The organism is Nitratireductor sp. GCM10026969 (genome assembly GCF_042660605.1).
Taxonomy (GTDB): domain Bacteria; phylum Pseudomonadota; class Alphaproteobacteria; order Rhizobiales; family Rhizobiaceae; genus Chelativorans.
This window is the reverse complement of sequence record NZ_JBHSUM010000010.1, coordinates 1-57,318: the sequence shown is the minus strand read 5'-3', so window position 1 is coordinate 57,318 and position 57,318 is coordinate 1. Positions and strand designations below refer to the sequence as shown.

Below are 57,318 nucleotides of genomic sequence, written 5' to 3'. Positions count from 1 at the left end.
GCTCACGGCGGGCGAAATCCGCATGAACGGCGAGCCGGTCACCTTCGCCGACACGCGCGCGGCGGCCCGCCACGGCATCGGCATCGTCTTCCAGGAACTCAATCTGTTCCCGAACATGACCGTCGCCGAGAACATCTTCATCGCGCGGGAGAAGACCCGCGGCCTGGTAGATATCCGGGCCGAGGATCAGCGCCGGGCCGCGGCCGCGCTGATGAAACGGCTCGAGCACGATATTCCGCCCGACGCGCTGGTCGGCGAATTGCGCATCGGCGAGCAGCAGATCGTGGAGATCGCCAAGGCGCTCGCCCAGGACGCGCGCATCCTGATCATGGACGAGCCGACCTCGGCTCTGAGTGCCTCGGAGGTCGAGATCCTGTTCCGCGTGATCACTGACCTCAAGAAGCGCGGCGTCGGCATCGTCTACATCTCGCACCGGCTGGAAGAGCTGATCCGCATCGGCGACTACATCACGGTGCTGCGCGACGGCCGGATTACCGGTGCGCGCAGCATGAACGGGGTCGACGTCGACTGGATCGTGCGCAGCATGATCGGCGCTTCCTCGAAGGACTACGCACGGGTGGAGGACCATGCGTTCGGCCCCGAGCTTTTCCGGGCGGAAGATATCTGCCTGCCGCGCAAGAGCGGCGGCTACGCCGTCGATCACGTTTCGCTGTCCTTGAGGGGCGGGGAGATCGTCGGCATCTACGGTCTGATGGGGGCAGGGCGCTCGGAACTCTTCGAGTGCATCATGGCGCAGCATCGGCATGCGACCGGCAGGTTCTACGTCGAAGGAAAGCTCCTTGACGAACCGGACGTCGCCGGGCGCATCGCGCGCGGGCTCGCCTTGATCCCCGAGGACCGCAAGGCCGAGGGGCTGGTACAGATCCTGTCCATCCGCGAAAACATGTCGCTGTCCAGCCTGGGTGCCTTTGCGCGCGGCTTCCATCTCAGCCTCAAGCGCGAGCGTGAGGGAGTTCTGTCGTTCGTGCGCGATCTGGCCATCAAGATCGCCAGTCCGGAAAACCCGGTCAGTTCCCTTTCGGGCGGCAATCAGCAGAAGGTGGTGATCGGCAAGGCGCTGATGACGCGGCCGAAGATCCTGCTTATGGACGAGCCGAGCCGCGGCATCGACGTCGGTGCAAAGGCCGAGGTCTTTCGCATGATGCGGCGGCTGGCGGCGGAAGGGCTCGGCATTCTTTTCGTCACATCGGACCTGGAAGAAGTGATGGCTCTGTCCGACCGCATCATCGTGATGTCGAACGGCCGCATCACTGGAGAATTCGATCCCGCGCAGGCGGACGAAGCGCAGATCGTCGCCGCGTCCGCCGTCGGCCACGCGCCCGCGGGCCATGAGGAGGAAAGCCGAACATGACGACCAATGCCGCAGCGCTGAGCGCTCCGGGCCAGTCCCAGCCGTTGATCCTGCTGCTGTTGAAGCTCAGAACCTTCATCGCGCTGATCGCCGTCTTCACCTTCTTCGCCTTTGCCGCGCCGAACTTCCTCAGCACGGCGAACATGGTCATCATGTCCAAGCATGTGGCGTTGAACGCCTTTCTGGCGATCGGAATGACCTTTGTCATCATCACCGGCGGCATCGATCTGTCGGTGGGCTCGATTGTCGGGCTTTGCGGCATGGTGGCCGGCTGGCTGATCCTCAACGGCATCGACCTCGGCATCGGCTATACGCTCTATTTCAACCTCTTCGAGATCATCCTCATCACGCTGCTCGTCGGCACCCTGTTCGGGGCGATCAACGGACTGCTGGTGACGAAGCTCAACGTCGCCCCGTTCATCGCCACGCTTGGAACGCTCTATGTCGCGCGCGGTCTGGCACTCCTGTCCTCGGACGGCGAAACCTTCCCCAATCTGACCGGCAATCCGGAATACGGCTCGACGGGCTTTTATCTCATAGGCTCGGGCTCGTTTCTGGGCGTGCCGGTCTCCATCTGGATTCTTATCGCAGTGGGATGCGGCGCCGCCTATCTCGCCGGCCGCACGCCGCTCGGCCGGTACATCTATGCCGTCGGCGGCAATGAACGGGCGGCGGCATTGTCGGGCGTGAAGGTGAACCGGGTCAAGCTGTTCGTCTACATGTTTTCGGGGTTCTGCGCCGCGATTGTGGGTCTTATCATTTCCTCGCAGCTCGTCGCGGCGCACCCGGCCACCGGCGAGACCTTCGAGCTGAACGCCATCGCGGCGGCCGTTCTGGGCGGCACGTCCATGTCCGGCGGGCGCGGGCGCATCGGCGGCACCATCATCGGGGCGTTCGTCATCGGGATCCTGTCGGACGGGCTGGTCATGATGGGCGTGAGCTCGTTCTGGCAGACGGTCATCAAGGGCCTGGTGATCATCGCCGCGGTCGTGGTTGACCAGGCACAGCAGCGGCTGCAGGCCCGCGTCGCTCTGCAGCAGCAGGCGGCGCTAGGGCGATAAGGGAGGTTACATGAGAAAAGGTGCATTGATCGGTTGCGGGTTCTTTGCACAGAACCATCTGCACGCCTGGCGTGACGTCGATGGTGCTGAAATCGTCGCCCTTTGCGATCGTGACCGGACGCGGCTTGAGGAGACGGCGCGCCGTTTCGGGATCGAGCGGGTCTATACCGACGCAGACGCCATGCTCGCGGCCGAGGATCTGGATTTCGTCGACATCGCCACCACGGTGGAGACGCACCGGCCCCTGGTCGAACTGTCGGCTTCCAGGGGCCGCCACATCGTCTGCCAGAAACCGTTCGCCGCCAACCTCGACGATGCGCGCAGCATGGTGAGCGCCGCCGAAAGGGCCGGCGTCATGCTCATGGTGCACGAGAATTTTCGCTGGCAATCGGCCCTCCGCGCGGCAAGGACGGAGATCGACAAGGGCGCCATCGGCACCCCCTTCTGGGGGCGCGTCAGCTTCCGTTCCGCCTACGACGTCTACAAGGCGCAGCCCTATCTGGCGACGGACGAACGCTTCATCATCCAGGACCTCGGCATCCATATCCTTGATGTTGCACGCTTCCTCTTCGGCGATGTGGCCACGATCTGCGCCAGTACGCGGCGGGTGAACCCGAGGATCCGCGCCGAGGACGTGGCGACGATGATGCTGGTGCACCGGGGCGGCGTCACCAGCGTTGTCGACTGCAGCTATGCGAGCGAACTGCCGCGGGAGAACTTTCCCGAAACGCTTCTCGAGATCGACGGAAGCGAGGGCACGCTGCGCCTGTCTGCCGGCTACCGCATGGTCGTGCACAACGGCGGAGGAACAGTGGACAAGGACGTGTCGCCCCCCGTCCTGGCCTGGGCGGAGCGTCCCTGGCACGGCATCCAGGAAAGCGTCTTCAACATAGAGCGCCACTTCATCGAATGCCTCGAATCCGGCCGGGCGCCGGAAACCTCCGGCCGCGATAATCTCGAAACACTGGCCCTCGTCGAAGCGGCCTACCGCTCCGCCGCGGAAGGCAGCCGGTCGATCGCGATGGCGGAGTTTGCGTGATGGCTCCGGAAGCGGAAGAAGCGCTCAGGCTGTATGGCACGGCAGTACCGCCGACACCCTGCAGGATATTGCGCGCCGGGCCGCTCGAAGCGCGCCTCGAGGGCGGCAATTTGCGCTATCTCCGCTATGACGGCCACGAGGTGCTGCGCGCCGCCTCCTATGTCGTGCGGGACCGGGACTGGGGCACGCTCCAGCCCGAAATCGACATCACCACGGTCGAGGAGAACGAGGACGGTTTCCGCGCCACCTATCGCGGCATCTGCGTGAATGGCGGTGCACGGCTCGCCTACAGTGCAGAGATCCGCGGCACGGCCGACGGCCGGCTGCGTTTTTCCGTCGATGCGGTGCCGGAGGGCGACTTCGAGACCAACCGGTGCGGCTTCAACGTGCTGCACCCGATTACGGGTCTTGCCGGCGCTCCCATCACGGTGGAGCATTGCGACGGGTCGGTGGAAAACACCGTCTTTCCAGAGCTGATCGATCCGTGGCAGCTCTTCAAGTCGATCCGCGCCATCACCCACGAGCCAGCGCCCCATCTTAAGGCGACGTGCCGCATGGAGGGGGACGTGTTCGAGATGGAGGACCAGCGCAACTGGTCCGACGCCTCCTACAAGACCTATGTGCGGCCGCTGGAGCTGCCTTGGCCATATACGCTGCACTCGGGCGTGAAGAACAGCCAGAGCGTCGAGGTCGTCGTCGCGGCCAAGCGGGACACGCCGGCGCCCGTCCACCGTTCGCCGCGCGACGCGCCCGTGCGCATAGACCTCGGCGGCACGTCGCACCGGCGCTTCCCCGACGTCGGACTCGTGATCGCGCCGGAGGAGGTGAGGGACGCGCTCTCCCGTCTCGAGCAGCTCCGTGCGGTCGGACCGCAGGCGATCCTCTGCCATTTCGATCCGACCGCAAGCCACGGACCCGAGGCGCTGGCGGACTTCGCCGCTTTGCAACAGGCTTATCCGGCGCGCTACGAGCTGGAATACGTGGCGGTCTGCGCGGGCGATCTGGACGCTGAGATGCAGACGCTGGCGCGGCAGGTGCGCGAGGTGCGGCTGGCATTCTCATCCATTGCCGTGTGCCCGGCAGTCGATCGCCAGTCGACGCCGCCGGGCAGCGCCTGGCCGGACTGTCCGCCCCTGGAGGCGGTCTACGCGGCGGCGCGGAAGGCCTTTCCAGGCCTCCCGCTCGGCGGCGGGATGTTCAGCTATTTCACGGAGCTGAACCGCAAGCGGCCACCCGTAGACATGCTCGATTTCGTCACCCACGCCACCAACCCGATCGTCCATGCCGCCGACGACGAAAGCGTGATGGAGACACTTGAGACGCTGCCGCACATCACGCGCTCGGTCCGAGCGATCATCGGCGCCGGCAAGCGCTATCGCCTCGGTCCTTCCACCATTGCCATGCGGCAGAACCCTTACGGCAGCCGCACCTTTGCGAACCCGAACGCCGAGAGACTCTGTATGGCCGACGACGACCCGCGCCAGCGCGGCCTGTTCGCCGCCGCCTGGACGGTCGGCTATGCGGCAGCCATCGCACCGGCGGGGATCGAGCGCTGGGTGCCGGCCGGTTTTACCGGACCCCGAGGGCTGATCGACCGGCGGTCGGGCGCACTTCTTCCGGTTGGGCAGGCGGTTGCCGATCTTGCCCGTTGCGCCGGGGCGCCGCTGATCGATTGTCGCACCGCGAGTGGGCGGGTCGCGGCCATCGCCGCCAAGGCGGAGACGGGTCCGGCCGTTGTCGTGGCCAATCTGACGCCGCAACCGACCACAGTGGACTTTGGCCCCACGCACGAACTTGCGGCCTTTGAAACGCGTGTTTTCCGTTAGCGAGGGTGTCGGAGTCCGCGTAAATTCGATAGGTGGAGGTTCGAAGCGCTTTGTTTGAATGAAACCGACAGGCTGACGAAACAGGATGCCGGGTGAATCGACGCGAAGCATGAGCTCGATGGATAGATGGAACGGCTTGAACGCCGAAGATAGCAAGATCGTACGGCGCAAGCTGTCGGACCAGGTTCTGGAGCGGCTGCGCGAGATGATCGTGCGCGGCGAGCTGGGGCCCGGTGATCTCATGCCGTCGGAGCGTGAGCTCATGGAGCGTTTCGGCGTTGGCCGTCCCGCCGTCCGGGAGGCCATGCAGTCCATGCATACGCTGGGGCTGATCACGATTTCGCATGGCGAGCGGGCGCGCGTCAGCGAGCTTTCGGCCGACATGATGTTCCGGCAGATGGATATGGTGGCACGCATGCTCCTGTCGGCATCGCCCGACAATCTGGAACATCTGAAGGAGGCGCGCCGCCTGTTCGAGCTCGGCATGATCCGCATCGCCACGGAACGGGCGCAACCGGCCGACATCGAAGACCTGAAGCGGCTGGTTAAGGAGCAGAGGTCCAGGCTCGGCGACGCGGCGGCCTTCATAAAGGCCGACATGGCCTTCCATCGCAGGATCGCCAGCCTGTCCGACAACCCCATCTTCGCGGCGATCAGCGACGCCATGTTGAACTGGCTTTTCAACTATCACACGGACCTTCTCTTCTGGTCCGGTCAGGAGAACGTGACGCTGAGCGAGCACGAGGAGATCGTCGCCTGCATTGAAGAGGGGGACCCCGAGCAGGCGGCCGCGGCGATGCGCTCGCATCTCGACCGCTCCGCCGACCTCTACAGATATCACGACTGACACGATTCAAGTGGCGCGTCGCGGCGACCGAGCCTCGTCCTGGCAGAAGACCGTGGGCTTGCGCCGTCAGTCAAGCATATTCATCAGGATATGGAAGGCGGCGTCGATGTCGGCGCGGATGGCGGCCTGTACGGCCTCGGCGTCGCGATTGGCGAGCGCGGCAAACATCGCCTGGTGGTGCTCGTTGGCCGTCGAATAGTTTCCCGAATCGTCGAGCATGTTGAAATAGGGGCTGATCTGCAGCCACAGATTCTCGATGATCTTCAGGATGTTTTCCGAGCCGGCCGCGCGGTAGATGGCGAAATGGAAGGTGTAGTTGGCGCGCAGATAGGCCTTCACGTCGCCTGCCGCGTTGGCGCTTTCGAGGGCGTCCAGATGCTGGCGCAAGACGGCAAGGCCATCAGCGTCGATACGTTCGGCCGCCCAGCCTGCGGCGATGGGTTCGATGGCGCTGCGCACGTTCCTGAGATCGGTCAGGCGGGCGCGGCTGAGCGCCGGGATGCCGATGGAGCGGCCTGAAACGACCGTCAGCGCATTGGCGGCGGTGAGCCGTCTCAGCGCCTCGCGCACCGGCATCGGGCTTACGCCGAAGGCATCGGCCAGGCTCTGAATGGTGACGGTCTCGCCCGGAACGATGCTGCCGTCGAGAATCAGTTCCGTGATGTAGCGGTGGACCCGGTCCTGCAGGGTCTCCCGGGACAGGGGCGTGATCTCCACGCCCGCCTTCTTGAACACCACTCCAGCCCCTCTTCGTGTCTGCCTTCCGGCCGGTCGCCGCCTTTCCGATGCAGGCTTTCGCCGTGCGCAGTCAAGGTTTTCCCACTTCCTCTGATCAAGTTTTCCATCATTGATCTTTGATCAAAAGATGCTACGGTCAGAAACCGCGAATGGCAAGGCCCGTTCAAAGGCCGAAGGGAGGCCGTTCGCAGGATCAAATCAGGGAGGACACGACATGGATTTCGCATCGATCGCCAGACGACTCGCTCTGCTGGCGGGGACGGCGGCTGCGGCCCTCGGCGTCGCCGGAGCCCAGGCCCAGGAGGAAAAGCACAAGATTTTCCTCAGCATGAGCTACATCGGCAATGATTGGCAGGCTGAAGCCGCCAACATGATCAAGGCCATGGCCGCGCATCCGGATTATGCCGACAGGGTGGACCTCCAGGTGCAGGTGGCCGGCCCCAACGCGCAGCGTCAGATCCAGCAGATCAATGCCATGGTGCAGGCCGGCGCCGACGCCATCCTCGTCTTTCCCATTTCCCCAACGGCCCTCAACCAGGTGGTCAAGAACGCCTGCGACAAGGGCGTGAAGGTCTTCGCCTATGACGGCGAGATCACCGAGCCTTGCGCCTACAACATCACGATCGACCAGGAGGAAGCCGGCCGCGTGACCGCAAACTGGCTGGTGGACGAGCTCGGCGGCGAGGGCAATATCATTGCCGTGACCGGGGTGCCCGGCACCTCCGTCGACGAGCAGCGTACCAGGGCGGCAAAGGAGGTGTTCGCCGAGCATCCCAATATCAACATCGTCGGCGAGGCCGTCGGTATGTGGAGCCAGGCCGTCGCCCGCACGGAACTGTCAAAGATCCTTTCCACCCGCAACTGGGACGAAATCGACGGATTGTGGATGCAGGTCGGCTGCTTCACCGCCAACGCCATGCAGCTCGAGGCGGGCAGGGCGCCCGAGGACCTGCTGCCGTGCGCCGGCGAAGGCTCCAATGGCGGTCGCATCCAGATGCTGCCGCCCGACACCGAGGTGGAAGGTGCCTCGATGCCCTATGCGCCGCTGGGCGCGCCGCGCATCTCCTATGCCTCTCCGCCTTATTCCGGTGCGCTCGCCCTGAAGCTCGCGGTCGCCGCCCTCGAGGGAGAGGACGTGCCGAAGCGCACGACGCTGCCGCTGCCCGTCGTCACCAACGAGACCATTGAGCTCTGTGAGGAAGGAAGCTGGAAGGAGATGAAGGAGGGCTGCAACGCCTTCAAGCCGGCGCTCGTCTCGAACCCGGGCTGGTTCGCCTCGATCTTCTCGGAAAAAACACCGGAGATCGGCCTCAACGCCGCTCTGGTCGGCCAGCCCGAGGAATAATCGCCGCAGGGATGGACGACCATCCCGTGCCTGGGATGGGACGGGTGCGCATGCGCCCGTCCCGGAAAAGCGGACAGGACGAATGAGCGAGGCGAAACGGGTGGCGGTCGACGTCGCCGATATCCACAAGGCCTTCGGCGCCACGAAAGCCGTCGACGGTGTCTCCTTCGAGATCGCCGAAGGCAGTGTTCATGCGCTGCTCGGGGAAAACGGAGCCGGCAAATCGACAGTCGTCAAGCTGCTCTCCGGGCTTCTGCGGCCTGACCGGGGGCGCATCGAGATCTGCGGCAAGAAGGTGGCGTTGAACAGCCCGCGGGTGGCCCATCGCCACGGCGTCCAGACCGCGTTCCAGGAAATGACCCTGGTGCCGGATCTCAGCGTGCTGGACAACATGCTGATGCCCTATGCGCCGATGGGCGCGACCGGCCTGATCCGCCGCGCGGCGGCACGGCGGGACGTTCGCCGCCATTTCGAGGAGCTGGGCCTTGCGGTCGATCTCGACACGCGCGCCGATACGCTGGATCTCGCGGTCCAGCAGAAGATCGAGATCGCGCGGGCGATTTACCGCAAGCCGCGCATCCTGCTCCTGGACGAGCCGACCTCCACGCTCGCCGGCAGCGACGTGGACTGGTTGGCTGATATCATTGCACGGTTGAAGGCGGACGGTACGACGATCGTCTTCATCACTCATCGCATGCGCGAGGTCCGCGCCTTCTGCGATACGCTGACCATCCTGCGCAACGGCCGGCACATTGTCACGAGCCCGGTCGATGCGATCACAGACGCGCAGGTGATCGAGAATATCATCGGCCGCAGCATGGCGCAGACCTTTCCCGCCCGACCCGACACGCAAAAGACGGGCGAGGCCGTGCTCGGCGTGCGGCAGCTCAAGGCCGGCGCCAAGCTCCGCGACGTCAGCTTCGACCTTCACCGCGGCGAAATCCTCGGCGTCGCCGGCCTGCAGGGGATGGGACAGCTCGACCTCTTCCTGGCCTGCTACGGTATGGAGCGGGTGGACGGCGGCGAGATCCTGGTGGACGGGCGAAAGGTCTCCTTCGCCTCGCCGGCCGATGCCATCCGGCCCAACATCGCCATCGGCCTGGTGCCGGAGGACCGCAAGACCGAGGGCCTGTTTCTCAAATTGAATGGCAGGACCAACGCGTCCCTTCCGGTGATCGACCGCTTCACCAGCCGCGGCTTCATCCGCAAGGATGCGGAAACCCAGGCCGTCCGGTCCGCCTTTTCGACCGTCGAGGTGGACGAGCGGGCGCTGTGGACACCGGCCGGGGCGTTTTCCGGCGGCAACCAGCAGAAGATCGCAATTGCCAAATGGCTGGTGGCCGAGAGCCGCATCCTGCTCCTCTTCGATCCCACCCGCGGTATCGACGTCGGCACCAAACACGAGCTTTACCAGATGATGCGCAACTATGTGGAGGCGGGTGGCTCGATCCTCCTGCACTCGACCGAGATCCCGGAACTTGTCCACCTTAGTGACCGGGTGCTGGTGCTTTACGACGGGCGTGTGGCCGCCGAGCTCTCCGCAGGGGATTTGTCGGAAGGCGCGATCATGCGCCCCGCCCTGGGTCATGACGCCGTGGCCAGGGAGGCGGCCGAATGAGCAGCGCCACAATTCCTTCGCCCGGCGGAAGGGCGACCATTGCCCGGTTGGGCGCGGACAATAGGGGGGTGCTGATTGCATTCTTCGTCTTCCTGGCGCTTTTGGGCCTCGTCAATTTCGTCAGCAGCGGACCGCTCACCTATTTCGACATTTCCTTCCTGTCGAGCGGCGGCGCCACGCTGGCGCTGGCCTCGGTCGGCCAGACCCTCGTGATCCTGTCCGGCGGCTTCGATCTGTCGGCAGGCGCGGTGATCTCGCTGGTCAATGTCGTGCTCGCCCAGAGCATGGACCCGATGACGACCGGCCCGAGCGTCGTTCTGTGGACGCTTGCAGGCATCGGAATCGGCATGCTGACCGGCGCCTTCAACGGCTTCTTCGTCGCCGTTCTGCGGCTCCAGCCCATCGTCGTCACGCTGTCGACCATGTTCATCCTCCAGGGTATCACGCTGCTCGTCATGGACAAGCCCGGCGGCTTCGTCTCGCCCGACCTCGGCGCCTTCTATCTGGGCGATGCGATCCCCGGTTTTCTGCCCATGCCGGTGGCGCTGATCCTGGCCGTCATCGTCGCCTGGCTGTGGCTGAAGAACACGCGTTTCGGCCCCGCGCTCTATGCGGTCGGCAGCGATCCTGACGCAGCCGCGGCGGCCGGCGTGCGCGTCGTCTTCGTGCGCTTCATGGTCTATGTGATCGCCGGTGGCTGCTACGGCCTGGCCGGTGTCTTCATCAGCGCCCAGACGGGCAGCGGCGATCCCCTGGTAGGCAATTCGCTGCTCCTGTCGATGTTCGCGGCGGTGGTCGTCGGCGGCACACGGCTCGGCGGCGGCAAGGGCGGGCCGGTGGGTACCGTGTTCGGCGCCTACATCCTAATGATGGTCGTCAACATCCTGCTCGTCCTCAACGTGTCGGCCTACTATTCGACCATCGCCGAGGGAACGATCCTCATTCTCGCCGTGCTCGCCGGCTCCGTCTCGCGCAGTTCCGAGCTGGCCAATCACCTGCGCACGTTTGGCGATTATGTCTCCGCACGCCGCCGGGGCACATTGCCCCGGCAACTCGACCGGACAGACCGGCGCCTGAAAACGTTTCTGGGTTCGCCGAAGACCGATCCCGCCGTGGGGCACGGCTTCTTCGAGCGCCACCGCGAGACGCTCCGTTTCGCATTGCCCGCCTATGTCTGCCTGGTGCTCGTCATCCTCGTCACGCAACTGTGGCTGGGCCGCACCGTCTTCAGCCCGACCTACTGGAACTCGCTCGCCGTCCTGTCGAGCTTCCTGGCGTTGCTGGCGCTCGGCCAGGGCACGGTGATCCTGACCGGCGGTCTCGACCTTTCCGTGCCCTGGGTCGTCGGCATCAGCGGCATCGTTCTGGCCGGCATGGTGAACGGCTCGGATGCCGCGCTCGTCTACGCCCTGCCGCTCGTATTGGCGATGGCGGCGCTGATCGGTTTCGCCAACGGTGTCGGTGTCGTCTTTCTGGGCATTTCGCCGATCGTGATGACGCTCGCCATGAACGGCATCCTGCAGGGTTTTGCGCTGCTTTACTCGCAAGGCACGCCTGCCGGTTTCGCCGCGCCCATGCTGCGCTGGTTCATGACCGGCAGGATCGGCCCGGTGACCCCGGTCGTCCCGTTCCTGTTTCTCTTCGTGGTCGGGGCCGTGCTGCTTCTCGGCAAGACAGCCTTCGGACGCCGTGTCTACGCCATCGGCAACGGGCTGCGGGCGGCAAGGCTGTCGGGCATCTCGGTCGATCGGACCCTGCTCCTGGTCTACACGCTTTCCGGCTTCTGCGCCGGGCTCGTGGGCGTGCTTCTGACGGGTTTTTCCGGCCAGGCGAGCCTCGGCATGGGCGACGACTACCTGCTGCCTTCGATCGCCGTCGTCGTGGTCGGCGGCGCGCTGATCACCGGCGGGCGCGGGCACTACCTCGGCATGCTCGGCGGCGTCCTTCTTCTGACGGCCCTGCAGATGCTGCTTGCCGGCACCAACCTGCCTTACGCGACGCGGGCGATCCTCTACGGTCTCGTGGTGTTGCTTGCCGTGGTGGCGCTGCGCGAGAAGCGGACATGAAAGTGAGGGATGAGGAATGACCAACAAGGCGCCGGTATCGGTTGAGGAATTTCTGCGTGGCCTTGCCGGCCAGCGTATTGTGATCACCGCCGGCGGAGCCGGCATCGGCTTCGCGATCGGCGAGACGCTCGCAAGGCTCGGCGCGCGGATCGCCATCTGTGACGTTTCCGAGACCGCGCTTGACGATGCCCGGAAGGCCTATGCGCCGGAAGTCGCTCTGCACGCCGACGTCACCGACGAATCGGGTGTCGACCGCCTGTTCGAGGCGGCTGCGTCCACCTTGGGCGGCCTGGATGCCCTGATCAACAATGCGGGCATCGCCGGTCCGACGGGCGGCGTGGACGAGATCGACCCTATGGAGTGGCGACGCTGCATCGACGTCTGCCTCACCGGCCAGTTCCTGTGCGCCCGCCGTGCGGTGCCCCTGCTGAAGGCGGCCGGTGGCGGGTCCATCATCAACATGTCGTCGGCGGCCGGCCGGCATGGATATGCCTACCGCACGCCCTATTCCTCGGCAAAGTTCGGCGTCGTCGGGTTCACCCAGAGCCTCGCCAAGGAACTCGGCCCGCTCGGCATCCGGGTCAACGCCATCCTGCCGGGCATCATCGAGGGGCCGCGCATCGAAAGCGTCATTTCCGCCCGCGCCGGCCAGCTCGGCATTTCGCAGGAGGAGATGACCCAGCGCTACCTCCAGAACATCTCGCTGCGCCGCATGACGAGCCCCTATGACGTGGCGACGATGGTCGCCTTCCTGCTGTCGGAGGCCGGCATCAATGTCTCCGGCCAGTCGCTCGCCGTCGACGGCAACGTGGAAACGCTTTGAGGAGGCGAGGGTAATGAAGACCGCCATCATCGGCAGCGGCTTTATCGGCAGGGCGTGGGCCATCAGCTTTGCCCGCGCCGGCCACGCGGTGCATCTGTGGGACCGGGATTCGGAAGCAGGGCGGCGGGCGTGCGGCTATATCGCCGGCGTGCTTTTCGACCTGCAGCACAACGACCTTTTGAACGGGCAGACGCCGGACATCGTCCTCGGGCGCATCGCCGTTGCCGACAACCTCGAGGATGCCGTGGCCGAGGCCGACCACGTGCAGGAGAACACGCCGGAGGTGCTCGACACCAAGATCGAGATCTTCAAGCGCCTAGACGCGGTCGTGGCGCCCTCGGCCGTCGTGGCCAGCTCCACCTCGGCACTGCTGCCTTCCGCCTTTACCGAGAGCCTGAAGCACCGCGCGCGCTGCCTCGTCGTCCACCCGATCAACCCTCCTTATCTCGTGCCCGCCGCGGAGGTCGTGCCGGCGCCGTGGACATCCGCCGAAACGGTCGAGCGCACCCGCGCATTCCTGGTTTCGGCCGGTCACGCCCCGCTGGTCATGAAGCGCGAGCTCGACGGCTTCATCATGAACCGTATGCAGGGTGCGCTTTTGGAAGAGGCCTTCCGGCTGGTGGCCGAAGGCTATGCGAGCGTGGAGGACGTGGACACCGGCATTCGCGAGGGGTTGGCGCTGCGCTGGTCCTTTATGGGACCCTTCGAGACCATAGACCTCAACGCGCCGGGCGGCGTGCGCGATTATGCCGAGCGCTACCAGAAAATCTATGAACGCATCTTCGCGCAGGTGCAACACCGGGTCGACTGGGCGGGCGCAGTCATGGACCGCGTGGAGGCCGAACGCCGCGCCCGGCTGCCCGCCGACGCCCTGCAGGATCGCCAGGTCTGGCGCGATCGCCGCCTGATGGCGCTCGCCGCCCACAAGAAGAAAGCTGCCGAGGAGTTCGAAGAATGAATGCTGAGACCAAGGCCGCACCGGCCGGCAAGGTCGTCATTACCTGTGCGATCACCGGTGCGATCCACACGCCCACCATGTCGCCATACCTGCCGATCACGCCGGACCAGATCGCCGAGGAAGCGATTGCCGCGGCTGAAGCCGGCGCGGCCATCCTCCACCTTCACGCCCGCGACCCCGAGACCGGCAGGCCGGACCAGACGCCGGAGGCCTTCGCCCGTTTTCTGCCGCGCATCAAGCAGAACACCAATGCCGCCATCAACATCACCACCGGCGGCAGCCCCTATATGAAGGTGGAGGAGCGGGTAAGGCCGGCAGAACGGTTCAAGCCGGAGGTCGCCTCGCTCAACATGGGCTCCATCAATTTCGGCCTCTACCACCTGATCGACAAGTACAAGGACTTCAAGTTCGATTGGGAAAAGCAGCACCTCGAGGCTACCCGCGACCTGGTTTTCCGCAACAGCTTCAAGGATATCGAGTACATCCTGGCGACCTGCTACGACAACGGCACGCGCTTCGAGTTCGAGTGCTACGATATCGCCCACCTCTACAATCTCGCCCATTTCGCCGATCGCGGCCTGGTGAAGCCGCCCTTCTTCGTGCAGTCCGTCTTCGGCCTGCTCGGCGGCATCGGCACGCATCCGGAGGACGTGGCGCATATGAAGCGCACGGCCGACCGGCTGTTCGGGAAAGATTTCCGCTGGTCCGTCCTCGGCGCCGGTGCCAGCCAGTTGCGCATCGCCGCGCAAGCCGCCGCCATGGGCGGCAACATCCGCGTCGGGCTGGAGGACAGCCTGTGGGCGGGCAAGGGCAGGCTCGCTAAATCCAACGCTGAGCAGGTCTTATTGGCACGCAAGATCATCGAAGGGCTCGGAATGGCCGTCGCGACGCCCGACGAGGCGCGCGAGGTCCTGGAACTGAAGGGTGGAGACAAGGTGGCGTTCTGACGCTTCATGAACGCTCGAGAGGAGGAAATGCAATGAAGATCGATGTTGTCGTGGACGTGAAGACGACGCTGGGCGAGGGGCCGTTGTGGGACGTGGAGCAGGAGCGGCTCTACTGGATCGACAGTTTCGACGGCCGCGTCTTCCGCTCCACCGCCGACGGCCGCGAGATCCGCGCCTGGGACGTGCCGATGAAGATCGGCTCGATGGCTCTGCGCAAGGACGGCGAGGGCGCGATCATCTCGCTTGCCCGCGGCTTTCACACGCTGGACTTCAAGACCGGCGCGGTGGAACTGATTCACGATCCCGAGCCGGATCTTTCCGCCAACCGCCTGAACGACGGCAAGGTGGACCGGCAAGGCCGGTTCTTCGCCGGCTCCATGGACACGATGGAGGAGGGCCCCTCCGGCGCGCTCTACCGGCTCGATCCCGATTTCACCGTGACCAGGATCGACAGCGGCATCATCTGTTCGAACGGCCCGTGCTGGAGCCCGGACGGAGACACCTTCTACTTCGCCGATACCTGGACGGGCGAGATCTGGGCCTACGATTACGATCAGCGGACAGGCAACGTCTCCAATCGCCGAACCTTCACCAAGGTCGACACCAGCAATGGCGGTGCAGCCGACGGCTCGACGGTGGATTCGGAAGGATGCCTGTGGAACGCGCTCGTCTATGACGGGAAAATCGTCCGCTACACGCCGGACGGTGCGGTCGAGCGTGTCATCGAGATGCCGGTGAAAAAGGTCACCAGCGTCATGTTCGGCGGGCCGAACCTCGACATCCTCTACGTCACCTCCATGGCCAAGCCGCCCCTGCCGCGCTTTCCCGGTGACGGCGTGCTGCGCGGCAGCCTGTTCGCCATCACCGGGCTGGGGATCCGGGGCGTGCCCGAGCCGCGCTTTGCCGGCTAATGCATTGCGGTACGGGGCGGCGCTTGCGTCCCGATCTTGAAGATGCGTGGCGTTCTTGAGGACGAGGCGTCTCAAGAGCTTCCCCGCCGACTTTGTCCGACTCGGCCATACCCGCTATGCTGGCATCCATCTTCCACGAACAATGGAGAGGGATCATGGAGGGGCTTTACGAAGAGGCGGGCGCATACTGGCCGCTGCTCATCAACGTCCTTCAGGCGCTGGTGTTCCTGGTCGTCGGGTGGGTCGTCGCCGGCGTGGCAAGCGGGCTCGTTCGGCGCCGCGTCGAAAGAAGCCCGCGGTTCGACGATACGATCGGCGGCTTTTTCGCCTCGATGGTGAAATGGCTGATCCTGGCGGTTGTCCTCATTGCGGTGCTGCAGCTGTTCGGGTTTCAGGCGACCAGCCTCGTAGCCGTGCTCGGCGCCGCGACATTGGCCATTGGCCTCGCGCTCCAGGGGACGCTCTCGGATCTCGCCGCCGGCGTCATGCTGATGGCGTTCCGGCCGTATCGGATCGGCCAGTACGTCGATATCGACGGCACCGCCGGAACCGTGAAGGATCTCAACCTTTTCATGACCGAATTGGTGACGCCCGACAATGTCCAGATCATCATGCCCAACGGGAAGGCCTGGGGCGCCGTCATCACCAATTTCTCGGCCCACGCGACGCGCCGGCTCGATCTGACCTTCAACATCGATTACGACGATGATGCGGACAAGGCGATGAAGATGATCACCGACCTCGCGGCCAAGGACGAGCGTGTTCACGACGACCCCGCTCCCTGGGTGCGGCTGGTCAATCTGGGGGACTCCTCGGTGGATCTGGGCGTGCGGCTCTGGTGTAGCGCCGCCGACTACTGGGACCTGAAATTCGACATGACCAAGCGCGTGAAGGAAGCCTTCGACAAGGGCGGCGTGACCATTCCCTACCCGCATTCGGTCGAGATCCAGAAGAAAGCTTCATGAGAAACCGCCGCCCGGCACGGCTGTTGCACGTCGGGTGGCCGCTCGGGCGGCCCGCCCCCTACGGCTCCAAATGATTGCTGACCGCAAACGGTGCCGAATGCCGCGCTCGGAGTAACGGCGGCACGGAGCGGGGTCGAAACCGTGGTCGTGGCGGAAATGGGCCCCGGAAGGACGGCCATAATGCTTTCGCGCCTGGCAGAACTGCTGTGGCCGGGTGCTATTCCATATCCGTGTCGCGCCGGAGCGTTCTTCTTCCCGCTGGATGAGGAGGTGCCGGTGCCCACTGGATGGGGAGATGCCGGAACAAACCATCGGCCGATTGTAGAAAGCCGGAAAATTCCGCGCCCGGTTGCGGCCGCCGCCGATGGGAGGGTCGACGCGTTCCGCCTTACGCGTCGAGGATGGCCACCTTTATGGCCTTACCGCTTTCTGCCCTTGCGAAGGCGTCGTGAACGCGATCAAGCCCGTAGCGATGGGTGATGAGCGGTCGAAGATCCAGCCGTCTCGACGCGATCATGTCGAAGGCCCGGTCGTAGTCACGGCGCGACAGGCCGAACGCACCGGTGATGGTCAGTTCCCTGTAGTGGATGGCGTTCACGTCCATCTCGGCAAGTTCGCCTTTGGAGAACCCCGCGAAAAGGCTTATCCGACCACCGTGGGCGGCAAGGTCGGTCGCCTGCCGCGCGAGCGCCGGGACGCCGATGGCGCAGATCACCACGTCCGCGCCGCGCCCGTCCGTTTCCGCGCGCATACGTTCCACCACGTTTTCGGCGGTGGGATCGACAACCGCGTCGGCACCGCCGGCGAGGGCGGCCGTCCGTCGATGCGCGTTCGGATCCGAGGAAATGATTCGTGCCGCCCCGCGCAACCGCGCAAGCTGCACGTGCAGAAGCCCGATCGGCCCGGCGCCCAGCACCGCGACCGTATCCGCGCTCGACAGCCCGATCTTGTTCTGTCCGTTCAAGACACAGGCAAGCGGTTCTACCAGCGCGGCCTCATCGAAACCCATCTCGTCGGGCAGGTGACGCAGGTTGCCCGCAATCACCGCCTGTGCCGGGATGCGGATGATCTCGGCGAAGGCCCCGTCGATCTCGTAGCCGACGGCAACGCCGTTCGTGCACAGGTTTTCCATCCCGCGCTTGCACAGGTGGCACCGCCCGCAGGCGATAAAAGGGCACAGGCCGACGCGGTCTCCCTTTTTCAGCGAAGCGTGGCCGCCCGTGTCGATGACCTCGCCGGCAAACTCGTGCCCGAGGATGGAGGGATAGCGGACGCCGGCCGTCTTCCGCCCGCGAAAGATGCGGATGTCCGTGCCGCAGATGGTTGCGGCGCGCACGCGGATCAGCACGTCCCCCGGTGACGGCTGCGGATCTTCGGTCGTACGCAGACCGATTTCGTTGGGAGCCGTCAGAACTGCAGCCTTCACGATCGTTATCCTTTTTGTGTGACCGGCAAGCTGTCTCACCGTGTGGAGACGTGCCGGACCGGATCCCTATCTGTGGCTTTTCATCCGTGGCGGAGGGGATGCCGGGGGAAGCTTCGGACCATCATCTGACAGAAAAATGCCGGGCGTTGTCCAATTCGGTGTTTCGCCGGCAAAGAGTTCCAGGAAGGCGATGGCCAGATTCCTGTCCTCGAACGTGTTCTCGCGAAACGACCACCAGGTGCGGATATCGCCAAGCTCGGGCGCGATATCGGAGGCAATCGAGAAATCCTGTTCGATGACGGCGGCGCGCACGGCGAGGCAGAAGGACAGATAGACATACCCTTCGGGCCAGAAATGCGCGGGCTCGTCGGGATCCTCGCGCGATTGCGTAGCGGCGGACAGTGGCGCGAAGCGTATCAGTTCCCTCAACATCAGGCCCGCCGCGAAGGTGACGTATTCCAGCCTGTGGTCCTGTGCCTTGTCTTTCTGGCTCTCGAAAGCGCGATACCAGCTCGTGAAGGCGGAGATCAGCTTCGCTTCGTCAAGGGTGAAGTCCTGTTGGGTTTCTTCGCCCACGGCATCCACGAAGTCGCGAAAGGAGGAGACGAACCAGCGCGCGCGCCGGATCGCCTTGCGGATCGGCAGCGGATTGTCCTCGAGCAGGCTGAGAGACCGCTTCATGTCAGATCCTCTCGGCGTGCTCGCGCAGCAGGCGTTCCAGCCGGTCCGGCTGATGCCGGCATGAATCGACCTCGTCCGCGACATCGTCCGCAAGCCAGCGGGAAATGTTCAATAGATCCGCTTCGGCGACGCCGGAGATCGACCGGTCCGCCAGGAGCCACAGAACCAGTGCCAGATAGATTCGGCGATGGTCTGCTTCGCCAAGGTGAATGGCGCCGTGCGCCAGCCCGGGCGCCGTTCCGACAAGTTCCCGCTCGTTCAACGCGTGCATGTAGGTCACGGCACGATGGGGGGAGTGCCTTGCCTCATACCAGCAAATCGCCGCGACGGTTTCGCTGATCAGCAGGTCGGATTTGCCCGCGGCTTTGAGGAGAACCGCGGTGCCGAACGCCGTGGCCGCGGCCATTTCGGCACTCGCCACGTCCGCGCCTTTGAGACCTGCCGCAGCACGGGCGATCACCGCGTCCCCGGGATTGCGAACCCGCATGGAAGCGACTTCGCCCTCCGAAAAATCGCGGGCGATCTGCTCCAGCCGGTCGCGCAACGGCGTCGGCAGGAGTTCCAGTGCGGGTTTCAGGCGCGAACGGGACGGAGCCGTCTTCTGGCGCAGCCCGCGCACGAAGTCTCGCAGCGGCAACGCAAGTTCGCCCGGATCTGGCAGCGTAGGCAGATGTCTCATACGGGCCTCCTGGATTTCAGGCGGAAGCATATTCTCGCACGGGCGTTTTTTCCATAAACGAAAGCGTGGTTTTAAGATCCTTCACGACCGCCTGCGAGCCGAGGCCCATCGCATTCTGCGCCGAGCTCGCCTGGCCGAGGCGAATGCAGGTCTCGATGGGCCGGCCGAGATGCAGACCCGTTGCAAAGCCCGCGTTGAAACAGTCGCCGCAGCCGCAGGTGCAGATCACATCGATGTCATAGGCGGGAATGTCGATCCTGGTTCCCTGGCGACTGCGGTACATCGCACCCTGGGCACCCATCGTCAGGATGACCGCACCCACGCCCTGGTCCAGCAGGAATTCGGCGATTTCTTCGAAGTCCGTGAGGCCCGACAGCGCCATGGCTTCCTCTTCGGACGGCATGAAGAAATCCGTGCTGGCCAGGAGCGGCCGGATCAATGGCAGATCGTCCGGCGTCGAGGCAAAGACGTCGAGCGTGGTGATACAGCCGCGCTTCTTCGCTTCGGCCATGATTTCGGCATTGCGGCCCTTGTCCATCCGGTCCATCAGGCCAACCCCGCCGATATGCAGGATCTTGGTGTCGAGCACCCGGTCGATCTGGCTGTCGTCGACGAAGAAGCCGCCGGTCGCTCCTTTCTTGTGTAGGGCAGGGCGGGCACCGTCGGGACGCGTGGTGACGATGCTGGAGGAGGTGTAGTAGCCGGCGCAACGCTGCATCATGTCGGTATCGATGCCGAACGTCCCGAGTTTCATGAGCACCCAGTCGCCCATGTCGTCGCAGCCGACCCCTCCCACGGCCTGCACGCTGAGACCGTGCTTGGCGGCCACGATCGCCGCCGAGCCCGCGGCGCCTGAAACGGCGAGCGTGAAATCGTCGACGAAACGCGTGCCGCCGCCCGGCGGGAGGTCGTTCACCGGACGACAGAGCGCGTCGAAGGTGTAGAAACCCATGGGCGTGTAGTCGAACATTCTCTTCTCCTCCCTCAGCGAAGGCGCTGGCCGGTCTCGGTATCAAAAAGGTAGATGCGTCCGGAATCGAACGTCACGCGCGCTTCGGCGTCGAGTTGGGCACGATAGTCGCGACCCGCCTTGACCTCGATCAGTTTCTCGCCGGCCTTCACCGTAAGATAGGTGACGTCACCGGTCGGCTCGACGCCGTAGACCGTGCCCGTCAGCTGTGCCCCGTCACCGCCGGCACTGCAGTCCTCGGGCCGGATCCCCAGGATGACGCGGCCGTGATGCCTCTGGCTCAGGCCCGCCACCCTGATGCCCGGCGCGGTATAGACGCCGTTCTCAAGAGTGCCTTCGATCAGGTTCATGGGCGGAGAGCCGATGAAGCCGGCAACGAACGTATTGGCCGGCTCGTTGTAGATTTCGTCCGGCGTCCCGACCTGCTGGATCATGCCCGATTGCATGATCACGATGCGGTCGGCCAGCGTCATCGCCTCGATCTGATCGTGGGTCACGTAGACGGTGGTGATCTTGAGCTGGCGCTGGATGTGCTTGATCTGGACGCGCATCGCCTGGCGCAGCTTGGCATCGAGATTCGACAGGGGTTCGTCCATCAGGAACACCTGCGGTTGCCGGACGATGGCGCGCGCAAGGGCGGCCCGCTGACGCTGACCGCCCGACAACGCGCTGGGCTTGCGATCCAGGTAGTCGGTCAGTTCGACGAGGCCGGCCGCGCGACGCACGAGGACATCGTGCTCGGCTTTGGGTACGCCGCGCATCCTGAGCGGGAAGCGGATATTGTTGTAGATCGACATGTTGGGGTAGAGCGCATAGCCCTGAAAGACCATTGCTACGTCGCGGTCGCGGGCGTCCACGTCGTTCATCACTTCGCCGTTCATGCGGATCGCCCCGTCGGACGGTTCCTCGAGGCCGGCGATCATCCGCATCGTCGTCGTCTTGCCGCAACCCGACGGCCCGAGGAAAACAACGAACTCCTGATCCGCAATGTCGATGTCGACATCGCGTACCCCCCAGACCGAGCCCCATCTCTTTTGAATGCCGGAGAGCTGAATGTGCGCCATCTTGGTTATCCTTTCACCGCGCCCATCGTCAGACCGCGCGACAGGTGCTTCTGGATGGCCACGACCACCAAAAAGACCGGCACGAAGGCGATGAAGGCAACGAGTGCGATTGCGTTGTAGATCACCCCGTCCGAGCCGCCGGTGAAATTCGCCAGTGCCACCGACATCGTGTAGGCGCTCTTGGTCGAGGCGATGAGAAGCGTGAAGAGGAATTCGTTGATGGCGAAGATCCCCCCGATCACGCCGGCGGTGATGATACCGGGCAGGATGGCAGGAATGATGATCTCCCAAAGGATGCGCAGGTCCGAGGCGCCGTCGGTCCGTGCGGCATCTTCCAGCTCCTTGGGGATGTCGAGCATGTAGGAGCGGATGATCCAGGTGACGACCGACAGGTTGATCGCGGCATAGATCAGCATCAGCGCCCAGACGGTGTCCAGGAGGTTCATCGACTTGAACAGGAAGAAGATCGGGATGGCCACGATGGCGGGGGCCATCATCCGTGTCGAAAGAATATAGAAGCCGATGTCCTCGCGGCCTCTGTACCTGTAGCGGGCGAGGGAATAGGCGGCGGGAATCGCCAGAACCAGGTCAATTGCCACGGAGCCGAGGATCGCCAGGACCGAATTACGCAGATAATAGCCCATCGGCCAGTCTTTCCAGATCATGTGCCATGCATCGAGGCTGAAGGTGGGCATGTAAATGGGTTGCGGGGTGATGATCTCGGTGCGCGGTCGCAGGCCGATGGACAGAAACCACAAGACGGGAACCAGACAGAACAGCGCCCACGCGCCGAGGACGAAGTAGCGCAGGAAAAGGCTTTCGCCCTTGGAGCGGCGTTGCGAGGCCATGTCTCAGTCTCTCCCCGAACGAAAGGCGCGTTTGACCACGAATTGCGCGGCGACGAGCGTGATGACGAGCATGACGAACGAGGCCGCCGACGCGTAGCCGAAATTGAAGGTCTTGAAGCCGATCCGGTAGATAAAATAGCTGATCGTCTCGGTGCTGCCGCCGGGCGTGCCCCGCGTCATGATGAAGACGTTGGCGAACATCGTGGTGATGTCGATCCCGCGCAGGACGACCGCCACCGCGATCACGGGCCGCATCATCGGCAGGCTGATGTTCCAGAAGATGGCGGGCCAGCTTGCACCGTCCAGGCGGGCGGCCTCTTCGATTTCCTCGTCCTGCCCCTGGAGGGCGGCGACGAAGATGATGAACAGGAACGGCGTCCACTGCCAGACGTCGGCGACGATGAGTGTCAGGCGCGACAGCCAGACGGAGGAGGTCCAGCCGATGTTGGACTCGATCAGCCCGATCCGCATGAGCAGATCGGAAATCACCCGCCCGTCCATGAAGGCCAGCTTCCAGATGAAGGCGACGGCGGAGGGCATGAACAGCATCGGGACGAGGAAGATGATCCTCCAGCCCTTCACCCAGGGGTCCCGGTAGGCATAGTACGCGATCAGGAGCGCCAGTGCACATTCAAGGATCAGTGCGGTGCCGCCGATCACCAAGGTGTTCCACAAGGCGGCCCAGAATTCCCGGTCGGCAAACAGATCACGATAGTTGTCGAGGCCGACGAACTGCCAAGTGTTGAATTTCACATAGAACAGGGACTGGTAAATCGCGTAGGCGCCCGGATAGAGCGTAATCATCAACAGAAAACAGACCGCGGGGGCGACGAGAAGGTAGGGGAAGGCCTTCTTGAGAGCCCTGCTGCGGCGTCTGAAACGGAAGCCGGCCCGTGCCGGGGCAGCGGATGCCGCCCCGGAGCCATCGAGTGTCGTGTCGATCATTGTGCGTCCCTAGAATGGGAGGGCCTTGCCCTCACCGATCCAGAGGCCCGGCGCGACCGCGGCATAGTCGACGGGTGGCTGGCCGCCGTAAAAGCCGTTGCGATCCATGATGTTTCGAACGGTCGCGGTTGCATTCTCAAGCGCTTCCTTGCCCGTGATCTGACCGACCAGCGCGCGGTTGATCTCGTTGCCGATGGCCTGCTCCATCTCGAACATCCCGGGCAGGCGCGGCGCGCACCAGGCATATTCGAGCGACTTGGCCCAGACTTCCGCCGGTTGCGAGACCTCCTGCAGGTTCGGATTGTTCAATACGGACTTGTACCCCGGCGCCACGCCGTTGGCGTTGGCCTCGTTCATGGCCATGATCGACGATGTGGTGAGGAAGGCGAGCATGAGGAAGGCGCCTTCGGGGTTCTGGCTGTTGGCCGCCACACATGACGTCGAGCCGGCGATGTTTGGCGGTGCGAAACGGCCACCGTCGATGCGCGGCTCGTAGATGGTGACGAAGTCGTCGACGATCTGCGACTGGTCCGGACGCATGGCCTGCGTGCCGGAATCCTGCCAGCTGATGTTGGTGGCCACCTGTCCGCCGAGCCACGCCGCACGGTTCTCGCCCCAGCCTGCACCGGCAAAGCCTTCGATGGCGTTCTTGGAAAGCGCGAGCAGGGTCTCCATGCCCTTCATGCCCGCATCGCCGTTGAAAACCGGTTCCCAGTTTTCGTCGAACAGCACCATGCCGGCCTGGGCGGCGATGTGCTCCCAGGTGTAGGTGGACCAGAAACCGCGCGCGCCCAAAAGGCCGACCCCGGCGACACCGGCCTTCTTGCCGTTGAGTTCGGCGGAAAGGCGGATCAGCTCGTCGTAGCTGGGGACCGAGTTCCACTTGTCGATCGGCCCGCCGAGGACCTCTTCCACCAGCGACTTGCGCAAGTGGACCATCTGGATGTCGCAATCGAACGGGATGCCGTACATCTGGCCGTTGAAGTAGCCGTAGTTCAGCCGGTAGGTGTCGTAGAAGTCGTCGAGCGGCAGTTTCCACTTGGCGGCATAATCGTCGAGCGGGGCGAGGAAGCCCGGCGCGGCGAAGTCTCCCAGCCAGGGCGAAAAGAACTGAAGAGCATCGAAGGAGGCGTTGCCCGAGATGAATTCGGCGATCGCCTTGTCGTAAAAGCTGTCGTCCGGAATCGGAACAAGCTCGACCTTGATCCCCGACAGGGCTTCGAACGGGGCGAGGCCTTCGGCGGCCGATTCCTGATCCGCCGCGCCGATGGCGAAGCGGACGGTCGTGCCGGAAAGTTGGCTGCGAACCGCCTCCCAGTCCGCCGTGCGGATCCAGTCCGTGCTGTTGTCCCAGATCGGCTTGTCGTCGGACATGCCGTAGAGATCACGGTAGTCGGCGCGCACGTATTTCGAGATCGAGATGTCGTCGAGGACGCTTTGCGGATCGGGCAGTTGCGAGGCCGCCAGAAGCCTGCCGCCCCAGCTTGCCCCGATGGCTGAAAGACCCAGGACCGAGCCACCCTTCAGAAGAGAGCGCCGCGAGAGCTTTCCAGAGATTCTCATTGTTTCCTCCTCCCTCGATTAGTTGCCGTAGCCTCAACCACTCTCCCTCAAGGCCGACCTTACACAAAGTGTTTTGAGCCGGTTCTTGCGGCTGAGGAGAACATATGAATGTTCGATATCACCATTGTTCATATCGAACCCATCGTCAACCGGGAATCTCCGTGTATCAAGAACAATTGCATTGACAAAATTACTAACGTTCACGATCCTGCGGCCACAGTGATGTACGGAAGGGCTTCAAAAAGAATGGCATCAAACATCGCCTTGACCGGTCTTGCAAAGGATCTCGCCGCACGCGCCGAGGCGGGACGGCCCGTCCGCATCGGACTTATCGGATCGGGCGAAATGGGAACCGACATCGTCACCCGGGCGACGATGATGGATGGCGTCGAGGTGGCCGCCATCTCGGAAATCGACCCCGCCGCCGCGCACAAGGCTGTGGCGATCGCCAGGCAGGATGCCGGCCACAGCAGCGATGCAGCCACGCCGGACGCGCTGAACGCGGTGATCGAGAGCGGCAAGGTCGCCGTTACCGACAACGCCGATGCGATCCTGGAATCGGGGCTGATCGACGTCATCGTCGATGCCACCGGCGTTCCCGCCGTCGGCGCCGAGATCGGCTTGCGGGCGATGGAGCGTGGGAAACACCTCGTCATGATGAACGTCGAGGCCGACGTCACCATCGGCGCCTATCTGCGGCGCGAAGCCGACCGCATGGGCGTGGTCTACAGCCTCGGGGCAGGGGACGAGCCTTCGTCCTGCATGGAACTGATCGAGTTCGTTTCGGCCATGGGCCACAGGATAGTCTGCGCGGGAAAGGGCAAGAACAACCCGCTGAACATCGACGCCACCCCGGACGAATATGCCGCCGAGGCGAAAGAGCGCAACATGAACGCCCGCATGCTGGTGGAGTTCGTGGACGGCTCCAAGACCATGGTCGAGATGTCCGCCATCGCCAACGCCACCGGCCTCATCCCGGATTGCGACGGCATGCACGGCCCTGCGGCAGGCCCGAGCGAGATCGCCGGCACGCTCGTTCCTGAAAGGGACGGCGGTGTGCTCTCCGACATCGGCCGGGTCGACTATTCGGTCGGCAAGGGTCTGGCGCCCGGCGTATTTGTCGTGGCCGAGGCTGAACATCCCCGCGTCTGGGAACGGATGAAGGATCTGAAGATGGGCAACGGACCCTACTTCACCTTCATTCGCCCCTACCACCTGACCTCGCTCGAGGTGCCGCTGACATGCGCCCGCGCGGTGCTTTACGGCAAGGCCGACATGATCCCGCTGGACCGCCCCGTGGCCGAGGTCTGCGCGGTCGCCAAGCGCGATCTGAGGCCGGGAGAAACGCTCGACCAGATGGGCGAATACACCTACCGCGCCTGGGCGATGGAAGTATCGCGCGCCCGCTCCGCCGGGGCCCTGCCGGCGGGATTGCTGGCCGGTGCCAAGGTGACTCGGGCGATCCGCAAGGGCGAACTCATTACCAGCGAGAACGCCGCGCTCCCGGAAAACGCGCACATCGTCGAGCTGCGCCGCCGCCAGGACGAAATGCTGCATGGAAAAGAGCCCACCTATGCCTGACAGCAACGTTTCCTACGCGATCCGTGCATACAGTCCGGAAGCGCTCAAGGAAGCGCTGCGGAAGATGTATCTGATCCGTAAATTCGAGGAGGGAGCCGAAGACAGTTACATGCGCGGCCTCATTCACGGCACCATGCATCTGTCCATCGGCCAGGAAGCTTCGGCCGTCGGCTCCTGCATGTCGCTGACGGACGAGGACAAGATCACGTCCACCCACCGTGGGCACGGCCACTGCATCGCCAAGAACGCCGATCTCGGCCGGATGTTCGCCGAGTTCTTCGGCAGGGAAACCGGCTACTGCCGGGGGCGCGGCGGCTCGATGCACATCGCCGATGTCGAGAAGGGCAATCTCGGCGCCAACGGGATCGTCGGCGGCGGGCTGCCGATCGCCGTCGGCGCGGCCCTTTCGGCCAAACGGCTCGGCACCGGGGCGGTCACCGTCTGCTTCTTCGGCGACGGCGCCAACAACGAGGGCGCCTTCCACGAGGCCCTGAACATGGCCGCCATCTGGAAGCTGCCGGTGGTCTTCGTGTGTGAAAACAACAAATACGGAATGTCCACCTCCACCGAGCGCTCGACTGCGGTGAAGAACATTGCCGAACGCGCCGTGGCCTATTCGATGCCCGGCGTGACGGTGGACGGCAATGACTTTTCGGCAGTGGCCGAGGCGGTGGATGCCGCGGTCACCCGGGCGCGTTCCGGCGACGGACCGAGCCTCGTGGAGAACATGACCTACCGCTGGCGCGGTCACTCCAAGTCCGATCGGAACCGCTATCGCACCAAGGAAGAGATCGCCGCATGGACCGAGCGCGATCCAATCCCGCGCATGGCCGAACTGCTGATTTCCAACAAGATCGTGACGGTGGAGGAGGTCGAGGCGCTCGAGGCCGAAGCCGAAGACGCCATCAAGCAAGCCATCGAATTCGCCAACGCGAGCCCGGCGCCGAAGGTCGAGGAAGCCGCCCGTTACGTCTATACCGAAGAGCCTGTGGCATGAACGTCCAGGACACGCCCGAAGTGCGCGAATTGTCCTATGCGGAGGCCATCCGGGAGGCGATGGACATCGCGCTCGAACGTGATCCGAGGGTCGTCCTGATGGGCGAGGACATTGGTGTCTATGGCGGCGCTTTCCAGGTGACGGGGGATCTGGTCCACAAATATGGAACCGACCGCGTCATGGACACGCCGATTTCGGAGCTGGGCGGTGCCGGAGTGGCTGTGGGCGCGGCGCTGACGGGACTACGGCCGATTTTCGAGTTTCAATTCTCCGATTTCGCTGCGTTGGCGATGGAGCAGATCGTCAACCAGGCCGCCAAGCTGCGCTACATGCTGGGTGGTGCGGTATCCATTCCCTTGGTGATGCGCTTTCCCGCCGGCTCCGGCACCGGGGCGGCGGCGCAGCACTCGCAAAGCTTGGAAGCCTGGCTTGGCCACGTGCCCGGGCTCAAGGTGCTCCAACCTTCGACACCGGAAGATGTGAAGGGCATGCTGCTTGCCGCTCTCGAAGATTCCGACCCGGTCATGCTCTTCGAGCACAAGGTCCTCTATAAGATGAAGGGCCATGTGCCTGAGGGATACTACACCACCCCGATCGGCAAGGCGGCGGTCCGGCGCGCTGGAGAAAACCTGACCATCGTGGCGACCTCGCTGATGGCGCACAAGGCCTTGAATGCGGCGGAAACGCTGGCTGGCGAGGACATCGAAGCTGAGGTGATCGATCTGCGCACCGTCCGTCCCATGGACCGGGAAACCGTTCTCGCCTCCGTTCGCAAGACCGGGCGGCTGATGTGCGTCTACGAGGGCGTCAAGACGCTCGGCGTGGGGGCGGAAATCTCGGCAATGGTCGCCGAAAGCGACGCGTTCGATTTCCTCGATGCGCCGATCCTTCGGTTGGGCGGAGCGGACTGCCCGATTCCCTACAACCCGGAACTTGAAAAGGCGGTCGTGCCGCAGGTGCCGGACATTGTCGATGCGGCCCGCAACCTGGTGAAGGGCCGCGTCTGATGCCGGTCGAGGTCATCATGCCAAAGGTCGACATGGACATGGCGGCCGGCAAGGTAATGTCCTGGCATGTCGCTCCCGGCCAGAAGGTCGAGAAGGGCGATCCGCTTTTCGACATCGAAACCGACAAGGCCGCGATGGAGGTGGAAGCGCCCTATGGCGGTTTCCTCCATCATCCCGTGGCAGAAGGTACGGAAGTTCCGATCGGTCAGCCCGTTGCGTGGCTCTATGCCGAAGGAGAAGAGGTGGATGCTCCGCCTGCGGGCGCCCTGTCCGATGCACCCGATCCCGCATCGGTGGAAGAACCGGAACTCGCGCCGAGAGCGTGGCCAGCCCCTGAACCGGAGGCCACCCATGCTGCGCCTGCGCAGCAACCGGGCCATGGCATTCGCGCCACGCCCCTGGCCCGTTCCTTGGCACGAAAGTCCGGGGTGGAGCTCGACGGCATCGCCGGCACTGGCGTCCGCGGCCGTATACAGGCCGAGGATGTGCGTGCATTCCTGGACAGTGCAAGACCCGGCGCCGGGCCGGCCCGTTTCACGCCCGAAGCGGGTGCGCTCGCCGTCACCCGATCGAAGGGCGGCGAGGGTACGCCTGTGGTTCTCCTCCACGGCTTTGCGAGCGATGCGGCATCCTGGGCGCCGTTGGAAGCGCATCTCCATCACCGTCCGGTCATCCGGTTCGATCTGCCCAATCACGGCAAGTCGCCCAAGCGCCGGATCGCCGATTTCGCGGCACTCGTGTCCGAGCTGCGCCATGCCTTCGATGCGCTCGGCCTGGACAAGGCGCATCTTGTCGGACACAGCCTGGGCGGGGCGGTCGCCCTTGCCCTTGCCGATACGCGGCCGAGGTCCGTCGCTTCCCTGACCCTCATTGCGCCCGGTGGACTGGGGCCGGAGATCAACGACGCGGCCTTGTCCGGAATCTGCAGGGCATCCCGGCCCGAAAGCCTCGGCCCCTGGCTGAAAACGCTGGTCGCAAGGGAAGAACAAATCACCGATGCCTATGTTCGTGCCGCCATGGCTGCCCGGAAAGATGCCGAACTGCGCGCGGCTCAGGCGGCCATGTGCGATGTGCTTTTCCCCGACGGCGTCCAGGCCTTCGACCTGAAAGCCGCGCTCAAGCGTGTCGAGATACCTACGCGAATCCTCTGGGGCAGGCAGGATCAGATCATTCCGTGGCGTCATGCGTTGCATGCGCCGGGGCGTGTGGCACTGCATCTCTTCGACGACCTGGGCCACATGCCTCAATTCGAAGCGGTGGACGAGGTTGGTAACTTACTGCGCACGCAACTATGGTGATCTGGTGGAAAATCGGATCGTCAGGAAGCGACAAATGCCAGAAGACCAAGCCGCTGTAACGAACGGCACGCGAGAACGCGCGGCAACGGATCCGCACAATCAGATGCGGATCCGGGCGGCCTGGCTCTATTTCGTGGAGGGCGTGACCCAGTCGGAAATCGCCAAGAAGCTTGGCGTGAACCGCATCCTGATCACCCGGCTCCTCTCCGAGGCCCGCAAGCGCGGCGAGGTGATCATCCGCATCAAGTCCGACTTGGCGTCGCTGGTGGAGCTCCAGCAGGGTCTCGAGGATAGGTTCGGTCTGTCCAAGGCGATCGTCGCTCCCTTCGACGACCCGGAGGGCGATCCCACACGCGTGATCGCCCTGGCGGCCGGAGGCTATGTGTCCGGGCTGATGATTCACAACATGACGATCGGGGTCGGCTGGGGGCGAACGCTGCACACCATGCTTCCCTTCGTGGAAGGACGCGCGCTCAGAGGTGTCCGGGTCATCTCGCTTCTTGGCGGCATCGCCCAGGCCCGCCGTTTCAACCCGGCCGAGTTCGCATGGCAGTTCGCCGAACTGTTCGACGCCGAGGGATTTCTGATTCCGGCCCCGGCCATCGTCGATTCGGCGCAGACCAAGCATGCCCTGCTCGAACATTGCGGTCTGGAGCAGATCATGCAGATGGCGGAGACATGCGACGTCGCGCTCTTGTCCTGCGGCGGAATCTCCACCCTGACCACATCCTACCGGTTGGGACATGTCTCGGAGGCGGAAAGGCAGTCGCTGATCAAGGCGGGAGCCGTCGGAGACATCCTCTACAACTTTCTCGACAAGGACGGCCGGCCCGTGGACCATCCCGTCAACGAGCGGTCCATTTCCATTTCCGTCGATAGGCTCGCACGGGTTGCAAACAAGGTTCTGATTTCCGGAGGCGTCGAGAAAACAGGGATCATGCGCGCGACGCTGAAGTCACTGCGGCCGAGCGTCTTGGTCACCGACGAGATGACCGCCCTGCGCCTGCTGGACGAGACCCGCTGAGCATTCCGCGAGTGCCCACCTGCGGTGCCGCGTTTGTCCGGACGCCGCCGACCGCGAGTTCGGGCGTGCCGACCTTCAGACGATCCGGCTTGAAAGAACCCTCCCGGGAAGGGCGGTTAGCCGGCTTTCTCATCGGCCAGTACAATTGATTCTCGTAGCCTGTGCCGTTCCCTGGGGTACAAGAACCATACAGGCTCGGGGCTAACTCATCATACAATTCATCAAAAGCATAGTATCACTTTTTCCCCACTGACATGGCTTGAGACTCGGCGAGCGACTCCCGCTGCCCGCTCGGACGGGACGGAGCGTTCCACCACGTAAACAAAGCAATCTCTGGCGGATTTGGGAGTGCAGTGTGGTTGCACGCGTCCATTTCGGTGGGCTGCTCAGATGCTTGCGCGTGCCGCGTTGGCGCGTGAGTGTATCTTTAAGCGGCAGGGGAACTTGACCGCTCTGCAAAGTCATCATATGAATTTTACCACAATGGATCGGATGGCCCTTTCCGGCTGCCGTTGCATACCGCCGCAGCTATCGGCTCGGCGGAGAGGAGGGGAGCGGTCTTGGCGGCTCCGTCGCAAGGGATCGGTGACCTGAAGGCGCGTTCGCATGGCTGCGGCGCGTGCAACGACTGCGAACTGCAATTCAGGGAGAGAGAGATGTACGGAAAATTTCTGTCACTGCTGGCCGCTGGGGCCATCGGTGCGCTCATGTCCTCGGCGGCACTGGCCGACTATCCGGAGAAAGACATCCGCGTGATCGTGCCGTGGGGCGCGGGTGGCGGCACGGACGGTATCGTGCGCAAGCTCACCTCGATCGCCGAGAAGAACCTCGGCACTTCCATGTATGTGGAGAACATCGAAGGCGGCATCAGTGCCACCGGCGTCTCCCAGGTCATGAATGCGCGCCCGGACGGCTACACGATCGGTGCGCTTACCTACGACAGCGTGGTGACCGTGCCCTGGCAGGGGTTGCTGCCGAGCTATGATCTGGACAAGCTCAAGCTGATCGCCCGCGTCACCAGTGAGCCGGATGCCGTCATCGTCGGTTCCGACACCCCGTACGAAACCTTCGACGACCTCGTCGCCGCAGCGAAGGAAAATCCCGGCTCCGTGAAGGTCGGCATCCAGAACATCGGTTCGCGCTTGCACCTGGCGATCCTGCAGCTTCAGGACGAGACCGACACCGAGTTCAAGATCATCGCCTATCCGGGCGGAGCGGCACCCCAGAAGGAAGCCGTCCTCAATGACGAGGTCGATGTGGTCGCCACCAGCCTCGGTGATTTCGCACCGCTTCTGGAAAGCGGCGACGTGCGCGGCATCCTGGAGTTTTCCGAGACCACCAATCCGACCTTCAACACCGTGCCCACGGCCAAGGAAGCGGGTCTCGATCTGCGCATCGGCAGCTTCATCGTGTTTGCAGCACCCGCAGGCACGCCCGATGAGGCCATCGAGGCCATCGAACAAGCCTATAAGGAGGCACTGGAAAGCAACGAGTTCCAGAGCTGGGTCGCCAGCGTGGGCGTTACCCCGGACTGGCTCGGCACTGATGAGGTCACGCAGTGGGCCGACGAGACGAGTGAGACCCTTTTCGACCAGATGGACATGCTGGTCGAACAAGGTGTCATCAAGAAGTAGACCCGCTTGCGGCCGCCGGGATGGCCTGCCGGCGGTCGTGCCTCGGCGCATCGCCCGGACCGGATCAACCGGACCCGGCCTTCAGTGGGCGGGATGCGCCGATCCGATAGTCCGCAGCATGTCCGGAGGGCACCCATGGCGATGCGAGAAATGCGCTGGAGGAACCGGCTTTTCGTGCCTGTGTTCCTGCTCGTGCTGACGACGATCTATGTGGCGGCTGCCTTCCGCATCTCGCCGCAATTCAGCGAGGGGCTTGTCGGGCCGCGCTTCCTGCCGCTGGTTTCCGCCCTGCTCATGTATGGCGCGCTTCTTCACATCATCCGCAACGAACTTGTTTCCGGCGAGGAAAGCGATAAGGGCGGTTTCTGGCGGCCGGCGGCGATCGTCGTTGCGACGGCTGCGTATATCGCCCTCTTCAAGCCGCTCGGCTACAGCGTTTCGACCCTCGCTTATGTCTGTGTCCTGTTTCACATCTTCCGCTATCACGAAGGTCGGCCGCTGCGCCGTCTCATCTACGCGATCGCCGTGACGGCCGTCTTCTACGGACTGTTCGCGCTTGTCTTCGGTGTTCGGCTGCCAACGCTTCTGGATCTCATCTGATGGATTTCTTTCTCGAGCTTTTCCAGGGCTTTGCCGTTCTCGCCCGCCCGGACGTCCTGGCATACATGGTGCTCGGCTTTTTGATCGGCACATTCTTCGGCGCCGTCCCCGGCCTGACCTCCGTCCTGGCGATCGCGCTGCTTCTGCCGATCACCTATTCCATGGACGTGGTGCCTGCGCTCGTCATGTGTGCGGCCATCTTCATGTCGGGCATGTATGCCGGCAGCATCACCGCGACGACGATCAACATCCCCGGCGCACCGTCCTCCATGATGACGGCCATCGAGGGGCACGCGCTGATGAAAAGGGGGGAGGGCGCCAATGCGCTCGGCCATGCCGCCCTCGGCTCGATGGTCGGCGGCAGTCTCGGCGCACTCCTTCTCATGGCCCTGATGCCGCTCGCCGCCAAGGCATCGCTGCTGATCCAGACACCGGGAAAATTCTCGCTGGTCCTGTTCGCCCTGGTGGTGATCGTCATTGTCCAGCGCGACGCTCTCGCGAAGGGGCTGGTCGCAACAATGTTCGGCGTCATGATCGGCACGGTCGGCATCGATGTGATGCAGCCTATTCCGCGTTTCAATTTCGGCACCGAGATGCTGGTAGAGGGCATCGACATGATGCCCATCATCATCGGCACCTTCGCCATCAGCGAGGTGCTCTACCAGGCACACCGGAATCACGGCGATATCCGATTTTCGTCTTCTGCCTCCACCGTTATCCGCCGGCGCGATTTCCTGCCATCCTTTGCGCAAATCCGTCAGATCGGCCTCTTCACCTATTTGAAGAGCGCGCTGCTGGGATACGGCATCGGCATTTTGCCGGGTGTGGGAGGGTCGATGGCGGCGTTTGTCGCCTATGCCGATGCCAAGCGTCGTTCGCGCGCACCCGAGGAATACGGAAACGGCAGCCGCGAGGGCATCGCCGCGGCGGAAGCGGCCAACAATTCCATGTGCGGCGGCGCCTTCGTGCCCATGCTCATGTTCGGCATCCCGGGCGACCCGACCACGGCTATCGTGCTGGGGGTGTTGGTCATCAACGGGCTGCAACCCGGACCGCGCCTCCTGGAGAACCAGACGGAGCTGATCGCCCCCATGTTCGCTTCGCTCTTCGTCAGCGCACTCGTCCTTGTCCCGCTGACTCTCTTTCTGCTGGGGCCGTGGTTCGTGCGCATCGTGTCCATTCCCAAGGGCTTGCTCTACGCCTGCATCGCGGTGGTCGCCCTGGTCGGCAGCTATGTGGCCACCTTCTCGGTCTTCCAGATGGCGCTGGCATTGCTGTTCGGCATCCTGGCTTTCTTCCTGCGCCGGCAGAACTACCCGACCGTGGCTCTCCTTCTGGGATTCATCCTCGGACCCGACCTCGAGCAGTATCTGCGCCGCTCGCTCTCGCTCAGCGACGGAAATCCGATGGTCTTCCTGACAAGCCTCGACAGCCTGTTCTTCCTCATCCTGGCGGCCGTCTTCATCTACTTCATGGCCATCAGGAAATCGAAGGAAGCCGGGATCGAAAGGAAAGCGGCGGTCGAACGCGAGCCCTAGCGACCGGGCCTTGGCCATGCGGCGCTGCACATAATCTCAGGCATCCGCCTCGGGCATTTGGGACCGAACCTGCCAATCGAGGCCATTGCCGCGCCGATCCCTCCAGCACGCGGTCTGAGTGGGCGAAGTCGACGCACGAAAACGAGGTCGACGGTCTCCAAAACATTGTCAGATTCCAAGAAGCGGTGCTAGCGTTGAAGCAAAGAACAACCGGGGCTGAACCCGGTCCCTGATTTGGGGCGGACGGCAGTTGGACCGACGCAGATCGGATGGGAGGAGCAATCATGACTGGGAAACTTGGCATGAACCGCCGGGACGCCACCGCACCTGCGGTGACCCGGCGCACGATGATCGCCGCCCTGGGCGGAATGTCGCTGGCAGCCTGCGCGTTGACAGGACTGGCGCCGGCCGCCAAGGCGCAGAACGCCGAGCCGGTAAAGGTGGGCGTAATGGGGCCCTTCACTGGACCGGCAAGCCGCACCGGCGAGGGCATTCAAAAGGGCGCCAGGATGGCGCTGGAAGACGCGCGCGCGGACGGCATGCTGCCCGTCACCATTGACGGCGAGGAGCGTGACATTGAGTTCGTCTGGGTCGACAGCCAGTCGAGCCCCGAAAAGGCGGTGAAGGCCGTCAGTGACGCGGTAAGCCGCCAGGGCGTGCAGATCATGGTGTCGGGCTGGCATTCCTCGGTCGCCATGGCCGTTTCCGAAGCAGAGATCGGAATGGACATCGTCCATATCGGCCACGGAGGAGAATCGCAGTTCATCTGCGAAAAGATCAATCAGGATCCGGAGAACTACAGACACTGGTTCAAGGGCTGGTCCTCGCCGCCCATTTTTGCGGGGCTCTACGGCGAGCCGCTCCAGCATTTCATGGACGAAGGGCTTTGGCAGCCTGAAAACATGAAAGCCGCCGTTGTCGTCGAAGATACCGACTATGGCCGCGGCTGGGGCGAGGCGCTGGCGAATTCGCTGGAAAAGGTCGGTTTTGACGTCCTGCCCTACGATGTCATTCCGCTGGACGAAACGGAATTCACGCCTCTCCTGGCCAAATACCGGGCGCAGAACGTGTCGGTAGTGGGAATGACGGTCACCGGTAACGTCAGCGCGTCGAACTTCGTCAAGCAGTTCCATCAGCAGCAACTGCCCGCATTGCTCATCGGTCACGGCCTGACGTGGTTCAGCGAATGGCACGAATTGACGGGCGAGGCGTCCAACTACGTCATCACCATGGATTCACCGCGCGTGATTGCGCCTTATCAGCAGGAATGGGTCGAGCGCTATCGCGAGAAGTTCGACGAGGATCCGTCCTTCGCCCCGGCCGGCCAGCAAGGCTACGACTACATGATGACGGCGATCAAAGTGCTCCAAAATGCCGGCACGCTCGACTTCGATACATTGGTCGAGGAAGCGCGCGCCATCGATCATCAAGGCGTGTGGCAGCGCATCAACTTTGCCGAGGAGGCGGGCGAAAGCGCCTTGTGCCCCGGTGAAGTGCAGGTGGGCGGCTTCGAGGAAGGTTTCTTCTTCCCGCTGGTGCAACTCATGGACGGCGAGGCGAAGATACTCTGGCCGTTGGAACATGCCCAGGCCGAATTCCAGGCGCCGCCCTGGCTGCAGTAGCGCACAGTCGGCGAGCGCGGGAGGCGAATTGAACATCGGTTCGCCCTCCCGCCATCTCGGCAAAGGGGATTTGTGGCAATGGGGTTGCTCGAGATTCGCGGGCTGAAAAAACAATTCGACGGCCTCGTCGTGCTCGATGGGATCGACATTGTCGTTGAGGAAGGCGAGATACAGGGCGTTATCGGGCCGAACGGCGCGGGAAAGTCGACGCTCTTCAACATCGTCAGTGGAATATACAGGGCCGATTCGGGCAGCATCCGGTTCCGCGACCGCGAGATCGTCAACCGTCCCGTATACCGGGTGGCGCGTATGGGCGTGGGCCGGACCTTTCAGGTCGCGCGCGCCTTCGACGAAATGACGGTCCTTGAAAACATGCTGGTGCCCAGCGTGGTCATGCACATATCCCGTGCCGAGGCCGTACGGCGCGCCGATGAACTGCTTGAACTGGCGACGCTCGACAGGGTGAGGGAGAACCCGGCGATCGAGATATCGGGCGGCCAACGAAAGCTTCTCGAGTTTGTGCGCATGATGATGACGGATCCCGATCTCATCCTCCTGGACGAGCCTTTCAACGGCATTAACCCGGCACTCATCGAAGTTCTCATGCGGCTTGTGCGCCGGCTCAACGAGCGCGGCAAGACGTTCCTGCTCATCAGCCACGAAATCCCGCATGTAAGTGAACTTTGCAATACGGTGACCGTGCTGGCCGCCGGTACCAATATCGCACGTGGCACACCCGCCGAGATTCGTGAAAACCCGGCTGTCCTTGACGCCTATCTGGGACACTGAGCATGGCGCTGGAGATCAGGGACATCGTGGCCGGTTACTCCCGCGAGGTGCCGATCCTCGACGGCGTGAACCTGAAGGCCGAGGATGGACGCGTGACGGTCATTCTGGGGCCGAACGGCGCCGGCAAATCGACGTTGCTCAAGGCGATCTACGGGTATTTGACGCCGCAACGTGGTGAGGTGCTGCACGACGGCAGATCTATCGTAGGGCTGAAGCCGAACGAGATGCTGCGCCAGGGCATCGCCTATCTGATACAAGGCCACAGCGTTTTTCCGCGCATGACGGTGGAGGAGAATCTCGAGCTTGGCGGCTGGATCATGCGCGGCGACCACCAGCGCATGCACACGGCACTGGATTCGGTCTACGCCCGGTTTCCACGGCTGAAGGAAAAGCGGCGCCTGCCGGCAGGTATTCTTTCGGGCGGAGAGCAGCGCATGCTGGAGGTCGCGCGGCTGACCATGACGGGTCCGCGGACCATCCTGCTTGACGAGCCTTCCGTCGGTCTCATGCCACGCCTGGTCGACGAGGTATATCGGGAGATTATCAAGCTCAAGCAGGAGCGATATACCATCTTGATCGTCGATCAAAACGTCAAGAAGTCGATCTCGATCGCCGACTACGTATACGCGCTGGCACTCGGCCGAAACCGATACGAGGGGCCGAAAGAGGATTTCGAGAAACGCCTCGACGACATCGTGAGGGAGTGGATCTGATGGATTTCAGCCTCCTCTTGGAGCCGGCGATCCTGACCGAGGTGCTCGTGCAAGGGTTGGTTCGCGGCGCCATGTACGCCCTTATGGCTTCCGGGCTGTCGCTCATTTTCGGCATCATGGGCGTGAAGAACTTCTCGCACGGCGAACTGTTCATGCTCGGCACCTATGCCATGTTCTTCGTCACCGTGGTGCTTGGCTGGCCGTGGCCGCTGGGCATCGCCTTCGCGGCGCTGGCACTGTTCGTGTTCGGCATGCTGTTGGAACGCACGTTGATCGAGACATTGCGCCGGCGCGCCGGGCGCGACTGGCTGCTCGACGCCTTCATTCTCACCATCGGAATGCTGGTGGTGATGCAGAACCTGGCGCTCATCATCTTCGGCACCGAGCGACGCGGCGTGACGAGCCTTGTTGACGGGGTCCTTGTCTGGGGTCCCGTAATCGTCAGCTACGAGCGGCTGATGGTGCTGGCGGTGGCAAGCGGCGTCGGGCTCGCGCTGTGGGCTTTCATCCGCTTTTCCAGCCTCGGCAAGGCCATCCGTGCCGCTGCCCAGGACCCGGATGCCGCCCAGACCCTGGGCATCGACATACGCCTCGTCTACACGATCACCTTCGGTATCGGCGCCGCATTGGCGGGACTTGCCGGCGGGCTTCTCATTTCGATCTACCCCGCCCATCCCACGGTCGGCTTCCAGCCTGTGATCAAGTCGATCGCCTGCGTCATTCTGGGCGGGCTCGGCAACGTGCCCGGCGCCATTATCGCCGCCCTGCTTCTGGGCATCATCGAGGCCTATTCGACCTTCTTCATGTCTGCGGGCTGGCAGAATGTGGTCACGGCCGCGCTGGTGGTGATCATTCTTATCGTCCGCCCGAGCGGTCTTTTCTCCTCGAGCAAGGTAGAACGGGCATGAAGGCGCTGGAAGCGGCCTCGCAGCTCTCCAATATGTGGCGGAGCAGGCCGGCCCGCATCATCAAAATCGGTCTGCTGATCGTCCTTCTGATTGCCGTCCCGCCTTTCCTGGACAATCCCTATATCACGCGCGTTTTCATCTCCGCCGTGATGCTGGGCGTCATGGCCGCCATCTACGATCTCATGATCGGCTATGCCGGTCTCATCAACTTCGGCTATGCTGGGTTCCTTGCGGTCGGCGCCTATACCTCTGCACTCGGCGCTTTCCACTATGGCGTAAGCCCTTGGATCGGGCTGTTCACCGGCGGTGTGGCAACCGCCTTCATAGGACTGCTGGCCGGCATCATCTCGCTTAGGCTCCGCGGTCTGTATGTGGCGCTTCTGACCTTCTTCGTCGGCGAGGCGATCCGCTTCACGATCTCCAACCTGCCCGATTATACGCGCGGCATGCTCGGCCTGTCCGTGCGTCCTTACCCCGATATTCTGGGCATCGATTTCGGCCGCAGGGACCTCATCGCCTACTATTACCTGCTGCTCGTTCTCGCCTCCGTGATCATGGGTCTGATGACATGGCTGGTACGCTCGCGCTACGGCCTTGCCTTCAAGGCCATCCGCGAGGACCAGCTCGCCACCGAGAGCCTGGGGCTCAGCGCAACCAAGTACAAGCTCTACAATTTCACCATCGCCAGTTTCCTGGCCGGAATCATGGGCGCCTTTTATGCGCACTATCTGGGCATCCTCTCGCCCACGCCGGAGGAGTTCGGCGTCTATCGCACGGTGGAGATCCTCACCATCACCTATGTCGGTGGGCGCGGAACGCTCTGGGGGTCCATCTTTGCCGGTTTCCTGCTGGTCGGCTTCCAGGAATATTTCCGCGGCATCGGACCGTGGCGACTGGTCATCTACGGCTGCCTTCTGATCTTCGTCATGCTGTTCGCCCGGCGCGGCCTGTCGGGCCTGAAGAAGTATGTGTGGTGATCCATCGCTGCCGCTTCCCGGTGGCCGTGCCCGTGCCCGTGCAGGCCTTTGTCATTTCGGATCGAGTGCCGACCAGGTTTCGGCCAGCGCCACGGTGGACGCGTTAATCGGGCCGCTTGGCAGTGTGGGCATGACGGAGGCGTCGACGACGAAGAGGTTTTCCAGCTCCTTCAGCCTCAGTTCGGCGTCGACCACCGCATCGTCCTCATTGCCCATGCGGCATGTTCCTGCGGGGTGATGGTGCGTGGAGACCGTTTGTGCGATGAACGCGTCAAGGTCGGCGTCCGAGGATTTCTGCGGGCCCGGAAGCACTTCTGCATCGCGCCATTCATCGAGCGCGGGATGCGCACCGATCATGCGGGCGGTGCGCAGCGCGGCGCGGAGCGTCGCGCGGTCCTGTTCCGTCGATAGATATTCGGGGTCTATGATGGGTGGGTCGCTAAGGCGCGGTCCTGAAGGAAGGATACGGCCGCGGCTGGTGGGGTGCGTTATGCCGCACAGAATGGTGAAGGCCTGGCCGTACTCCGGGATATGAAATCCCTCCGCCGCCGACGGCGCCACGACACAGGCAAGCACGATGTCGGGACGCCCGCTGGTGGCGGCCAGGTCGGTGCTGTCGAGGTACATCAGGGATTCGGAGTGCTGCAGCCTGGACGGTGGTATCTTCCTTGCTGAGCGATAGACGTTTCCCATCACCAGCAGATGGTCTTGGAGATTTGCGCCGACGCCGTTTCTCTCCACTGTGACATCGATCCCGACATCGGAAAGGACATCTTTGTTGCCGATCCCCGACCGCATGAGCAGAAGCGGGCTCTCGATGGCTCCTGCACAAAGTACGACACGGTCGGCGTGGAGCTGCCGCCGTCTGTTATCCGCGACCACTTCCAACACCCGCGCCCGCGATCCATCCACCACGATACGCTCGACCAAATGGTCGGTCAGCAGTGTGAGGTTGGGGCGCTGAAGGACTTCTTCCGGCAGATAAGCGTCGGCGACGGAAAGCCGGCGGCCCTTGCGGATGTTGAGCGCATTGGCGCAGGTGCCGATCAGTTCCGGTCCGTTGTGGCTTTCGATCCGCGGCACCCCGAGCGCGTTGCCGGCGGCCATATAGGCGCGCACCACCGGATTGACCTGCTCCGTCGGCAGATAGACGTCCAGCGGTCCGTCGCCTTCGCGTGAACCGGTCGCGGCGTCGATCACCGCCTCGCTGCGGCGGAAGCCTGCCAGAAGCCCCTCGTAGGACCAGCGATCTCCCCCGGCCGCCCGCCACGGCTCGAAGTCTGAGGGATGCCCGCGCACATAGGCCATGGCGTGGAGGCAACTCGACCCGCCCACCAGCCGCCCGCGTGGCCAGTCGTGGACGCGGTTTGCGGTGAAGGGCTGCGGGACGGTGCGATAGGCCCAGTCGAAGGCGCGGCCGGGCAGGGCGGTCCACTTGGCGGGATCGGCGATATCGGGATCATCGGGCATGCCGCCCGCCTCGATCAGGCCAACCGAACAGGCCGCATCCTCGCTCAACCGGCTGGCAACCACGCAGCCCGCCGAGCCTGCGCCCACGACGAGGACATCGAAGCGCTCCCGCACCCGCTCTGCTCGGCCTCAGGCCGCGAAGGAGGCGGCGGTCGACCGCTCGTTGATCTGTGCCTGCACGGCCAGGAGGTGCGCGTGCATGGCCGCCTGCGCCGCCTCCGGATCGCGCTGCGAAATGGCCTCGGCGATGCGCCTGTGCTCGGCGTCGCGCTGGGCGATCCGCTTCGGGCAGGTGGGCGAGGATGTGCCGGCGATCTTCATGCGAGCATCGACGCCGACCTGCCGCAGCATCTTATAGAACTCGACGGCCAGGTGGTTGCGCGAGGCCTGGGCGATGGCGAGATGAAACGACAGGTCGACCTCGCCCGGCCGGGCGTTCGGTGGTGTCGTTGCAGCATCCATGATGCGTGCGATCTCGAAGGCGGAAGCGCGCAGCGAGGCCAATCGCGCCAGCCCCGGTTCGATGATCAGCCGCATCTCCAACACCTCAATGGGATTGCTGACGCGTACCAGTTCCTCGCCATAGCGGGGCAGGGCCTTCTTGGTGGACCTGCGAAGCCGCGGCGGTTGCAGGTCGCCCGCCTCGCGCATGGCCAGAAGCGCCTTGCGCAACTGATGACGCTTGATCTTCAACATGTCGGCCAGATCGCGCTCGGAAGGCAGCTTTCCGCGCTCGCGCTGGAGCCGGCGCACTTCCTCGATAATATCCCCGACGGTGAGGGTATCGGCGTCTGTTGCATCAGCTTTCAAACCAGGTCTCCCTGCAGGCTTTGCTCCAATCGGTCAGCGGGGGCTTGCCCGTCGATGCTTCGGCGCCGGCAAAGCCCGCCATCCGTATAGTCGGTATGGTCGAGTATGCAAGTCTCCAACCGGAGCTCAACCAACTTATCCAAATATGTCGTGGTTGACAACCATTGGCGCGGAGTGGTTGACTGGTCGCAACCAAGAGCGGTCTGCGTGCCTGCACGGTTGGCCGCATAAGAGGGGATTCTGATGCCCGACATCGGGAGCTACGACTACGTGATCGTTGGAGCCGGCTCGGCTGGTTGCGTCCTGGCCAATCGGTTGAGCGAAGATCCCACTGTCACGGTGTTGCTCGTGGAGGCGGGCGACTGGGATCGCGACCCCATGATCCACGTTCCGCTTGGCTGGGGCAAGATCCTCACCGAACGGCGTCACGACTGGATGTATTTCTGCGAGCCGGAGGCCAATGTCGGCGGGCGAAGGGTCGAATGCGCACGGGGTAAGGTCATCGGCGGCTCGTCCTCGACCAACGCCATGGCGTATGTGCGTGGCAACCGCGGCGACTACGACCGCTGGGCGACACGGGGACTTTCCGACTGGTCTTACGAGAAGGTGCTTTTCTACTTCAAGCGCCAGGAAAGCTGGGAAGGTGGCGAGGACCCCTATCGCGGAGGTTCGGGCCCTCTCAATACCCAGTTCTGCCGCTACAAGGACGATCTGGTCGAGGCTTTCGCGCTCGCCAGCCGGCAGGCCGGCTATCCGCAAACCGACGATTACAACGGAGCGCAGCAGGAAGGTTTCGGCCGCCTGCAGATGACCATCAGGAACGGGCGCAGGAGCTCCGCGGCTTCCGCCTATCTGCGGCCCGCCCTCCGGCGCCGCAACCTGACGGTGCTGACCCGCGCCCTGGTCACCGGCGTCACGCTCGAGGACGGACGGGCGACCGGCATCACCTATCGCCGCGGCGGGCAGGAGCACGGCGTCGTGGCGCGGCGCGAGGTGCTGCTGGCGGGGGGCGTCATCAACTCGCCGCAACTCCTGATGCTTTCTGGCATCGGCGCCGAGGCCGAGCTTTCCGCGCACGGCATTCGCACCCTGGTCGACCTTCCCGCAGTCGGAAAGAACCTGCAGGACCACGTGTCGGTCATCCTGATGTACAGGCGCAAACGGCCCGGCCCCTTCTTCGAGATGATGCGCGCCGACCGGATCGGCCTCGACTTTACCCGGACCTATCTGACAGGGCAGGGATTTTCAGGCGATGTGCCCGGCGGGGTGGTGGCATTCCTGCGAAGTGACGAGAACCGTCCCTTGCCGGACGTGCAGATCCTGTTCACCGCGGCGCCGCTTGCCTCCTGGCCCTATCTGCCGCCCTTCCGGGCTCCCTTCACCGATGGTTTCGCCACCCGCATCGTGGCTGTCCAGCCCGAAAGCCGCGGTAGTGTGAAGCTCGCGACCGCGGATCCCGCCGTGCCTCCGTTGATCCACCAGAACTTCCTTTCTTCGCCGCGCGACTGGGAGTCATTGCGTGCGGGCGTGCGCGTTGCGCGCGATCTGGCCGGTCAAGAGGCGATGAGGTCTTTTGTGGAGAGCGAAACCCTGCCTGGCGTTTCATGTCGCAGCGATGCTGCGATCGACGAGCACATCCGTAATACGTCCATCACGGTCCACCATCCGGCCGGCACGTGTCGCATGGGGGCCGATGAGGAGTCCGTCGTCGACCCGGAACTTCGGGTGCGCGGCGTCGAGGGGCTGCGCGTGGTCGATGCGTCGGTTATGCCGGACCTTGTCTGTGGAAATATCAACGCCGCCGTTATCATGATCGCCGAGAAGGCCGCTGATCTCATCCGAGGTCGTGCGGAGCAAGCCCAGGCGGCATAACAGAAGCGGTCAACCGATATTTTGGTTGGCAGCGTAGTCGTCATATTGGTTAGCACTCAATCCAGAGTGGTCGGGTGGGTGGCCGTCATACGCAAAATTCCCAGAGTTATCCATAACCATGTGAATAACCTATATTTTTTAAAGGAAGGCCTGCCTTTAACGGCGCGGTCAGGCACTAAAATAGCGCGCAACCAAAAACTGCCAAAACGTAAATTTTTCTATTGTGGTCGATAACCATAGGGCATATGGTTGTTGTGGTTGAAGAGATTTATCGAGGTGTTCGACATGTCCGTTTCCGTGGCGCAACCAGAGAACAAACCCAGCAACAAGAAGGCGGCCCTGCAGGATCTTTACGATCGGCTCTATGCCAAGAACATGTTTCCCTTCTGGGCGGCGTCCGAAGGCGTGGACCATGACGAGATCAAGCAGCTCATGGCGACGTCGAAGGCAGTGCCCTTCGTCTGGTCCTACAGCGATATCGAGCCGCTTCTGCAGAGTGCCGCACAACTGGTGACCATGGACGACAGCGAGCGGCGTTCGCTGATCCTGGTCAATCCCGGCCTGGCGCCCAAGCGCGCGTCCGTCAGCACCATGTACACAGCCTATCGGCTCAACGATCCCGACGAGATCATGCCGCCGCACAAGCACTCACCGAGCGCCATCCGCTTCGGCCTGACCGGTGAAGGCAACTTCACCGGCGTCGAGGGCGAGGACGTCACGTTCGGTCCCGGAGACATGGTCCTCACGCCCAATGATGCCTGGCACAACCACGGCACCGTCGGCGGCGAGCAGGCGGTCAACCTGTCCGTGCTCGACCTGCCGCTGGTGGAGACCCTGCACGCCGTCCACTTCGACCATCGCTATACGGAGATGGAAAACGGCAAAGAGGTGGAGAAGAAGGTCCAGACGGCCCGCTACCCGAGCGACTATTCACAGCGCATCTATGGTGAAGGCGGAATGATCCCGCGCTTCGTCGACCACAAGCGCGGCGGCGGACTGTCCTCACCGATGTATGTCTACCGGTGGGAGAAGATGGAGGCGCTGCTCGAGGCCCACAAGGACTGGGACGGCGATCCGCATGAGGGGATCGTGATCGACTATGCCGACCCGACGACCGGCGGCCCCGTCTTCCAGACAATCAACTTCTACGTCCAGATGCTGCGGCCGGGCGAGAGGACGCTGCCCCAGCGTGAGACCGCGAGCCTGCTGCTGGCGCCGTTCCGCGGCAGCGGCCATTCCATCATCGACGGCGAGCGCTACGACTGGAACCAGTTCGACACGCTGGCCGTGCCGGGCGGTTGCTGGGTCGAGCACGTCAACGGTTCTTCGAGCGAACCGGTGATCTTCTTCGGTGCGACCGACGCGCCGACCCAGAAGAAGCTCCTGCTCTACAAGCGCTGGGGTCGCAACAAGGCGGGCGATCTTCTGCGCCTGGCCTGACCGGCAAGCGTTCACCTGTACACGCCGCGACCGCGCGGCGTGCTTCCCCTCATTCATGAAGACTTCGTTCAAGAAGACCAGCGAGAGGCGCAAGCGTTTGGTTTCCGCGTTCAACACGAAACATATCGCCCATATCGATTGCCCCGGAGGCGGTCAGGTCTGGGTCGATGGCAACACCCTTTACATCGGGCACATGCGCCCACCGAGTGGCACGACGATCGTCGATATCTCCGATCCACGCAAACCGCGTCCGGTCGCCAGGATCGACGTGCCGCCCGGCTGGCATTCCCACAAGGTGCGCGCCCAGGACGGCATCGCCATCGTCAACCACGAACGCTTCGGCAGCGAGGGGCCGGCCGATTTCGGCGGTGGCCTGGCGGTTTACGACGTCGCCAGACCGGAAGAGCCGAGGCTGATCGGCAAGTGGACGACGGGCGGCAAGGGGGTGCACCGCTACGATTTCGACGGACGCTATGCCTATATCTCGCCGACGGCGGACGGCTATGTCGGCAATTTCGTCATGATCCTTGATCTTGCCGACCCGGCGAACCCGGTCGAGGTCGGTCGCTGGTGGATCCCCGGCCAATGGACCGGTGGCGGGGAGCAGTATCCCTGGGACGACTACGTGCCGCCGCGCTGCCACCACCCGATCCGCATGGGCGATCGGCTCTACGTAAGCTACTGGCACCACGGCCTGTTCATACTCGACATTTCGGACATGAGCCGCCCGCGCGCCATCGCCCATGTCAACTCCAGCCCGGCATTTGCCCATCCGACCCACACCTGCTTGCCGATTCCGCAGCCTCTGAAGGGGCGCGACGTGATGGTGGTCGCGGACGAGGACGTGGCCAAGCTGCGGCCTTCGCCGCCATCCTTCGCCTGGATCTACGACATCACCGACGAGACGAATCCGCTGCCGATCTCGACGTTTCAGGTGCCGGATCTCGATCCCGAGGGGGCGCCGCAGCCGCCGATGAGCGGCTGCCATCAACCCTCCGAACGCTTCTCCGGCACGATCATCCCCTTCGCCTGGTTCGCGCAGGGAATGCGCCTGGTCGACATCGCCGACCCTTTCGCGCCGAAGGAGGTGGGCCATTTCCTGCCCGACGCGCCGGAGGGCGCCGACCGCGCCTCGTCCAACGACGTGACGATCGATGATCGCGGCTTCGTCTATCTCATCGACCGCGTGCGCGGCGTCGACGTCATCGAAACGAGCGTATTGTAGGAGCCAGCCCGTGAACGACAGCGCCAGGAAGTCCGACACACATTACGCCATCGGCAAGAAGAACCCGAACCTGCCGTTCCACCCGGCCGTGCGCGCCGGCGACTACATCTTCGTTTCCGGACAGGTGCCCAAGGACGAGAATAACGACATGATCTCCGGCACCATCGAAGAGGAGACGCTAGCCACCCTCAAGACCATCGAGCGCGTCATCGCCCATGAGGGGGCGACGCTCTCCGACGTGGTGCGCATCACCACCTACCTGGAGGATGTGCGCGATTTCGGTCGTTACAACAAGGCCTTCCTCCAGGGCATCGGAGACGCCGTCCTGGCGCGCACCACGGTGGAGGCGCGCGCCGTCATAAACACCAAGATCGAAATGGACGCCATCGTCTACAAACCGAGGGACTGAGACGGGCACAGAAGCACCGGGCCTTGAAAAGATCCGTAAGAACAAGGGGAAGGCCCGGATCGCAATGGGAGAATGGACATGATCAAACGCTTTGCCGCAGCCGCGCTTTTCATTGGCGTACTCGGCGTTTTCACCACCGCCTCCGCGCAGACGGTCCGTTTCGGGGCGGGCCAGCAGGGCTCCCAGAACTATGGCGTCAATGCCGCGCTTGCCCAGGCGATCGACGAGCGCACGGAATTGGCCGCCACGCTCCAGGCCTTCGGCGGCCCCACGAGCTACCTTCCCATGCTGGGATCCGGAGAGCTCGACATGGCCGCCGTGGTGACGCCCGATTTCGGCGACGCCGTGCGCGGGACCGGACCGTTTTCCGAAATGCCGCAGAAATCGCTGCGCGTCGTCGTGCCCCTGTTCCCCAGCCCGGTCGGCCTCATGGTGAGGGCGGACTCCGAGATCGGGTCGATCGCCGATCTGGAAGGGAAACGCGTCGCTTGGGGCATGCCCGCTCAGGCCAGCCTGCAGCCCTACCTCGAGGGCGCGCTCGCCAATGGCGGCCTGACGGGCGACGACGTGCGCGCGGTACCGGTGGCGAGCGTGGCAAACGGGGTCGCCGCACTCGTCAGCGGCAATGTCGATGCCACGCTGTTCGCCTTGCGCGGCGGCGCGGTGGTCGAGGCCGACGCGGCACTGGGCGGGATACGCTGGCTGCCCTTCGACAATTCGCCGGAGGCGGTCGAACGGATGCAGGCGGTGGCGCCGGAAGCCTACCTGGTCACCGTGGAAGGCGATGCGGGGGTGACGGGCATCCCCGAGACCATGGACACCATGGCCTATGACTACGTGCTGGTGGCGCGCGGCGACCTCGCGGACGAGACGGTCGCCGCCGTGACCAAGCTTCTTGTCGAGGAGGGTGCGGCGATCGCCACGAAGAACAATGTGCTTGGCGCCATGGACCGCGAGACGATCCAGCGCCCCTATCCGGACCTGACCTTTCACCCCGCCGCCGAAGCGGTCCTGCGGGGCGAATAGGCGGCGGGCACGCGGAGAGCCGTCATGACAAGGGGGCACGAGAACGCCAGCCAACCCGGCACGGGGCCCGCCTCGCCGGTGTTGGACAAGCTCGTCTCCGGGCTCGGATTCGTGCTCGTTCTCGTCTCGCTCGCCTGGATCCTCGATGCGGCGCGGCTTTTCGGAACGGCGGTCTTCGACGAACAGCCGATCGCGCTTGCACTCGGCCTGTCGCTGGCGGTGGTCGCCTTCGGCCTGGGTCCCGCGCGCGGCGGCCTGGTGCGGGGAGGGGGTGTAATTCTCGGCCTGGCGCTTTTCGGCATCATGGCGACCCTGGCGCTGCGCTACCCCGAACTTGTCGTCAGTGCGATGATGCGCCCCCCGTGGCTGGTGGTCGTCAGCCTGGCACTGATCGCCGGCCTGCTCTTCCTGGTCTGGCGCACCATCGGCCTGCCAATCGTCCTGATCGTCCTTGTCCTGTCCGGCTGCGCCCTTTTCGGGATGGCGCTCGGCATTCCGACGACGGCTGTCGATCGCTGGGCGATCTATCTCGTCATCGACCCGAATGGTCTGCTCGGCCTTCCACTGCGGGTCGCCGTGCAGATCGTCATTCCTTTCGTCTTTTTCGGCGAGCTTTTGCGCCATTCGGGCGGCAGCGCCTATCTCACCCAGCTCTGCTTGGGCGCCTTCGGCGGCTATCGCGGCGGCAGCGCGAAAGCGGCGGTCGGGGCCTCGGCCTTTTTCGGCACCATTTCGGGCAACGCCGTTTCCAACGTGGCCGGTACCGGCATCGTCACCATCCCGCTCATGAAACGCACGGGTCTGAGGCCGGAAACCGCCGCGGCCGTGGAAGCGGCCGCCTCCACGGGTGGTCAGCTTCTTCCGCCGGTCATGGGGGCGGCGGCCTTCGTCATGGCCGATATGCTGCAGGTTCCGTATCTGCACGTCGTGACGGCGGCTCTCCTGCCGGCGCTGCTCTACTATGCGGCGATCATCGTCCAGATCGACCGTATCTCGGCGCGCAACGGGATCAGCGGCGTGGACGCGTCCGAACGTCCCGATCTGACGGGACTGCTGCGTCGCGGCTGGCACTTCTTCATTCCGTTCGCCGCCCTGTTTGCACTCCTCTTCGTCAACCAGACCCGGCCTGAGATGGCCGCGGTGGGTGCCATTGTGGCCCTCGCGGTGGTCTCGGCATTGCGCGGCTATGAGGGCAAGCGGCTCAGGCCGGGAGACGTCATGCGCGCGGTGATCGACACCGGTCACGCCGTTGCGCCGCTGCTGGTGATCACGGCGGCGGCCGGTCTCGTCATCGGACTGGTCAGCCTTACCGGGCTCGGCTTCTCGATCGCCGGCCAGGCGGTCGCGGCCAGCGGCGGCAACACGATCGCGCTTCTGGTTCTGGTCGCCCTCATCGCCATCGTCTTCGGCATGGGCATGCCGACGGTGGCCGTCTATGTGGTGCTGGCCACCGTGCTGGCGCCGGCGCTGGTCGAGACCGGGCTGGCCCCCATGCAGGCGCATCTCTTCATCCTCTATTTCGGGTTGATGTCGATGCTGACGCCGCCGGTGGCGCTGGCCTCCATCACCGGGGCGAGGATCGCCGGCGCCGACATGTGGCGGACCTCCTTCGTCGCCATGCGGCTGGCCTGGGTTGCCTATATCATCCCGTTCCTGTTCGCCTTCTCGCCCGAACTCCTGCTCGGCGGAACACCGACAGGTGCCGCCATTGCGGCAGTGACGGCGTTCCTGGGCACCTCGGCAATATCTGTGGCCGCCGTCGGCTATGCACGCGCGCCGATCTCCGGCCCGATGCGGCTCGTTTATGTCGCGCTCGGAGCGACGCTCCTGGTGCCGCCCGCCTGGGGCATGATGTTCGCTGTCGCCAACCTTCTCGGCGGCATCGCATTCATCGCCCTTTTCCTGGCATCGGCGCCCGCGCCGGTGGGCGCGCGCAAAGGGGACGGAAAGCCCCGCATCCGCGAAGACAAACACCTACCGGCAATCAAGTCATGACGCCGGGCAAACGAGGAGACGCAACATGTACAAACTTCTAGGCCGGCAGACCTCCGGCAACGTTCAAAAGGTGCTCTTCATGCTCGAGGAGATGGGAGCGCCGTACGCGCGGGAGGACTATGGCCGCCAGTTCGAGAACACCCAGACGGCGGAATACAAGGCGCTGAACCCGACCTCGAAAGTGCCGACGCTGACCGACGGCGAGACGGTCGTCTGGGAATCGAACACGATCCTGCGCTACATCGCCGCCAGCCCCGAGGGACAGCCGCTGCACGGGGCGAGCCCGGCGGAAAAGACGGAAGTTGAGCGCTGGATGGATTTCCTTCTGGCCGCCGTCAATCCGGGCTATCTCGCCGCCTTCAAGGGCACCAAGCTGCCCTCGGAGGAAAGGGGTGCGGCCTTCGACGCCCAGGTCAAGGACCTGGTGGCGCAGCTGAAGATCATGGATGGCCACCTCGCGGGCCGGGACTTCTTCGCCCTCGGCCGCCTGACCATCGCCGATATTGCCTGCGCACCCATCGTCAAGCGCTGCCTCGATTTCGATATCGACAGGCCGACCCTGCCGGAGCTCGAGCGGTGGATCGCGTCGGTCGCCGCGCGTCCGGCTTTCAAGGCAGCGACCGGTGCGGCGGCCGCCGCCACGAAGGTCGCCTGATGATCGGGCGTGTCGCCCTTATCGGTCTGGGGACGATGGGCCCCGGCATCGCCGCGCGTCTGGCGCGCGGTGGTCTCGAGGTCGCCGCCTACGACGTCGCGCCGGCCGCGGTGGAGCGCGCCCGCGACATGCTCGATAATGCCATGGCAGTGCTGGATCAGCTCGGCATCGCTCCTCCCGAAACCGGTGCCGGGGCGGTGCATTTCGCCGGCAGTCTCGCCGAGGCGGTCTCCGATGCCGATCTGGTGATCGAAAACGTGCCGGAGAAGGAGGACGTCAAGGCGGAGATCTACCGCGCGATCGACCCGCTGATCGGACCCGACGTCATCGTCGCCTCCGATACCTCCGGCATTCCGATAACGAAACTGCAGGCCCACATCTCCGTTCCCGAGCGCATGGTCGGCATGCATTGGTCGAACCCGCCGCACATCGTTCCCATGATCGAGGTGATCGGCGGCGAGAAGACCGCGCCCGGCACCGTCGCCACTATCCGCGAACTGATCCGCTCGATCGGGCTGTTGCCGGTGGTGGTCAAGAAGGACGTGCCGGGTTTCGTGGAAAACCGGGTGCTCTACGCCCTCCTGCGCGAGGCCGTCGATCTCGTCGAGCGCGGCGTCATAGAGCCCGAGGACCTCGACACCTGCGTATCCTGGGGCATCGGCTACAAGATCGCCGTCATCGGCCCCATGCAGCTTCTCGATATGGCCGGGCTCGACATCTACCGCTCGGTCTCCTCCTTCCTGAACGCCGATCTTTGCAACCGTGACGATGTCGCGCCGATGATCACGGAAAGGACGGAGTCATCGAGGTTCGGCATCAAGTCGGGCGAGGGGGTGTTCCCATACACGCCCGAGCGCATCGGCGCGCTCCAGGCCGAAAGGGCGCGCAAGCTGATCGCCGTGCGCCGCATCCTGGAAGGCGGGGAGTAGCGCGATGGAGGCGGCGGTGGATGCGGGACGGAGCGGCGAGCGCGCGGGCGGGGCGAGCGTCACCTTTGCCGTGCGGGCAAAGGAGGCGGCGCACCGCGTTCTGGGCGTGGCGCTCATCCTCGTGGTGGGGGCCAATGTCTTCAACGCCACCGGCCGTTACGTGCTTGGCTATTCGTTCACCGGCACGGACGAGTTCATGGTCTATACGATGATCTGGGTCGTCATGGCGGGCGCGGTCATGTCGCTGGCAAGCCGCGAGCATATCGGAATCAATCTGCTGCCCTTCTATGCGCGGGGGCGCTTGCGCCATCTTCTTCATTGCATTCACGACCTGACGGCGCTGCTGGCGTGCGGCTATGCGACCTATGCCTCCGCCGGCTTCGTTACCCGCATCGCGCGATTGGGCACGGAGAGCATGGGGCTCGGCATACCCATGACGGTGCCGCATGCGGCGCTTCTGGCCGGCTTCGCCGCGCTGACGCTGGTGGCGGCTCTTCTCCTGTCGCGCAGCATCCTTGCCTTGATGCGCGGGGAACCGCACGCGGAGGAGGGCTCGTGACCGCCGTGCTCGCCATCGTCCCGCTGGCGCTTCTGGCGCTGGGCACACCCGTCTTCCTGGTCTTCCTGGCGGCGGTCGCGCTCACGCTCGTTTTCGTGCTGCCGATACCGCCGCTCGCCCTGCACCAGGTGATGTTCGGCGGCCTGGACAACTATGCGCTCCTGGCCATTCCCTTCTTCGTATTCGCCGGCGAACTCATGGGCGCCAGCGGCATCGCTTCCCGGCTGATCGCCTGGGTGCTTGCGCTCGTGGGGCGGATGCCGGGCAGTCTCGGCGTTGCCACCGTCGGTGCTTCCACGGCGATGGGCGCCATTTCGGGCTCCAGCGTCGCAGCGGTCGGCGCATTGGGCAAGACGCTCTATCCCAGGCTCGTCGAGGGAGGTTACGGTCGGGAGCGCGCCGCCGGCCTCATCGCCTCAAGCGGCGCCGTCGACATCGTCATTCCGCCCAGCATCGCCATGATCCTCTACGGCCTCGCCGCCGAACAGTCGATCCCGCGTCTGTTCATGGCCGGTATACTTCCGGGCCTGCTGATCGCTTCGATGATCTCGGTCTTCATCATCCTCATGGCGACGGTGAAGGGCATCCCCGTGGTCGGCCGCTTCGACGTCAGAAAAGCCCTGGCGGCGACGAAGGATGCCGTGGCGGCGCTCTTCATGCCGGTCTTCGTGCTCGGCGGCATCTACAACGGCTGGTTCTCACCGACCGAAGCCGGCGGCTTCGCGTGCCTCTACGCCATGATCGTGGCGCGCTTCGTCTACCGCTCCATGAGCTGGGGAGACATCGTTGAGGCGGCGGGCAACGCGGCCATGCTGTCGGCGCGCATCATGGTCATCGTGGCGGCCGCCGGCATCGCAACCTGGCTTCTGACCACGCAGGGGGTTCCGCAGGCCATCGTCACCTGGATCGAGGCGCTCGAGATGTCGCCGGTGATGTTCCTCCTGGTCATCAACATGGTGCTTCTGGGGATCGGCTGTCTGCTCGATCCGACGACGGCGATCCTCGTTCTCGCGCCGCTGCTGGTTCCTATCGCCGTCTCTCTCGGCGTCGACCCGGTCCATTTCGGCATCGTCATGACCGTCAACCTGGCGATCGGCATGTTCACGCCGCCCTTCGGGCTCAACATCTTTGTCGCCCAATCGGTAACGGGCCTGCCGGCGCACGCGATCTATCGCGGCATCGTGCCCTTCCTGGCGGTGCTCGTGGCGGCGCTCCTCATCATCACCTACGTGCCGGCGCTCTCGCTCGCGCTGGCTCCAGCAATCTGACGGGAGAGGCAAGTGCGATGACAAGGAAACTTTTGACGGCGGCAGGTATCTCCATAGCGCTGGCGGTGACGGCGCTGCCGGCCATGGCCCAGTCGACCATGAAGCTGGCCTCGGCGACCATCAACGATGTCCAGCACGAATGGCAGAAGGTGTTCGCGGCGGAGCTGGCCGAACGTGTCGGAGACGCGGTCACCACCGAGATATATCCCGCCAGCCAGTTGGGCGCCATTCCGCGCATGTCGGAGGGCGTTCTGCTCGGTACCATCGAGGCCTTCACGACGCCGACGTCCTTCATGACGAACGTCGATCCGCGCTTTCAGGCCTTCGACGTGCCGGGCCTGTTCCGCACACCGCAGGACGTGCACAACGCCATCCACGATCCCGAGTACCGCGACCATCTGGAAGAGATGTTCCTCGACAAGGGCCTGCGTGTCATCGGAGCGATCTACAACAGCCCGACGGTGGTCTTCACCATGCTGCCGGCGGAGACGCTCGAGGACTTGAATGGCCTGAAGATCCGCACCTTTGCCTCGCCCATGCAGATGCGGCCCATGGAACTGCTCGGCGCCACGCCGCTGCCGTTGGCGCTCTCGGAGGTCATCCCGCAACTGGAGTCGGGCGGCCTCGACGGCATGCTGGTGGGCATGCCGATCCTCACCGCTTTCAAATATTACGACGTCGGCAAACACATTACCGATCTGCGCTTCGCCGAGATTGTCTCGGTGACCGTGGTCAACGAGGCCTGGTTCCAGTCGCAGAGCGAGGCGGTCAAAACGGCGATCGTCGAAGCGGGACGCGAGGCCGAGCTTTCGGTGTTCGACTGGGGCGTCGAGAATGTCGAGCGCACCTATCAGGTGTGGCAGGACAATGGCGGCATCGTCAACGAGCTTGCCCCGGAGGAACGCCAGCGCATGCTGGACGAGTTCGCCGAGCTAGCCGGGACACTGGTCGAAGCGGACCCGGCCCTCAAGGCCGAATATGAGCGCCTGCGCAAACTGGTCGATGCGGGGAAGGGCGAATGAGGGCGGCCTTTTCCTACCGGCATTCGAGCCTGTCGCCGGCCGGTGCGCAACCAAGGTGGAGCGGTGTTGCGCGGGCGTGCGGCGTCCGGTCGAGCGGGATCGTCCAACGCGTGACATACGCCTTGCCGGCGATGCCGCACCAGACCCGCTCCACGGGCAGGGGCTCGCCGTGCGCGTTGCGGGCGAAATGGGTTCCCGTGGAATCGTCCACCCAGAGCGTAAATCCACCTTCCGTCCCCGGCGGGATCATCGCCAGGTCGAGAGAGAACCAGTGGGCTATCTCGGCCTTGCAGTCGATGGCCGAACGGCCCTCGTTACCGACCGTGACCGGCCAGGCGGACAGCGCCCCGCCGGCGGCCGGATACGAGACGATCACCATCGATACGCCGACAAGCACACGGGAGAATTGAAGCCGAAACACCATCGCCTCGTAAGAGAAGGAGGGGAGTTCGCTTCGAGACTACACGATAAAAAGAAACGAAAACAACGAGATAATTCTCTTATCAACAATGGGAGACGTGAAATGATGAAGTTAGTGAAAAGCCTGGCAGGCGCGGCGCTATTGAGCGGTGTCGTGATGGCGGGCGCCTGGGCGGGCGAGATCGGGTCCATCGCCATATTGACGCCGGAGGAAGGAACCGACTTCGGCTGGAACCAGCAGGGCATTGAGTCCGCGAAAGCCGCCGGCGAGGCGACCGGCGTGGAGGTGATCGTCGCACAGGGGCTCGGCTATGGTGACGTACGCCCCACCTTGCGCGAGCTTGCCGAGGAAGGTGCCGGCCTGCTGATCGCACATGCCAGCGGCTACAACACGTCCGCACCCGAGATCGCCGAGGAACTGGGCGTTCCGGTAGCGGTCGTCGATACGCCGAGCGCGCGCACCGAGGGGCTGATCGCCGATTATACGCTCAGCGGGCATGAAGGTGCCTATCTTGCCGGACGATTGGCCGCCAAGATGACGCGTTCCAAGGCGGTCGGCATCGTCGTGTCGGGCGAGCCGCCGTCCTGGAACTCGCAATCGGCGGGGTTTGCCCAGGGCGTTCGCGACGAGGATCCGGAAGTCGACATCACCTATGCGGTGATCGGACCGGCCGCCTATTCCGATGCGGCTGGCGGCAAGCGGGTGACCGAAAGCGTGATCGCCGCGGGTGCCGACATTATTTTCGGCCAGGGCAACGGGTCGAGCTTCGGCATGATCCAGGCCGTCGCGACGGCGACCGCTGCCGACGGCGGCGATGTCTGGTTCATCGACGTGATCGGCGACAAGTCGTCCGTCGCCGAGGACGTGCTCCTGTCCTCGGTCATCTGGGACATCACGCCGGTCTATACGGCGATGATCGAGGATATCAGGAGCGACACCTACGGCACCAAGACCTACGCCATCGGCCTTGCCGACGACTCGGTGAGACTTTTGAAGACCGACGCGATTCCGGACGACGTCTGGGCGGAGATCGAAGAGATCCGCGCGAACATCGTTTCGGGCGAGCTGACGGTCGAGCCGATCTTCGAGGCGACGAAGGTGCGGGCGCTGATGACCGACGTGTCGGAGTAAGGCCGGCACGCCTGACGCGCGGCCGGAGGCCCCGCCTCCGGCCTGTTCCCCCGTCGATTGCCGAGTGAACCATGAATATCGCCACCGAAACTCCGGAAGCCCGTCTCCATCCGCCCATCGTCGCGCTCGAGGGGGTGACGAAGCGTTTTCCGGGCGTCGTCGCCAATGACGACATCGACCTTGAGATCCGCCCCGGCGAGGTACACGCCCTCCTGGGTGAAAACGGCGCCGGCAAGTCGACGCTCATCGGCATGCTCTCCGGCCTGATCCAGCCGGACGAGGGGCGGATCCTGATCGACGGCGCACCCACGCCGATTACCTCGCCGCGCCACGCGCTCTCGCTCGGCATCGGCACGGTCTTCCAGCACGTGATGCTGGTGCCGACGCTCACCGTGGCCGAGAATCTCCTGCTCGGAGGCCCGTGGTGGCAAAGGCCGCGGATCGAGGAGCTGACCGAAAGGGTTGAGGCGATCAGCAAGACGCTGGGGATCTCGGTGCGGCTTGGCGCCCGCGTTTCGGAACTGTCGCTCGGCGAGCAGCAGCAGGTCGAGATCCTGCGCGCGCTCTTGCGCAACAGCCGCCTGCTCATTCTCGACGAGTCGACCTCGATGCTGACGCCGAAGGGCATCGAGGAACTGGGTTTGCTCATGCGCCGCCTTGTCGAAGAGGGGCTGGCGATCGTCTTCATCACCCACAAGCTGCGCGAGGCCGCCGCCTTCGGCGACCGCATCTCGGTGCTCAAGCTCGGCCGCAAGGTGGGCGAGATGCCACCGGAGCGGCTGCGCGCCCTGGACGAGGACGGTTTCGTCGCCGAAGTCGTGGAGATGATGTTCGGCGCGGCCCGAAGTGACGGTGAGAAGCCACAGCTGACGGCCAGGCCGGCGGCACACGAGGCGGCCCCGCTTCTTCAGGTGCGCGGCCTGGAAGTGCATTTGCATGGCGATGCGCCGAGCCTCCGCGACATCTCCCTCGAGATCGGCCGGGGCGAGATCTTCGGCATCGCCGGCATCGACGGCAACGGCCAGAAGCAGCTCGCCGAGGCGCTTGCCGGACAATTGCCCGCCGATGGTGGCAGCGTGATCTTCGACGGCTCGCCGCTCGACGGACTGGGGGTCGGCGAACGCCGCCGGCGCGGATTGCGCTACCTGACGGATGACCGCCTGGGCGAGGGGACCGTCGGCTCGTTTCCGGTGTCCATCAACTATTTTCTGAAGCAGATAGGGTCTCCGCCGTTCTGGCGTTCCGGCGTCGAGCAACGGGCTCTGATGCAGCAACGCGCCGGGGAACTGACCCGTCAATACGACGTGCGGACGCCGAGCCTTGCAACGCCGGTGGGGCGGCTTTCGGGCGGCAATATACAGAAGGTGCTCATCGCGCGCGAACTGGCCGAGGGCGCGCGCGCCGTCATCTTCAACAAGCCGACCTACGGGCTCGACGTCGCCAATACGCTGGCGACCCGGCAGCGCATTCGCGAGGTCGCCGAGCGCGGGCTCGCGGTGCTGCTGATTTCGACCGACCTGGAGGAACTTTTGAGCATGTGCCATCGCATCGCCGTCATCTCCGACGGCAGGCTCGCCGGAACCGTCGACAACACCGACGATGCGGCTTCGCGCATCGGCCGCCTGATGATCGGGCTTGCGGCATGAGCGTGAATTCGGCAGACGCTCCGGGCCCGGCCGCGCTCGACGCCGCACCGGGGGCCGCCC

General features: G+C 64.1%; 51 protein-coding genes (1 of these 51 only partly in view). 39 read left to right on the top strand and 12 right to left on the bottom strand.

What is annotated here, in order from left to right; genetic code table 11:
• The 5 genes from ACFP9U_RS04515 to ACFP9U_RS04495 form a co-directional block, all read left to right on the top strand.
• Window positions 1–1,372 carry the 3' portion of a sugar ABC transporter ATP-binding protein gene (locus ACFP9U_RS04515; RefSeq protein WP_378619355.1) on the top strand. Its footprint begins 176 nt before the window's first position, so the window shows 1,372 of its 1,548 coding nt (coding positions 177–1,548); its start codon lies beyond the left edge, outside the window; the stop codon is at window positions 1,370–1,372.
• Window positions 1,369–2,433, top strand: a complete 1,065-nt coding sequence (locus ACFP9U_RS04510) for an ABC transporter permease (RefSeq protein WP_378619354.1) — start codon at window positions 1,369–1,371, stop codon at window positions 2,431–2,433. Before ACFP9U_RS04515 ends, ACFP9U_RS04510 begins: the two co-directional genes overlap by 4 nt.
• Before the next feature lie 10 nt (window positions 2,434–2,443).
• Window positions 2,444–3,472, top strand: coding sequence for a Gfo/Idh/MocA family protein (locus tag ACFP9U_RS04505; protein WP_378619352.1), 1,029 nt, complete (start codon window positions 2,444–2,446; stop codon window positions 3,470–3,472).
• Window positions 3,472–5,298, top strand: coding sequence for a hypothetical protein (locus ACFP9U_RS04500; RefSeq protein WP_378619350.1), 1,827 nt, complete (start codon window positions 3,472–3,474; stop codon window positions 5,296–5,298). The genes ACFP9U_RS04505 and ACFP9U_RS04500 overlap by 1 nt, the downstream gene beginning before the upstream one ends.
• A gap of 136 nt (window positions 5,299–5,434) precedes the next feature.
• Window positions 5,435–6,145, top strand: a complete 711-nt coding sequence (locus tag ACFP9U_RS04495) for a transcriptional regulator NanR (protein WP_378619349.1) — start codon at window positions 5,435–5,437, stop codon at window positions 6,143–6,145.
• Between the two features lie 66 nt (window positions 6,146–6,211).
• Here ACFP9U_RS04495 and ACFP9U_RS04490 read toward each other — a convergent pair whose 3' ends face one another.
• Window positions 6,212–6,883: a GntR family transcriptional regulator gene (locus ACFP9U_RS04490; protein WP_378619347.1), complete on the bottom strand. Its 672-nt coding sequence runs from the start codon at window positions 6,881–6,883 to the stop codon at window positions 6,212–6,214.
• A 214-nt stretch (window positions 6,884–7,097) separates the two neighbouring features.
• Here ACFP9U_RS04490 and ACFP9U_RS04485 point away from each other — a divergent pair, with 214 nt between their 5' ends.
• The 8 genes from ACFP9U_RS04485 to ACFP9U_RS04450 all read left to right on the top strand — a co-directional run bounded on the left by ACFP9U_RS04485 (window position 7,098) and on the right by ACFP9U_RS04450 (window position 16,516).
• Complete coding sequence (locus ACFP9U_RS04485; RefSeq protein ID WP_378619346.1) at window positions 7,098–8,228, top strand: sugar ABC transporter substrate-binding protein; 1,131 nt, start codon at window positions 7,098–7,100, stop codon at window positions 8,226–8,228.
• An 82-nt stretch (window positions 8,229–8,310) separates the two neighbouring features.
• Window positions 8,311–9,846 (top strand): sugar ABC transporter ATP-binding protein, encoded by a 1,536-nt coding sequence (locus ACFP9U_RS04480; protein WP_378619344.1) that lies wholly within the window; start codon window positions 8,311–8,313, stop codon window positions 9,844–9,846.
• Window positions 9,843–11,912 (top strand): ABC transporter permease, encoded by a 2,070-nt coding sequence (locus ACFP9U_RS04475; protein WP_378619342.1) that lies wholly within the window; start codon window positions 9,843–9,845, stop codon window positions 11,910–11,912. Before ACFP9U_RS04480 ends, ACFP9U_RS04475 begins: the two co-directional genes overlap by 4 nt.
• Before the next feature lie 16 nt (window positions 11,913–11,928).
• Window positions 11,929–12,735: an SDR family oxidoreductase gene (locus ACFP9U_RS04470; protein ID WP_378619341.1), complete on the top strand. Its 807-nt coding sequence runs from the start codon at window positions 11,929–11,931 to the stop codon at window positions 12,733–12,735.
• Between the two features lie 13 nt (window positions 12,736–12,748).
• Window positions 12,749–13,693 carry a 3-hydroxyacyl-CoA dehydrogenase gene (locus tag ACFP9U_RS04465; protein ID WP_378619339.1) on the top strand — a complete coding sequence of 315 codons (945 nt, stop codon included), beginning with the start codon at window positions 12,749–12,751 and terminating at the stop codon, window positions 13,691–13,693.
• Window positions 13,690–14,640: a 3-keto-5-aminohexanoate cleavage protein gene (locus ACFP9U_RS04460; protein WP_378619338.1), complete on the top strand. Its 951-nt coding sequence runs from the start codon at window positions 13,690–13,692 to the stop codon at window positions 14,638–14,640. Before ACFP9U_RS04465 ends, ACFP9U_RS04460 begins: the two co-directional genes overlap by 4 nt.
• 32 nt (window positions 14,641–14,672) lie before the next feature.
• Window positions 14,673–15,551, top strand: a complete 879-nt coding sequence (locus ACFP9U_RS04455; protein WP_378619336.1) for an SMP-30/gluconolactonase/LRE family protein — start codon at window positions 14,673–14,675, stop codon at window positions 15,549–15,551.
• A 155-nt stretch (window positions 15,552–15,706) separates the two neighbouring features.
• A complete protein-coding gene (locus tag ACFP9U_RS04450) occupies window positions 15,707–16,516 on the top strand; it encodes a mechanosensitive ion channel family protein (RefSeq protein WP_378619334.1) in 810 nt (269 codons plus the stop codon).
• A 388-nt stretch (window positions 16,517–16,904) separates the two neighbouring features.
• On the opposite strand, the gene ACFP9U_RS04445 is transcribed toward ACFP9U_RS04450, so the two are convergent.
• The 8 genes from ACFP9U_RS04445 to ACFP9U_RS04410 all read right to left on the bottom strand — a co-directional run bounded on the left by ACFP9U_RS04445 (window position 16,905) and on the right by ACFP9U_RS04410 (window position 24,692).
• On the bottom strand, window positions 16,905–17,942 hold the full coding sequence (locus tag ACFP9U_RS04445; protein WP_378619332.1) for a zinc-dependent dehydrogenase: 1,038 nt from the start codon (window positions 17,940–17,942) through the stop codon (window positions 16,905–16,907).
• A 66-nt stretch (window positions 17,943–18,008) separates the two neighbouring features.
• Window positions 18,009–18,623, bottom strand: coding sequence for a hypothetical protein (locus tag ACFP9U_RS04440; protein WP_378619330.1), 615 nt, complete (start codon window positions 18,621–18,623; stop codon window positions 18,009–18,011).
• 1 nt (window position 18,624) lies between these two features.
• On the bottom strand, window positions 18,625–19,302 hold the full coding sequence (locus ACFP9U_RS04435; protein WP_378619328.1) for a hypothetical protein: 678 nt from the start codon (window positions 19,300–19,302) through the stop codon (window positions 18,625–18,627).
• Window positions 19,303–19,318: 16 nt separating this feature from the next.
• On the bottom strand, window positions 19,319–20,272 hold the full coding sequence (locus ACFP9U_RS04430) for a carbohydrate kinase family protein (protein WP_378619327.1): 954 nt from the start codon (window positions 20,270–20,272) through the stop codon (window positions 19,319–19,321).
• Between the two features lie 14 nt (window positions 20,273–20,286).
• On the bottom strand, window positions 20,287–21,336 hold the full coding sequence (locus ACFP9U_RS04425) for an ABC transporter ATP-binding protein (RefSeq protein WP_378619325.1): 1,050 nt from the start codon (window positions 21,334–21,336) through the stop codon (window positions 20,287–20,289).
• Window positions 21,337–21,341: 5 nt separating this feature from the next.
• Complete coding sequence (locus ACFP9U_RS04420) at window positions 21,342–22,184, bottom strand: carbohydrate ABC transporter permease (RefSeq protein WP_378619324.1); 843 nt, start codon at window positions 22,182–22,184, stop codon at window positions 21,342–21,344.
• 3 nt (window positions 22,185–22,187) lie between these two features.
• Window positions 22,188–23,129, bottom strand: a complete 942-nt coding sequence (locus tag ACFP9U_RS04415; RefSeq protein ID WP_378619322.1) for a carbohydrate ABC transporter permease — start codon at window positions 23,127–23,129, stop codon at window positions 22,188–22,190.
• Between the two features lie 9 nt (window positions 23,130–23,138).
• Window positions 23,139–24,692 carry an ABC transporter substrate-binding protein gene (locus ACFP9U_RS04410; RefSeq protein WP_378619320.1) on the bottom strand — a complete coding sequence of 518 codons (1,554 nt, stop codon included), beginning with the start codon at window positions 24,690–24,692 and terminating at the stop codon, window positions 23,139–23,141.
• A 246-nt stretch (window positions 24,693–24,938) separates the two neighbouring features.
• Here ACFP9U_RS04410 and ACFP9U_RS04405 point away from each other — a divergent pair, with 246 nt between their 5' ends.
• The 13 genes from ACFP9U_RS04405 to ACFP9U_RS04345 all read left to right on the top strand — a co-directional run bounded on the left by ACFP9U_RS04405 (window position 24,939) and on the right by ACFP9U_RS04345 (window position 39,380).
• Window positions 24,939–26,273, top strand: coding sequence for an NAD(P)H-dependent oxidoreductase (locus ACFP9U_RS04405; RefSeq protein ID WP_378619318.1), 1,335 nt, complete (start codon window positions 24,939–24,941; stop codon window positions 26,271–26,273).
• A complete protein-coding gene (locus ACFP9U_RS04400; RefSeq protein WP_378619315.1) occupies window positions 26,266–27,270 on the top strand; it encodes a thiamine pyrophosphate-dependent dehydrogenase E1 component subunit alpha in 1,005 nt (334 codons plus the stop codon). Before ACFP9U_RS04405 ends, ACFP9U_RS04400 begins: the two co-directional genes overlap by 8 nt.
• Window positions 27,267–28,277, top strand: a complete 1,011-nt coding sequence (locus tag ACFP9U_RS04395; RefSeq protein ID WP_378619314.1) for an alpha-ketoacid dehydrogenase subunit beta — start codon at window positions 27,267–27,269, stop codon at window positions 28,275–28,277. The genes ACFP9U_RS04400 and ACFP9U_RS04395 overlap by 4 nt, the downstream gene beginning before the upstream one ends.
• A gap of 17 nt (window positions 28,278–28,294) precedes the next feature.
• On the top strand, window positions 28,295–29,575 hold the full coding sequence (locus ACFP9U_RS04390; RefSeq protein ID WP_378619312.1) for an acetoin dehydrogenase dihydrolipoyllysine-residue acetyltransferase subunit: 1,281 nt from the start codon (window positions 28,295–28,297) through the stop codon (window positions 29,573–29,575).
• Window positions 29,576–29,609: 34 nt separating this feature from the next.
• Window positions 29,610–30,599, top strand: a complete 990-nt coding sequence (locus tag ACFP9U_RS04385; RefSeq protein WP_378619311.1) for a sugar-binding transcriptional regulator — start codon at window positions 29,610–29,612, stop codon at window positions 30,597–30,599.
• 656 nt (window positions 30,600–31,255) lie between these two features.
• Window positions 31,256–32,233 (top strand): Bug family tripartite tricarboxylate transporter substrate binding protein, encoded by a 978-nt coding sequence (locus tag ACFP9U_RS04380; RefSeq protein WP_378619309.1) that lies wholly within the window; start codon window positions 31,256–31,258, stop codon window positions 32,231–32,233.
• A 135-nt stretch (window positions 32,234–32,368) separates the two neighbouring features.
• On the top strand, window positions 32,369–32,833 hold the full coding sequence (locus ACFP9U_RS04375) for a tripartite tricarboxylate transporter TctB family protein (protein WP_378619308.1): 465 nt from the start codon (window positions 32,369–32,371) through the stop codon (window positions 32,831–32,833).
• Window positions 32,833–34,371: a tripartite tricarboxylate transporter permease gene (locus ACFP9U_RS04370; RefSeq protein ID WP_378619306.1), complete on the top strand. Its 1,539-nt coding sequence runs from the start codon at window positions 32,833–32,835 to the stop codon at window positions 34,369–34,371. The genes ACFP9U_RS04375 and ACFP9U_RS04370 overlap by 1 nt, the downstream gene beginning before the upstream one ends.
• A gap of 284 nt (window positions 34,372–34,655) precedes the next feature.
• Window positions 34,656–35,993 (top strand): ABC transporter substrate-binding protein, encoded by a 1,338-nt coding sequence (locus ACFP9U_RS04365; protein WP_378619305.1) that lies wholly within the window; start codon window positions 34,656–34,658, stop codon window positions 35,991–35,993.
• 78 nt (window positions 35,994–36,071) lie between these two features.
• A complete protein-coding gene (locus ACFP9U_RS04360) occupies window positions 36,072–36,782 on the top strand; it encodes an ABC transporter ATP-binding protein (RefSeq protein WP_378619303.1) in 711 nt (236 codons plus the stop codon).
• A 2-nt stretch (window positions 36,783–36,784) separates the two neighbouring features.
• The gene (locus ACFP9U_RS04355) at window positions 36,785–37,495 is read left to right on the top strand and encodes an ABC transporter ATP-binding protein (RefSeq protein ID WP_378619301.1); all 711 of its coding nucleotides are present in this window, start codon (window positions 36,785–36,787) and stop codon (window positions 37,493–37,495) included.
• Complete coding sequence (locus tag ACFP9U_RS04350) at window positions 37,495–38,403, top strand: branched-chain amino acid ABC transporter permease (RefSeq protein ID WP_322450392.1); 909 nt, start codon at window positions 37,495–37,497, stop codon at window positions 38,401–38,403. The genes ACFP9U_RS04355 and ACFP9U_RS04350 overlap by 1 nt, the downstream gene beginning before the upstream one ends.
• Window positions 38,400–39,380, top strand: coding sequence for a branched-chain amino acid ABC transporter permease (locus ACFP9U_RS04345; RefSeq protein WP_378619299.1), 981 nt, complete (start codon window positions 38,400–38,402; stop codon window positions 39,378–39,380). Before ACFP9U_RS04350 ends, ACFP9U_RS04345 begins: the two co-directional genes overlap by 4 nt.
• A gap of 51 nt (window positions 39,381–39,431) precedes the next feature.
• Here the strand turns inward: ACFP9U_RS04345 and ACFP9U_RS04340 are convergent, their stop codons facing one another.
• Both ACFP9U_RS04340 and ACFP9U_RS04335 read right to left on the bottom strand, forming a co-directional pair.
• On the bottom strand, window positions 39,432–40,964 hold the full coding sequence (locus ACFP9U_RS04340) for a GMC family oxidoreductase (protein ID WP_378619297.1): 1,533 nt from the start codon (window positions 40,962–40,964) through the stop codon (window positions 39,432–39,434).
• Window positions 40,965–40,979: 15 nt separating this feature from the next.
• Window positions 40,980–41,660 carry a FadR/GntR family transcriptional regulator gene (locus tag ACFP9U_RS04335; protein ID WP_378619295.1) on the bottom strand — a complete coding sequence of 227 codons (681 nt, stop codon included), beginning with the start codon at window positions 41,658–41,660 and terminating at the stop codon, window positions 40,980–40,982.
• 243 nt (window positions 41,661–41,903) lie between these two features.
• Between ACFP9U_RS04335 and ACFP9U_RS04330 the strand changes: the two genes are divergently transcribed.
• The 11 genes from ACFP9U_RS04330 (at window position 41,904) to ACFP9U_RS04280 (ending at window position 54,060) form a co-directional block, all read left to right on the top strand.
• A complete protein-coding gene (locus ACFP9U_RS04330; RefSeq protein WP_378619293.1) occupies window positions 41,904–43,532 on the top strand; it encodes a GMC family oxidoreductase in 1,629 nt (542 codons plus the stop codon).
• A gap of 258 nt (window positions 43,533–43,790) precedes the next feature.
• Window positions 43,791–44,972, top strand: a complete 1,182-nt coding sequence (locus tag ACFP9U_RS04325) for a cupin domain-containing protein (RefSeq protein ID WP_378619292.1) — start codon at window positions 43,791–43,793, stop codon at window positions 44,970–44,972.
• Window positions 44,973–45,027: 55 nt separating this feature from the next.
• Entirely contained in the window at window positions 45,028–46,197 is a 1,170-nt protein-coding gene (locus ACFP9U_RS04320; protein WP_378619290.1) for an LVIVD repeat-containing protein, read from the top strand.
• Between the two features lie 10 nt (window positions 46,198–46,207).
• Window positions 46,208–46,606, top strand: coding sequence for a RidA family protein (locus tag ACFP9U_RS04315; RefSeq protein WP_378619288.1), 399 nt, complete (start codon window positions 46,208–46,210; stop codon window positions 46,604–46,606).
• Between the two features lie 78 nt (window positions 46,607–46,684).
• Entirely contained in the window at window positions 46,685–47,632 is a 948-nt protein-coding gene (locus ACFP9U_RS04310; protein WP_378619287.1) for a TAXI family TRAP transporter solute-binding subunit, read from the top strand.
• Between the two features lie 24 nt (window positions 47,633–47,656).
• Window positions 47,657–49,627 (top strand): TRAP transporter permease, encoded by a 1,971-nt coding sequence (locus tag ACFP9U_RS04305; protein WP_378619285.1) that lies wholly within the window; start codon window positions 47,657–47,659, stop codon window positions 49,625–49,627.
• 25 nt (window positions 49,628–49,652) lie between these two features.
• On the top strand, window positions 49,653–50,282 hold the full coding sequence (locus ACFP9U_RS04300; protein ID WP_378619284.1) for a glutathione S-transferase family protein: 630 nt from the start codon (window positions 49,653–49,655) through the stop codon (window positions 50,280–50,282).
• Window positions 50,282–51,211, top strand: a complete 930-nt coding sequence (fhmpcd1, locus tag ACFP9U_RS04295; protein ID WP_378619282.1) for a 5-formyl-3-hydroxy-2-methylpyridine 4-carboxylate 5-dehydrogenase — start codon at window positions 50,282–50,284, stop codon at window positions 51,209–51,211. Before ACFP9U_RS04300 ends, fhmpcd1 begins: the two co-directional genes overlap by 1 nt.
• 4 nt (window positions 51,212–51,215) lie before the next feature.
• Window positions 51,216–51,770, top strand: a complete 555-nt coding sequence (locus ACFP9U_RS04290) for a TRAP transporter small permease (RefSeq protein ID WP_378619280.1) — start codon at window positions 51,216–51,218, stop codon at window positions 51,768–51,770.
• On the top strand, window positions 51,767–53,038 hold the full coding sequence (locus ACFP9U_RS04285; RefSeq protein WP_378619278.1) for a TRAP transporter large permease: 1,272 nt from the start codon (window positions 51,767–51,769) through the stop codon (window positions 53,036–53,038). Before ACFP9U_RS04290 ends, ACFP9U_RS04285 begins: the two co-directional genes overlap by 4 nt.
• A 17-nt stretch (window positions 53,039–53,055) precedes the next feature.
• Complete coding sequence (locus ACFP9U_RS04280; protein ID WP_378619276.1) at window positions 53,056–54,060, top strand: TRAP transporter substrate-binding protein; 1,005 nt, start codon at window positions 53,056–53,058, stop codon at window positions 54,058–54,060.
• A gap of 13 nt (window positions 54,061–54,073) precedes the next feature.
• On the opposite strand, the gene ACFP9U_RS04275 is transcribed toward ACFP9U_RS04280, so the two are convergent.
• Entirely contained in the window at window positions 54,074–54,481 is a 408-nt protein-coding gene (locus ACFP9U_RS04275) for a hypothetical protein (RefSeq protein WP_378619275.1), read from the bottom strand.
• Window positions 54,482–54,583: 102 nt separating this feature from the next.
• Here ACFP9U_RS04275 and ACFP9U_RS04270 point away from each other — a divergent pair, with 102 nt between their 5' ends.
• Together ACFP9U_RS04270 and ACFP9U_RS04265 are read left to right on the top strand one after the other, a co-directional pair.
• Window positions 54,584–55,612, top strand: coding sequence for a putative B6 ABC transporter substrate-binding protein (locus tag ACFP9U_RS04270; protein WP_378619273.1), 1,029 nt, complete (start codon window positions 54,584–54,586; stop codon window positions 55,610–55,612).
• 71 nt (window positions 55,613–55,683) lie between these two features.
• Window positions 55,684–57,258 carry a putative B6 ABC transporter ATP-binding protein gene (locus ACFP9U_RS04265; protein ID WP_378619272.1) on the top strand — a complete coding sequence of 525 codons (1,575 nt, stop codon included), beginning with the start codon at window positions 55,684–55,686 and terminating at the stop codon, window positions 57,256–57,258.
• The last annotated feature ends 60 nt before the right edge of the window (window positions 57,259–57,318 follow it).

What these genes read in the sequence shown, in the direction of transcription:
- ACFP9U_RS04485 (WP_378619346.1), top strand. Translation starts at nt 7,098, where the DNA reads ATGGATTTCGCATCGATCGCCAGACGACTCGCTCTGCTGGCGGGGACG.
- ACFP9U_RS04425 (WP_378619325.1), bottom strand. Translation starts at nt 21,336, where the DNA reads ATGGCGCACATTCAGCTCTCCGGCATTCAAAAGAGATGGGGCTCGGTC.
- ACFP9U_RS04350 (WP_322450392.1), top strand. Translation starts at nt 37,495, where the DNA reads ATGGATTTCAGCCTCCTCTTGGAGCCGGCGATCCTGACCGAGGTGCTC.
- ACFP9U_RS04460 (WP_378619338.1), top strand. Translation starts at nt 13,690, where the DNA reads ATGAATGCTGAGACCAAGGCCGCACCGGCCGGCAAGGTCGTCATTACC.
- ACFP9U_RS04400 (WP_378619315.1), top strand. Translation starts at nt 26,266, where the DNA reads ATGCCTGACAGCAACGTTTCCTACGCGATCCGTGCATACAGTCCGGAA.
- ACFP9U_RS04380 (WP_378619309.1), top strand. Translation starts at nt 31,256, where the DNA reads ATGTACGGAAAATTTCTGTCACTGCTGGCCGCTGGGGCCATCGGTGCG.
- ACFP9U_RS04270 (WP_378619273.1), top strand. Translation starts at nt 54,584, where the DNA reads ATGATGAAGTTAGTGAAAAGCCTGGCAGGCGCGGCGCTATTGAGCGGT.
- ACFP9U_RS04415 (WP_378619322.1), bottom strand. Translation starts at nt 23,129, where the DNA reads ATGATCGACACGACACTCGATGGCTCCGGGGCGGCATCCGCTGCCCCG.
- ACFP9U_RS04370 (WP_378619306.1), top strand. Translation starts at nt 32,833, where the DNA reads ATGGATTTCTTTCTCGAGCTTTTCCAGGGCTTTGCCGTTCTCGCCCGC.
- ACFP9U_RS04505 (WP_378619352.1), top strand. Translation starts at nt 2,444, where the DNA reads ATGAGAAAAGGTGCATTGATCGGTTGCGGGTTCTTTGCACAGAACCAT.
- ACFP9U_RS04310 (WP_378619287.1), top strand. Translation starts at nt 46,685, where the DNA reads ATGATCAAACGCTTTGCCGCAGCCGCGCTTTTCATTGGCGTACTCGGC.
- ACFP9U_RS04265 (WP_378619272.1), top strand. Translation starts at nt 55,684, where the DNA reads ATGAATATCGCCACCGAAACTCCGGAAGCCCGTCTCCATCCGCCCATC.
- ACFP9U_RS04395 (WP_378619314.1), top strand. Translation starts at nt 27,267, where the DNA reads ATGAACGTCCAGGACACGCCCGAAGTGCGCGAATTGTCCTATGCGGAG.
- ACFP9U_RS04305 (WP_378619285.1), top strand. Translation starts at nt 47,657, where the DNA reads ATGACAAGGGGGCACGAGAACGCCAGCCAACCCGGCACGGGGCCCGCC.
- ACFP9U_RS04385 (WP_378619311.1), top strand. Translation starts at nt 29,610, where the DNA reads ATGCCAGAAGACCAAGCCGCTGTAACGAACGGCACGCGAGAACGCGCG.
- ACFP9U_RS04280 (WP_378619276.1), top strand. Translation starts at nt 53,056, where the DNA reads ATGACAAGGAAACTTTTGACGGCGGCAGGTATCTCCATAGCGCTGGCG.
- ACFP9U_RS04330 (WP_378619293.1), top strand. Translation starts at nt 41,904, where the DNA reads ATGCCCGACATCGGGAGCTACGACTACGTGATCGTTGGAGCCGGCTCG.
- ACFP9U_RS04465 (WP_378619339.1), top strand. Translation starts at nt 12,749, where the DNA reads ATGAAGACCGCCATCATCGGCAGCGGCTTTATCGGCAGGGCGTGGGCC.
- ACFP9U_RS04300 (WP_378619284.1), top strand. Translation starts at nt 49,653, where the DNA reads ATGTACAAACTTCTAGGCCGGCAGACCTCCGGCAACGTTCAAAAGGTG.
- ACFP9U_RS04410 (WP_378619320.1), bottom strand. Translation starts at nt 24,692, where the DNA reads ATGAGAATCTCTGGAAAGCTCTCGCGGCGCTCTCTTCTGAAGGGTGGC.
- ACFP9U_RS04480 (WP_378619344.1), top strand. Translation starts at nt 8,311, where the DNA reads ATGAGCGAGGCGAAACGGGTGGCGGTCGACGTCGCCGATATCCACAAG.
- ACFP9U_RS04470 (WP_378619341.1), top strand. Translation starts at nt 11,929, where the DNA reads ATGACCAACAAGGCGCCGGTATCGGTTGAGGAATTTCTGCGTGGCCTT.
- ACFP9U_RS04320 (WP_378619290.1), top strand. Translation starts at nt 45,028, where the DNA reads ATGAAGACTTCGTTCAAGAAGACCAGCGAGAGGCGCAAGCGTTTGGTT.
- ACFP9U_RS04430 (WP_378619327.1), bottom strand. Translation starts at nt 20,272, where the DNA reads ATGTTCGACTACACGCCCATGGGTTTCTACACCTTCGACGCGCTCTGT.
- ACFP9U_RS04355 (WP_378619301.1), top strand. Translation starts at nt 36,785, where the DNA reads ATGGCGCTGGAGATCAGGGACATCGTGGCCGGTTACTCCCGCGAGGTG.
- ACFP9U_RS04435 (WP_378619328.1), bottom strand. Translation starts at nt 19,302, where the DNA reads ATGAGACATCTGCCTACGCTGCCAGATCCGGGCGAACTTGCGTTGCCG.
- ACFP9U_RS04455 (WP_378619336.1), top strand. Translation starts at nt 14,673, where the DNA reads ATGAAGATCGATGTTGTCGTGGACGTGAAGACGACGCTGGGCGAGGGG.
- ACFP9U_RS04510 (WP_378619354.1), top strand. Translation starts at nt 1,369, where the DNA reads ATGACGACCAATGCCGCAGCGCTGAGCGCTCCGGGCCAGTCCCAGCCG.
- ACFP9U_RS04345 (WP_378619299.1), top strand. Translation starts at nt 38,400, where the DNA reads ATGAAGGCGCTGGAAGCGGCCTCGCAGCTCTCCAATATGTGGCGGAGC.
- ACFP9U_RS04440 (WP_378619330.1), bottom strand. Translation starts at nt 18,623, where the DNA reads ATGAAGCGGTCTCTCAGCCTGCTCGAGGACAATCCGCTGCCGATCCGC.
- ACFP9U_RS04450 (WP_378619334.1), top strand. Translation starts at nt 15,707, where the DNA reads ATGGAGGGGCTTTACGAAGAGGCGGGCGCATACTGGCCGCTGCTCATC.
- ACFP9U_RS04500 (WP_378619350.1), top strand. Translation starts at nt 3,472, where the DNA reads ATGGCTCCGGAAGCGGAAGAAGCGCTCAGGCTGTATGGCACGGCAGTA.
- ACFP9U_RS04420 (WP_378619324.1), bottom strand. Translation starts at nt 22,184, where the DNA reads ATGGCCTCGCAACGCCGCTCCAAGGGCGAAAGCCTTTTCCTGCGCTAC.
- ACFP9U_RS04290 (WP_378619280.1), top strand. Translation starts at nt 51,216, where the DNA reads ATGGAGGCGGCGGTGGATGCGGGACGGAGCGGCGAGCGCGCGGGCGGG.
- ACFP9U_RS04390 (WP_378619312.1), top strand. Translation starts at nt 28,295, where the DNA reads ATGCCAAAGGTCGACATGGACATGGCGGCCGGCAAGGTAATGTCCTGG.
- ACFP9U_RS04365 (WP_378619305.1), top strand. Translation starts at nt 34,656, where the DNA reads ATGACTGGGAAACTTGGCATGAACCGCCGGGACGCCACCGCACCTGCG.
- fhmpcd1 (WP_378619282.1), top strand. Translation starts at nt 50,282, where the DNA reads ATGATCGGGCGTGTCGCCCTTATCGGTCTGGGGACGATGGGCCCCGGC.
- ACFP9U_RS04405 (WP_378619318.1), top strand. Translation starts at nt 24,939, where the DNA reads ATGGCATCAAACATCGCCTTGACCGGTCTTGCAAAGGATCTCGCCGCA.
- ACFP9U_RS04360 (WP_378619303.1), top strand. Translation starts at nt 36,072, where the DNA reads ATGGGGTTGCTCGAGATTCGCGGGCTGAAAAAACAATTCGACGGCCTC.
- ACFP9U_RS04375 (WP_378619308.1), top strand. Translation starts at nt 32,369, where the DNA reads ATGGCGATGCGAGAAATGCGCTGGAGGAACCGGCTTTTCGTGCCTGTG.
- ACFP9U_RS04475 (WP_378619342.1), top strand. Translation starts at nt 9,843, where the DNA reads ATGAGCAGCGCCACAATTCCTTCGCCCGGCGGAAGGGCGACCATTGCC.